The 57044-nt window shown below is 70.8% G+C and carries 52 protein-coding genes and 1 pseudogene (1 of these 53 running past the window's edge); 20 read left to right on the top strand and 33 right to left on the bottom strand.

From position 1 onward, the window contains the following. Together ADK57_RS32380 and ADK57_RS32375 are read right to left on the bottom strand one after the other, a co-directional pair. Positions 1-544, bottom strand: the beginning of a protein-coding gene (locus ADK57_RS32380) for an NAD(P)/FAD-dependent oxidoreductase (protein ID WP_053753200.1). 713 nt of this gene lie to the left of the window's left edge; 544 of the gene's 1257 nt are visible here — the first part of the coding sequence; the start codon lies at positions 542-544; its stop codon lies off the left edge, out of view. A gap of 147 nt (positions 545-691) precedes the next feature. Further along, positions 692-3040, bottom strand: coding sequence for an ATP-binding protein (locus tag ADK57_RS32375; RefSeq protein WP_078973462.1), 2349 nt, complete (start codon positions 3038-3040; stop codon positions 692-694). A gap of 182 nt (positions 3041-3222) precedes the next feature. Here ADK57_RS32375 and ADK57_RS51555 point away from each other — a divergent pair, with 182 nt between their 5' ends. From ADK57_RS51555 to dmpG, 8 genes are all read left to right on the top strand, one after another. Continuing rightward, on the top strand, positions 3223-4203 hold the full coding sequence (locus tag ADK57_RS51555; RefSeq protein ID WP_078973461.1) for a LuxR C-terminal-related transcriptional regulator: 981 nt from the start codon (positions 3223-3225) through the stop codon (positions 4201-4203). 208 nt (positions 4204-4411) lie between these two features. Next, complete coding sequence (locus ADK57_RS32365; RefSeq protein ID WP_053753198.1) at positions 4412-5521, top strand: NAD(P)-dependent alcohol dehydrogenase; 1110 nt, start codon at positions 4412-4414, stop codon at positions 5519-5521. Positions 5522-5577: 56 nt separating this feature from the next. Then, positions 5578-7044 (top strand): aldehyde dehydrogenase, encoded by a 1467-nt coding sequence (locus ADK57_RS32360; RefSeq protein ID WP_053753197.1) that lies wholly within the window; start codon positions 5578-5580, stop codon positions 7042-7044. 24 nt (positions 7045-7068) lie between these two features. Next, positions 7069-8394 carry a cytochrome P450 gene (locus ADK57_RS32355; RefSeq protein ID WP_053753196.1) on the top strand — a complete coding sequence of 442 codons (1326 nt, stop codon included), beginning with the start codon at positions 7069-7071 and terminating at the stop codon, positions 8392-8394. A gap of 44 nt (positions 8395-8438) precedes the next feature. Continuing rightward, positions 8439-8753, top strand: a complete 315-nt coding sequence (locus tag ADK57_RS32350) for a 2Fe-2S iron-sulfur cluster-binding protein (protein WP_053753195.1) — start codon at positions 8439-8441, stop codon at positions 8751-8753. 447 nt (positions 8754-9200) lie between these two features. After that, positions 9201-10025: a 2-keto-4-pentenoate hydratase gene (gene mhpD, locus ADK57_RS32345; RefSeq protein ID WP_053753194.1), complete on the top strand. Its 825-nt coding sequence runs from the start codon at positions 9201-9203 to the stop codon at positions 10023-10025. Continuing rightward, a complete protein-coding gene (locus tag ADK57_RS32340; RefSeq protein WP_078973460.1) occupies positions 10022-10975 on the top strand; it encodes an acetaldehyde dehydrogenase (acetylating) in 954 nt (317 codons plus the stop codon). The genes mhpD and ADK57_RS32340 overlap by 4 nt, the downstream gene beginning before the upstream one ends. Further along, the gene (gene dmpG, locus ADK57_RS32335) at positions 10972-11991 is read left to right on the top strand and encodes a 4-hydroxy-2-oxovalerate aldolase (protein WP_053753193.1); all 1020 of its coding nucleotides are present in this window, start codon (positions 10972-10974) and stop codon (positions 11989-11991) included. Before ADK57_RS32340 ends, dmpG begins: the two co-directional genes overlap by 4 nt. Before the next feature lie 176 nt (positions 11992-12167). Here the strand turns inward: dmpG and ADK57_RS52065 are convergent, their stop codons facing one another. From ADK57_RS52065 to ADK57_RS32275, 13 genes are all read right to left on the bottom strand, one after another. Beyond that, positions 12168-12293: a hypothetical protein gene (locus tag ADK57_RS52065; RefSeq protein WP_267890790.1), complete on the bottom strand. Its 126-nt coding sequence runs from the start codon at positions 12291-12293 to the stop codon at positions 12168-12170. Positions 12294-12312: 19 nt separating this feature from the next. Next, on the bottom strand, positions 12313-13530 hold the full coding sequence (locus ADK57_RS32330; protein WP_063786043.1) for an XdhC family protein: 1218 nt from the start codon (positions 13528-13530) through the stop codon (positions 12313-12315). A 49-nt stretch (positions 13531-13579) separates the two neighbouring features. Next, entirely contained in the window at positions 13580-15049 is a 1470-nt protein-coding gene (locus ADK57_RS32325) for an NAD-dependent succinate-semialdehyde dehydrogenase (protein ID WP_053753192.1), read from the bottom strand. Beyond that, positions 15046-15696: an SRPBCC family protein gene (locus tag ADK57_RS32320; RefSeq protein ID WP_053753191.1), complete on the bottom strand. Its 651-nt coding sequence runs from the start codon at positions 15694-15696 to the stop codon at positions 15046-15048. The genes ADK57_RS32325 and ADK57_RS32320 overlap by 4 nt, the downstream gene beginning before the upstream one ends. Continuing rightward, positions 15693-16046 carry an NIPSNAP family protein gene (locus ADK57_RS32315; RefSeq protein ID WP_199830729.1) on the bottom strand — a complete coding sequence of 118 codons (354 nt, stop codon included), beginning with the start codon at positions 16044-16046 and terminating at the stop codon, positions 15693-15695. Before ADK57_RS32315 ends, ADK57_RS32320 begins: the two co-directional genes overlap by 4 nt. An 18-nt stretch (positions 16047-16064) precedes the next feature. Continuing rightward, positions 16065-16940: an FAD binding domain-containing protein gene (locus ADK57_RS32310; RefSeq protein WP_053753189.1), complete on the bottom strand. Its 876-nt coding sequence runs from the start codon at positions 16938-16940 to the stop codon at positions 16065-16067. Further along, entirely contained in the window at positions 16937-17941 is a 1005-nt protein-coding gene (locus tag ADK57_RS32305) for an amidohydrolase family protein (RefSeq protein ID WP_053753188.1), read from the bottom strand. Before ADK57_RS32305 ends, ADK57_RS32310 begins: the two co-directional genes overlap by 4 nt. Continuing rightward, positions 17938-20355, bottom strand: coding sequence for a xanthine dehydrogenase family protein molybdopterin-binding subunit (locus tag ADK57_RS32300; RefSeq protein ID WP_053753187.1), 2418 nt, complete (start codon positions 20353-20355; stop codon positions 17938-17940). The genes ADK57_RS32305 and ADK57_RS32300 overlap by 4 nt, the downstream gene beginning before the upstream one ends. Further along, entirely contained in the window at positions 20336-20863 is a 528-nt protein-coding gene (locus ADK57_RS32295) for a (2Fe-2S)-binding protein (protein ID WP_078973466.1), read from the bottom strand. The genes ADK57_RS32300 and ADK57_RS32295 overlap by 20 nt, the downstream gene beginning before the upstream one ends. Beyond that, complete coding sequence (locus tag ADK57_RS32290) at positions 20860-21684, bottom strand: alpha/beta fold hydrolase (RefSeq protein WP_053753186.1); 825 nt, start codon at positions 21682-21684, stop codon at positions 20860-20862. Before ADK57_RS32290 ends, ADK57_RS32295 begins: the two co-directional genes overlap by 4 nt. Positions 21685-21718: 34 nt before the next feature. Next, complete coding sequence (locus ADK57_RS32285; protein WP_053753185.1) at positions 21719-22477, bottom strand: enoyl-CoA hydratase-related protein; 759 nt, start codon at positions 22475-22477, stop codon at positions 21719-21721. A 146-nt stretch (positions 22478-22623) separates the two neighbouring features. Continuing rightward, positions 22624-23043 carry a Zn-ribbon domain-containing OB-fold protein gene (locus ADK57_RS52295; protein ID WP_053753184.1) on the bottom strand — a complete coding sequence of 140 codons (420 nt, stop codon included), beginning with the start codon at positions 23041-23043 and terminating at the stop codon, positions 22624-22626. Next, entirely contained in the window at positions 23040-24212 is a 1173-nt protein-coding gene (locus ADK57_RS32275; protein WP_053753183.1) for a thiolase family protein, read from the bottom strand. The genes ADK57_RS52295 and ADK57_RS32275 overlap by 4 nt, the downstream gene beginning before the upstream one ends. A gap of 209 nt (positions 24213-24421) precedes the next feature. Here ADK57_RS32275 and ADK57_RS32270 point away from each other — a divergent pair, with 209 nt between their 5' ends. The 4 genes from ADK57_RS32270 to ADK57_RS32255 all read left to right on the top strand — a co-directional run bounded on the left by ADK57_RS32270 (position 24422) and on the right by ADK57_RS32255 (position 29022). After that, complete coding sequence (locus ADK57_RS32270; RefSeq protein WP_053753182.1) at positions 24422-25381, top strand: winged helix-turn-helix transcriptional regulator; 960 nt, start codon at positions 24422-24424, stop codon at positions 25379-25381. A gap of 53 nt (positions 25382-25434) precedes the next feature. Further along, a complete protein-coding gene (locus tag ADK57_RS32265; protein ID WP_053753181.1) occupies positions 25435-26610 on the top strand; it encodes an acyl-CoA dehydrogenase family protein in 1176 nt (391 codons plus the stop codon). Next, complete coding sequence (locus ADK57_RS32260; RefSeq protein WP_053753180.1) at positions 26610-27695, top strand: CaiB/BaiF CoA transferase family protein; 1086 nt, start codon at positions 26610-26612, stop codon at positions 27693-27695. The genes ADK57_RS32265 and ADK57_RS32260 overlap by 1 nt, the downstream gene beginning before the upstream one ends. A gap of 169 nt (positions 27696-27864) precedes the next feature. Then, positions 27865-29022, top strand: a complete 1158-nt coding sequence (locus ADK57_RS32255) for a CaiB/BaiF CoA transferase family protein (protein ID WP_053753179.1) — start codon at positions 27865-27867, stop codon at positions 29020-29022. A gap of 111 nt (positions 29023-29133) precedes the next feature. Here the strand turns inward: ADK57_RS32255 and ADK57_RS32250 are convergent, their stop codons facing one another. Next, complete coding sequence (locus ADK57_RS32250; RefSeq protein WP_063786042.1) at positions 29134-30564, bottom strand: class I adenylate-forming enzyme family protein; 1431 nt, start codon at positions 30562-30564, stop codon at positions 29134-29136. 319 nt (positions 30565-30883) lie between these two features. Here ADK57_RS32250 and ADK57_RS32245 point away from each other — a divergent pair, with 319 nt between their 5' ends. Next, on the top strand, positions 30884-31675 hold the full coding sequence (locus tag ADK57_RS32245; protein WP_234390476.1) for an IclR family transcriptional regulator: 792 nt from the start codon (positions 30884-30886) through the stop codon (positions 31673-31675). A gap of 22 nt (positions 31676-31697) precedes the next feature. Here the strand turns inward: ADK57_RS32245 and ADK57_RS32240 are convergent, their stop codons facing one another. Genes ADK57_RS32240 through ADK57_RS32220 form a run of 5 tightly spaced genes read right to left on the bottom strand, consistent with a single transcriptional unit; the run spans position 31698 to position 35700 of the window. Further along, the gene (locus ADK57_RS32240) at positions 31698-32012 is read right to left on the bottom strand and encodes a non-heme iron oxygenase ferredoxin subunit (RefSeq protein WP_078973458.1); all 315 of its coding nucleotides are present in this window, start codon (positions 32010-32012) and stop codon (positions 31698-31700) included. Positions 32013-32030: 18 nt separating this feature from the next. Then, on the bottom strand, positions 32031-32837 hold the full coding sequence (locus ADK57_RS32235) for an SDR family NAD(P)-dependent oxidoreductase (RefSeq protein ID WP_053753177.1): 807 nt from the start codon (positions 32835-32837) through the stop codon (positions 32031-32033). Next, positions 32834-33352 (bottom strand): aromatic-ring-hydroxylating dioxygenase subunit beta, encoded by a 519-nt coding sequence (locus tag ADK57_RS32230; protein WP_053753176.1) that lies wholly within the window; start codon positions 33350-33352, stop codon positions 32834-32836. Before ADK57_RS32230 ends, ADK57_RS32235 begins: the two co-directional genes overlap by 4 nt. 37 nt (positions 33353-33389) lie before the next feature. Then, positions 33390-34580, bottom strand: a complete 1191-nt coding sequence (locus ADK57_RS32225) for an acyl-CoA dehydrogenase family protein (protein WP_053753175.1) — start codon at positions 34578-34580, stop codon at positions 33390-33392. A 13-nt stretch (positions 34581-34593) separates the two neighbouring features. Continuing rightward, complete coding sequence (locus ADK57_RS32220; RefSeq protein ID WP_053753174.1) at positions 34594-35700, bottom strand: acyl-CoA dehydrogenase family protein; 1107 nt, start codon at positions 35698-35700, stop codon at positions 34594-34596. Between the two features lie 100 nt (positions 35701-35800). Here ADK57_RS32220 and ADK57_RS32215 point away from each other — a divergent pair, with 100 nt between their 5' ends. After that, entirely contained in the window at positions 35801-36820 is a 1020-nt protein-coding gene (locus ADK57_RS32215; protein WP_234390475.1) for an amidohydrolase family protein, read from the top strand. A gap of 410 nt (positions 36821-37230) precedes the next feature. Here the strand turns inward: ADK57_RS32215 and ADK57_RS32210 are convergent, their stop codons facing one another. Genes ADK57_RS32210 through ADK57_RS32190 form a run of 5 tightly spaced genes read right to left on the bottom strand, consistent with a single transcriptional unit; the run spans position 37231 to position 42420 of the window. Further along, entirely contained in the window at positions 37231-38541 is a 1311-nt protein-coding gene (locus ADK57_RS32210) for an aromatic ring-hydroxylating oxygenase subunit alpha (protein ID WP_053753172.1), read from the bottom strand. A gap of 36 nt (positions 38542-38577) precedes the next feature. Further along, the gene (locus ADK57_RS32205) at positions 38578-39258 is read right to left on the bottom strand and encodes a dienelactone hydrolase family protein (protein WP_053753171.1); all 681 of its coding nucleotides are present in this window, start codon (positions 39256-39258) and stop codon (positions 38578-38580) included. A gap of 16 nt (positions 39259-39274) precedes the next feature. Continuing rightward, on the bottom strand, positions 39275-40474 hold the full coding sequence (locus ADK57_RS32200; RefSeq protein WP_053753170.1) for an NAD(P)/FAD-dependent oxidoreductase: 1200 nt from the start codon (positions 40472-40474) through the stop codon (positions 39275-39277). 10 nt (positions 40475-40484) lie between these two features. Then, on the bottom strand, positions 40485-41549 hold the full coding sequence (locus ADK57_RS32195; RefSeq protein ID WP_053753169.1) for an extradiol ring-cleavage dioxygenase: 1065 nt from the start codon (positions 41547-41549) through the stop codon (positions 40485-40487). A gap of 22 nt (positions 41550-41571) precedes the next feature. Beyond that, on the bottom strand, positions 41572-42420 hold the full coding sequence (locus ADK57_RS32190) for an alpha/beta fold hydrolase (protein ID WP_053753168.1): 849 nt from the start codon (positions 42418-42420) through the stop codon (positions 41572-41574). Positions 42421-42990: 570 nt separating this feature from the next. Between ADK57_RS32190 and ADK57_RS32185 the strand changes: the two genes are divergently transcribed. The 3 genes from ADK57_RS32185 (at position 42991) to ADK57_RS32175 (ending at position 45733) form a co-directional block, all read left to right on the top strand. Continuing rightward, on the top strand, positions 42991-43776 hold the full coding sequence (locus ADK57_RS32185) for an electron transfer flavoprotein subunit beta/FixA family protein (RefSeq protein WP_053753167.1): 786 nt from the start codon (positions 42991-42993) through the stop codon (positions 43774-43776). Between the two features lie 55 nt (positions 43777-43831). Continuing rightward, complete coding sequence (locus ADK57_RS32180) at positions 43832-44800, top strand: electron transfer flavoprotein subunit alpha/FixB family protein (protein ID WP_053753166.1); 969 nt, start codon at positions 43832-43834, stop codon at positions 44798-44800. 519 nt (positions 44801-45319) lie between these two features. Beyond that, entirely contained in the window at positions 45320-45733 is a 414-nt protein-coding gene (locus ADK57_RS32175; protein ID WP_053753165.1) for a 5-carboxymethyl-2-hydroxymuconate Delta-isomerase, read from the top strand. A 118-nt stretch (positions 45734-45851) separates the two neighbouring features. Here ADK57_RS32175 and ADK57_RS32170 read toward each other — a convergent pair whose 3' ends face one another. The 4 genes from ADK57_RS32170 to ADK57_RS32155 all read right to left on the bottom strand — a co-directional run bounded on the left by ADK57_RS32170 (position 45852) and on the right by ADK57_RS32155 (position 49644). Further along, entirely contained in the window at positions 45852-46517 is a 666-nt protein-coding gene (locus ADK57_RS32170) for a hypothetical protein (protein WP_053753164.1), read from the bottom strand. 87 nt (positions 46518-46604) lie between these two features. Further along, positions 46605-47744, bottom strand: coding sequence for a 2Fe-2S iron-sulfur cluster-binding protein (locus tag ADK57_RS32165; RefSeq protein ID WP_053753163.1), 1140 nt, complete (start codon positions 47742-47744; stop codon positions 46605-46607). A gap of 17 nt (positions 47745-47761) precedes the next feature. After that, positions 47762-49255, bottom strand: a complete 1494-nt coding sequence (locus ADK57_RS32160; RefSeq protein WP_053753162.1) for a phytoene desaturase family protein — start codon at positions 49253-49255, stop codon at positions 47762-47764. Then, complete coding sequence (locus ADK57_RS32155) at positions 49252-49644, bottom strand: nuclear transport factor 2 family protein (protein ID WP_053753161.1); 393 nt, start codon at positions 49642-49644, stop codon at positions 49252-49254. The genes ADK57_RS32160 and ADK57_RS32155 overlap by 4 nt, the downstream gene beginning before the upstream one ends. Before the next feature lie 132 nt (positions 49645-49776). Between ADK57_RS32155 and ADK57_RS32150 the strand changes: the two genes are divergently transcribed. Continuing rightward, positions 49777-50346, top strand: a complete 570-nt coding sequence (locus tag ADK57_RS32150) for a PadR family transcriptional regulator (protein WP_053753160.1) — start codon at positions 49777-49779, stop codon at positions 50344-50346. Between the two features lie 452 nt (positions 50347-50798). Here ADK57_RS32150 and ADK57_RS50160 read toward each other — a convergent pair whose 3' ends face one another. The 3 genes and pseudogenes from ADK57_RS50160 to ADK57_RS49350 form a co-directional block, all read right to left on the bottom strand. Then, positions 50799-50963, bottom strand: coding sequence for a hypothetical protein (locus ADK57_RS50160; protein ID WP_159050183.1), 165 nt, complete (start codon positions 50961-50963; stop codon positions 50799-50801). After that, entirely contained in the window at positions 50960-52510 is a 1551-nt protein-coding gene (locus ADK57_RS32145) for a long-chain-fatty-acid--CoA ligase (protein ID WP_053753159.1), read from the bottom strand. Before ADK57_RS32145 ends, ADK57_RS50160 begins: the two co-directional genes overlap by 4 nt. A gap of 535 nt (positions 52511-53045) precedes the next feature. Further along, positions 53046-53393 (bottom strand): annotated as a pseudogene (locus ADK57_RS49350) (transposase); the annotation flags it as partial. A 591-nt stretch (positions 53394-53984) separates the two neighbouring features. Here ADK57_RS49350 and ADK57_RS32135 point away from each other — a divergent pair. Both ADK57_RS32135 and ADK57_RS32130 read left to right on the top strand, forming a co-directional pair. Then, positions 53985-55487, top strand: a complete 1503-nt coding sequence (locus ADK57_RS32135) for a subtype B tannase (protein ID WP_324612228.1) — start codon at positions 53985-53987, stop codon at positions 55485-55487. Positions 55488-55630: 143 nt separating this feature from the next. Next, complete coding sequence (locus ADK57_RS32130; protein WP_053753156.1) at positions 55631-56983, top strand: lipase family protein; 1353 nt, start codon at positions 55631-55633, stop codon at positions 56981-56983. Positions 56984-57044 lie beyond the last annotated feature (61 nt).

Raw genomic sequence — 57044 nt, 5'->3', positions numbered from 1 at the left:
GTACGTCGACCTCGGAGCTGAGGTGGCGCGCCGATGCCGCGACCTCCAGCCCCACATACCCACCGCCGACCACCACGAGTCGGCGCCCCGGACCGAGCCCGGCCCCCAGCGCGTCCGCGTCGCCCCGCGTCCGCAGCACATGGACGCCGCCCAGGGCCGCACCCGGGATCTCCAACTCCCTGGGCACGGCACCGGTGGCCAGTACGAGGGTGTCGTAGGCGATGCGCTCACCGCCGTCCAGCACGACCTCGTTGTCATCCGGGCGGATCGTCTCGACGACCACACCCAGGCGGGTGTCGATGTCCTGGTCCGTCCAGAACTCCTCGGGTTTGATGAGGAGTTCCGAGGCCGGCAGCGACGTCTTCAGGTATTCCTTGGACAACGGAGGTCGCTGATAAGGCGGTTCCTTCTCCTCACCGATGAGGACGACCTGTCCGGTGTACCCGCGCTGGCGCAACAGGGCGGCCATGTTCGCCCCGGCGTGACCGGCGCCCACCACGGCGACTCGGTGGGGGAGTTGGGTGTGCACGGCATGTTCGTTCACGTCACCAAGCCTCTGATCCGGGGTTCCTCGCGCTGGCCGTCGCGTGCGGCCGCGACGCCTCGCCATGCGGCTTTACGGTAGATGCGGGGACCCGTCCGCCGAATCACGCGCCGGAGGTGACCGTCTCCCTCGTTCGGGAGATACGGCTCAACCGAGCCGGGCTGAGGAACCGTGCTCGACGATCCACGCCGCGATCTGGCTGCGTGAGCGGAAGCCCAGTTTGGTCAGGATCTTCTCGACGTGTCCTTCGGCCGTGCGCTGGGCTATGACGAGACGCTCCGCGATCTCCCTGTTGGACATGCCGTCGGCCACGAGCTCGGCGACCTGCTGCTCTCTGCGGGTCAGGGCCCCGCTCGGCTGCTCCGGCCGCTGCGGTTGTTCCTCCTCCAGGGCGACGGCGAGCAGTTGTTCCCTGGGCATCTCGGCGCCTCGGTCGAACGCCGTGGTCCAGGCCCGGCTGCCGATGGCACGGCGGCCGCGCTCCTCGGCGTCCGTCCGCCGGACAAGCCAGTGTTCCGCTCCGAACAGCCGAGCGCCGAAGGACTCCCACAGCCGCGACGCGCCGCCGAGCAGCAGTGCGGCCTCCTTCGGGGCTCCCGTCTCGGTCTTGATCCAGGCGAGCAGGTCCAGGCACATGGCCAGGCCGAGAGTGTCCTGGAACACCCGCTTCGTGCGGATCGCCCGGCGCACGAGGGCGACGGCCCCGTCGAGGTCACCCCGGCGCTCGTGCACGAGCGCGAGCCCCGCCAGGGCGTAGGAATGGAGCCACTGCTCGCCGGCGCGCTCGCACAGGTCCCGGCAGTACAGCAGATGCTCGGCGGCGGCGTCCGTCTCTCCCCGGAGGGCCAGGGACAGACCCAGCTTGACGCGTGCGCAGACGGCGAAGTCGGGGTACGCGTGCGCCGATTCGTACAGGGCGAGCGCGCGCTCGAAGACTGCGCGTGCCTGTTCGGGGGTGCGCAAGGACGTCGTATACCCGAGGACCTGAGTCCCATAGGCCAGGACCTCGGCGGGGCCGGCGGTGGCCGACAGCGACAGGCACTCCTCGGCGTACGCGGCCGCGGCGGCGGTGTCGCCCTGGCTGGCCGCGACGAAGCCGAGTGTGGCCAGCGCCTTCGCGCGCCGCGGACCCGGCTGCGGCGCGGCCGCCAGCACCCGTTCGAGCCAGTGCCGTCCCTCTCGCAGGAACAGTGCCACCCACAGGAACCAGGGGTCGCCGACCAGACTCAGAGCGTCCTGTGTACGGTCCGGCCGGCTCAGCGCGTACTCGACGGCGGCGCGCAGATCGGCGCGCCCGAGCCGCAGAGCGACACACCACTGCTCCTGGGACGGCCCGAACCACTGTGCGCACGCGAGGTCCGACACCTCACGGACCCACACCAGATGGCGGTCCCTGAACAGGCCGTGGTCGCCGGTACGGCGAAGCTCGGCGTGGCCGTACTCGCGCAGGGGTTCCAGAAGCCGGAACCGGATCTCACCGTGCGTCTCGGTCCGTACGAGGACGGACTTGTCGACCAGTCCAGCCATCGCTTCGAACACCTCCTCGCGGGGGAGCCGGTCGTCGCCGCAGACGGCCTCCGCCCCCTGGAGGGGGAACCAGCCGGCGAAGACCGAGGCCCGGGCCCACAGCAGGCGCTCTCCGGGCGTGCACAGCTCGTGGCTCCAGTCGAGGGTCGCCTGCAGGGTGCGGTGGCGGCGCGGCAGGGTGCGCGCGCCGTGCCGCAGCAGTTGGAGACGCGGATCGAGCCGCCGGACGAGCTCCGGGACCGACAGGACGCGTACCTCGGCGGCGGCGAGCTCGATCGCCAGCGGGATGCCCTCCAGTTTCCGGCAGAGTTCCGCCACCGCCTCCTGGTTCTCGGGCGTGATCCGGAACCCCGGTGACAGGTCGGCGGCACGCTCGACGAAGAGGGCGACGGACGGGCAGCCGATGGCGGAACCCGATTCGAGTGGGGTGCCTTCGACAGGGACCGGCAGCGGTGGAACCGGCAGCAGGGTCTCGCCCGGGACCCCGAGCGACTGCCGACTGGTGGCGAGGATGCGCAGGCCCGGCGCGGCCGCGAGCAGTTGCCGGGCCAGGCGACCGACCCCGTCCAGCAGCTGTTCGCAGTTGTCGAGCACGATCAGCATGCGACGGTCGCGGACGTGCTCGACGAGCACCGATACCGGGTCGCGCCCCGGCTGCTCCGGGATGCCCAGCGCGTCCTCCACCGTCTGGGCCAGCAGAGCCGGCTCCCGGAGGTCCGCGAGTTCCGCCCAGCCGACGCCGCCGGGGAAGCTCCGCCGGAGCTCGTGGGCCACGTGCAGCGCGATCCGGGTCTTGCCCACGCCTCCGAAGCCGGTGAGGGTCACCAGGCGCGACTCGCCGAGCTTCCTCTTGATGTCCGCGGCCTCGGCCCTGCGGCCATGGAGACGGGTGAGGGCCGTGGGGAGCTCGCGCACCGGGAGGACCGTAGCGGGGTCCGGGGTGACGACGGAGCGATGCCCGTGGCCCATGCGCGTTCTCCTCGTCGAGCGTTCCAGCCAGGCCCGGACAGGACCGGCTGTCGGCATGCATGTGCATTCTGCCCACCACCCGGACGGTGACGTCCAGGTAGGAGAGCGGGAATTCTCCCCTCGGCGACCGGCAGCCGCCCGGAACACAGTGAGGGGGCCGTCACAACGATGTGGAGGATCTCATGAGCCCGAGAGCTGGCGAGCCGGCCCCGCGCGCTGCCGCTTCTGGTCCGGACACCCCCCGGGGGGTCGTCGGCCGGCGGGTCGGCCCGCGTCGGCCGGACGACGCGTCCTTCGTCGTCCAACAGGTCTTGGGGAGCATCGCCGAGCTGCGGGATGTGACCGACCCGCACCGACTCGCCGAACTCGCCACCCGTTCCCTGTGCTCCCTCGGGTTCGACCGCGCGATGGTGTCGCGGCTGGAGGGGTCGAGATGCGTGGTCGAGCGGTTCCACACCTCCCGCGAGCCGGACCGGACCCGCGCCGTCGGGCAGGTCGTCTCCGGCCGCGAGTGGCGTGTCGTGCCGCGGCCGGTCAGCGCGGAGGTCGTCCGCTGCGGTACGTCCTCCCTCGTCACCGATGTACAGGGCCGTCCCGGCGTGCCTCACTGGCTGGCCACCGCGACCGGCACGAGAGCGTTCGTCACGGCACCGGTCGTGTCCCAGGGTCGAGTCGTCGGCATGCTGCACGCGGACCGCCTGCCACCGGGGCCCGAGGTCGACGAACTCGACCGCGACATCCTGGCGCTCTTCGCCGTGCACTTCGCCTGCCTGTCGGAACTCGCGGAGACCAGAAATCGCCTGGAACGCCTGCAGCGCAGGGTGCACGGACTGTCCCGGACTCTCACGGACTCCGTCCAGGCCTGTCTGGCCCACGAGAGCGAACCGCCGGCCGAGTCACCGGAGGCGGGCCACCACGCCCCAGCCCCGCTCAGGATCGTCGACCCACCGACGGCGAAGACCCCCGGCGGCTCACTGACTCCCCGCGAGGTGGACGTGCTGCGGCTCCTCGCCGGCGGGGACACCAACGCGAAGATCGCGCGCCGCCTCGTGATCTCCGAGGGCACGGTGAAGTCGCACGTCAAGAACATCCTGCGCAAGCTCGGGGCCGCCAACCGCGCCGAGGCCGTGTCCCGGTGGTTCCAGGAGGCGGCTCCTCGCTGAGTCGCCCGGCCTGTCCCGTTCGGGCGAGGCAGATCTCCCTTCCGGAGGATGCCGCCGCTGATCCACGCCGCGAATACTGGGCGCACCGTCGACAGCCCGTACGACGCCCATGCGCCTTCCCCTGGCGCCTCTCCCGGCCCTCCGATGCTGCCGGCCCTCCGGTGCCGCCGGCCCTCCCCGTTGCCCCACTCCTTCCGAAGGAACCACCATGCAGATCACCGCGGCCGTCGTGCACGAGCCAGGCGGCGCCTTCCAGCTGGAGTCCGTGAGTCTTGAGGGACCCCGCCCCGGCGAGGTCCTGGTGAAGATCGCGGCGGTCGGTCTGTGCCACACCGATCTGGCGGCCCGGCAGGGACACCTGCCGTTCCCGTCGCCGGGTGTCTTCGGGCACGAGGGCGCCGGAACGGTGGTGGCCGTCGGCAAGGGAGTCACCCGGGTGTCGGAGGGTGACGCGGTGGTCCTCACGTTCAACAGCTGCGGCGGCTGCGGGCCCTGCGCGGCGAAGGCCCCCGCCTACTGCCAAGGTTTCCGCCCGCTGAACCTGGGGGGTCGCCGGGTGGGCGACGGCTCGTCGGCACTCTCCCTGGACGGCCGGCCGGTCGGGGCTCACTTCTTCGGGCAGTCCTCGTTCGCCACCCACGCCGTCGCCGACGAGCGGACCGTCGTCAAGGTGGGCTCCGGCATCGACCCCGTCGTCGCCGCTCCGCTCGGCTGCGGAGTGCAGACCGGTGCCGGCGCGGTGCTGAACTCGATGGACTGCCGTCCCGGGGCGTCGTTGCTCGTCCTGGGCGGCGGCTCCGTCGGGCTGTCCGCCGTGCTCGCCGCGGGTGTGCGCTCGCTGAGCACCGTGATCGTCGTCGACCCGCTCCCTCAGCGCCGCGACCTCGCCCTGCGGCTGGGGGCCACACACGCGCTCGACCCCGCCGACGGGCCCCTCGTCGAGCAGGTCCGGGGCGTCCTGGCCGAGGGTGTCGACTACGCCTTCGACACGACCGGCAACGTCGACGTCCTCGAAGCGGGACTCGCGTCGCTGGCGCAACGCGGCACGCTGGGCGTGGTGGGCGTGCCGTCCGACCCCAAGGCCGTGCTGCCGGTGAGCCTGCTGGGTCTGCAGCGCGTCGGTGCCACGGTCAGGGGGATCGTCGAGGGGGACAGCGACCCCGAGACCTTCATCCCGGAGCTCGTCGCGCTGCATGCCGAGGGCCGGCTGCCCTTCGACCGTCTGATCACCACCCGCCCGTTCGCCGAGGTCAACGAGGCCGTCAGCGCCCAGGCCCGGGGCGAGGGCGTGAAGTTCGTCCTCACGCTGCCCGTCTGACGCTCCCCCGGCAGGCGCGCCGGGCCCCCTTTCCCGCACCGACGAGAGGTGAACCCTTGACCAGGACACGCTACGACGAGCTGTATATCGGCGGGGCGTGGACCGCCCCGGCCGGCCGCGAGTCGATCCCGGTGCACTCCGCCGCGACGGAGGAGGAGGTCGGTTCGGTCCCCCTGGGGGTCGAGGCCGACATCGACGCCGCGGTCGAGGCCGCGCGGGCCGCATGGGACGACCCGGGCGGCTGGGCGCGCTGGAGCCCCCAGCGACGGGCCGAGGCCATGGAACGCTTCGCCGCCGAACTCGAAGCGCGCGGTGAGGAGACGGCACGCCGGGTCAGCATCCAGAACGGCATGCCGATCGCCCTCGCCCGCCGGATCGAGGCCACAGCCCCGGCACGGCTGCTGCGCTACTACGGCAACCTGGTCCGGGAGAGGGGCCTGGAGGAGCGCCGTCCCGGCGCCTTCAGCGGCGCCACCCTCGTCGTGCGCGAACCCGTGGGCGTCGTCGGCGCGGTCGTGCCCTGGAACGTGCCTCAGAGCATCAGCTTCATGAAGATCGCGCCGGCGCTCGCCGCGGGCTGCACCGTGGTGCTCAAACCCGCCCCGGAGACCGTGCTCGACGCCTTCCTCATGGCGGAGGCCGCGATCGCGGCCGGACTTCCGGCAGGCGTGCTCAACGTCGTGCCGGGCGGTGGCGAACTGGGTGCCCGCCTGGTCGCGCACCCAGGCGTCGACAAGGTGTCGTTCACCGGCTCGACAGCGGCCGGAAGAGTCATCGCCGAAACGTGCGGACGGCTGCTGCGACCCGTGACGCTCGAACTCGGCGGCAAGTCCGCCGCGGTGGTGCTCGACGACGCGGACCTCGCCGCGAACATCGAGAGGTTCTTCGCGGCGACACTGCTCAACAACGGGCAGATCTGCTATCTCGGCACCCGCGTCCTCGCGCCGCGCTCGCGCTACGGGGACGTCGTCGACACCGTGACCGCGCTCGCGGCCTCCCTCGTCGTCGGCGACCCGCTGGACGCGGGTACGCAACTCGGCCCGCTGGTGTCGGCGCGGCAACGGGACCGTGTGGAGTCGTACATAGCCAAGGGACTCGCGGAGGGCGACCGGCTGACCACCGGCGGCGGACGGCCCACGGACCGGGACCGGGGGTGGTTCGTGGAGCCGGCGGTGTTCGCCGACGTGGATCCGCGTCACACGATCGCGCAGGAGGAGATCTTCGGCCCTGTCCTCGCCGTCATCCCCTACGCCGACGAGGCCGAGGCGGTCGCGATCGCCAACGGCACGGACTACGGCCTGGGCGGCTCGGTGTGGTCGGCCGACCCGGAGCGGGCCACCGCGTTCGCCCGCAAGGTGCACAGCGGGAGCGTGGGCGTCAACCACTACGCCAACGACGTGGGCGCCCCGTTCGGCGGCGTCCGGCACAGCGGGATCGGCCGGGAGTTCGGTCCCGAGGGCCTCGCCGCGTACCAGCAGCCCAAGAGCATCTACCTCGACCCGTCAGCCGCGACCGCCCGGTGACGCCGTATCCCCCAAGGAGCCGTTGTGACCGTCACACACTCGAGTGACCTGCGTACCGTCCCCGACGACATCGCCCGGCGGATCGTGCTGCCCGAGGGGCACGGCGACGAGTCCGCGTTGTTCGAGGCCTACCGCTGGCTGCGCCGCAACCAGCCGCTCGGTCTGGCCCAGGTCGACGGATACGACCCTCTCCGTCTCGTCAGCACGTACGCCGACGTCATGGAGATCGAGCGCCAGCCCGCGCTCTTTCCCAGCGCGGGCGTGGAGAACAAGTACGAGCACAGCCCGATCCTGCGCAGCCAGGCGGAGGACGACTTCACCAAGGAGATCACCGGCGGCCGGGTGTGGCACCTCCCCGTCGTCGTCAACCTGGACCCGCCGGAACACACGCAGGTGCGCGGCGTGGCGGCGGACTGGTTCCGCCCGCTGCAGCTCAAGAAGTGGGAGGAGCCGATCCGGGAGCTGGCGCGGGAGGCGATCGGTAGGCGCCTGACGGGCGGAGTCAACGAACTCGACTTCGTCCAGGACTTCGCCCTGCGTTACCCCCTCCACGTGATCATGACGATCTTCGGCGTGCCGGAAGCCGACGAGCCGCTGATGCTGGCGCTCACCCAGGACTTCGCGGGCGCCCCCGACCCGGAGCTGAGGCGCTCGGACGTCGACGCGCTCTCCCCGCAGGCCACGGCGCGGCAGTTGTCCGCCACCCTCGACGACTTCCGCGCCTACTTCGCCGCGATGGTCGAGGACCGCCGTGCCCGTCCCAGGGACGATCTGGCGACGGTCATCGCGCAGGCGCGGCGCGAGGACGGCGAGTACTACCCCGACGCCTACACCATCGGCTGGTTCCTGGCCATCTCGACCGCCGGGCACGACACCACCAGCAGCACGATGTCCACGATCATGGAGCAGCTCGCGCTCCATCCGGACGTGCTGGCCGCCGTGAAGGCCGACCCGTCACTGATCCCCGGCCTCGTCAACGAGGGCCTGCGCTGGTGCTCCCCCGTGAAGCACTTCGTACGCCAGGCGGCCCAGGACACCACGGTCGGCGGGCGGACCGTCGGGAAGGGCGAGCGCCTGATGCTTCTGTACCAGTCCGCCAACCGCGACGTCGACGCCTTCGACGATCCCGACACCTTCCGGATCGAGCGGCGGCCGAACCGGCACATCGCCTTCGGCTACGGCCCGCACCAGTGCCTCGGCATGCACCTGGCCAGGCAGGAGCTGCGGATCATGCTGGAGGAACTGCTCCCCCGCCTGGAGTCGGTGCAGGTCGTCGGCGAGCGTCGCATCGTGCGGACCAACTTCCTGGGAGGGCTCAGGAACCTCCCCGTACGCCTCACCCTCAATTGACCGGCAGTCCCGCCGGACAAGCCGGACGAGAAGGAGTCACCCTGATGCCCAAGGTCACCTACACGCTGCCGGACGGGACGGAGCGCACAGTCGAGGCATCCGACGGCGAGAGCGTCATGGAGAGCTCGGTGCGCAACAACCTCCCGGGCATCCTGGCGGAGTGCGGCGGGAACTGCTCCTGCGCGACCTGTCACGTCTACGTCGATCCCGCATGGCGTCACCTCTTCGACGAACCCACGGACGAGGAAGCCGAGTTGCTCGAGTTCGCCGAGGGAGCCCGGGAGGAGTCACGCCTTGCCTGCCAACTCGTCGTGCGGGACGCCTGCGACGGCGTCCGCGTGACGGTCGTGTCCGGCTGACCCCTTCCCGCCGCATCGCCCCCGGGCCCGCTGCCTCCCCTCAGCGGCCCGGGGGCGATGCACCCGTGCAGGGCGACCCGCGCCGCACCAAGCGCTCCGCCGGACGGCCGGGGCGTCGGCCGCCGGTCCGTCGTGGCCGCTCGCCCCCACTCTGGGCTTCGCTCAAGCAGGGCCCCGTCGCGGCGGGGCTGCCATACCCCCGCGCCCTTCGAGGCGCTGCCGAACCGCACCGGACTTCAGCGGAGCGGTGCGTGCGGTCGGTCCCCTCCAGGCCCAGTCGTCGGGCGAGCGGCGGTCCAGGACTGCCGCGGCCCTCACCGCACATCCCGGCAGAGGGCGTTCCGCGGCGTGGAACAGCTCCTGCCGCCCCGGCCCGGCGCGGCCTATACCGGATCTGCACGGCGTCTGCCAGGGCCGTCGCGCGCGGGCCACGTCCTAAGGAGTTCCATGTCAGTGTCCACCCCTCCCCCCGAAGCCGTGCGCGCTGCGGACGCGCTCGCCGCGGCCGAGCGCTCCGGGATCCCCTGTCCGCCCGTGCGGAAACTGTTCGCCGGAGACGACGTCGCCGCGGCCTACGCCGCCCAGCGGATCCACACCGAACGCGCCCTCGTCGCCGGCCGCCGCGTGGTGGGACGGAAGATCGGTCTGACCTCTCCCGCCGTCCAGGCACAACTGGGCGTCGCCCAGCCGGACTTCGGTGTGCTCTTCGCGGACATGGCCGTCCCCGACCACGGCGAGGTGCGGGCCGCGCGGCTGCTTCAGCCGAAGGTGGAGGCCGAGGTCGCCCTTGTTCTGGGCAGCGACCTGCCGTACCGGGACTGCACGGTCGCAGACGTGCTGCGTTCGGTGGACTTCGCGCTTCCGGCCCTGGAGATCGTCGACAGCCGCATCACGGACTGGGACATCTCCATCACCGACACCGTGGCCGACAACGCTTCCAGCGGCCTGTTCGTCCTGGGCGGCCCACGCCGGGGACTGCAGGACCTGGACCTGCGCGCGGTGCGGATGAGCATGAGCCGTAACGGCACCGAGGTCTCGACCGGCACGGGCACCGACTGTCTGGGCGGTCCGCTCAACGCCGCGGTCTGGCTCGCGTCGACCCTGGCCGCCGTGGGCGACCCGCTGCGTGCCGGGGACATCGTCCTGACCGGCGCGCTCGGCCCGATGGCGACCGCCGCGCCCGGCGACGCCTTCCACGCGGGCATCACCGGCCTGGGCACGGTCCAGGTCCGCTTCGCACCGGCCCCCGTCCTCGAAGGAGTGCCCGCGTGACCAGCACCGACCGCACCAAGGTCGCCGTCATCGGCTCCGGCAACATCGGCACCGACCTCATGATCAAGGTGCTGCGGCTGTCGGCCACCCTGGAGATGGCGGCCCTGGCCGGGATCGACCCGGACTCCGACGGTCTGGCCCGCGCCCGCCGCCTCAAGGTGGCCACCACCCACGAAGGAATCGACGGCCTCGTGAAGCTCGATGAGTTCGCCGACGTCCGGATCGTCTTCGACGCCACCTCGGCCGGCGCCCACAAGCGCCACGACCAGGTGCTGCGCCCGCTGGGCCGCACCGTCGTCGACCTCACCCCGGCCGCTCTCGGCCCCTACGTCGTCCCGCCGGTCAACGGCGACCACCACCTCGCGGCCGAGAACGTCAACATGGTCACCTGCGGCGGCCAGGCCACCATCCCGATCGTCGCGGCGGTACGGGCGGTCACACCCGTGCACTACGGCGAGATCATCGCCTCCATCGCCTCGCGCTCCGCCGGCCCCGGAACGCGCGCCAACATCGACGAGTTCACCGAGACCACCGCGGCCGCCATAGAGCGGGTGGGCGGGGCCACCCGCGGCAAGGCGATCATCGTCCTCAACCCCGCCGAGCCTCCGCTGATCATGCGCGACACCGTGCACTGCCTGGTCTCCGACTGCGCCACCGAGGCCGTCACCGCGTCCGTCGAGGAGATGGTCCACCGCGTCCAGGCGTACGTGCCCGGCTACCGCCTCAAGCAGAAGCTCCAGTACGAGAAGGTGGCCGCCGACGACCCCCTGCGCACCCTCGCCCCCGCCCGCGGGGAACTGCTGAAAGTCTCCGCCTTCCTCGAAGTCGAAGGCGCCGCCCACTACCTTCCGGCCTACGCCGGCAACCTCGACATCATGACCTCGGCCGCGCTGCGCACCGCGGAACGCATGGCCGCCCTGACCCCCATCGGCGAGGAGGCAGCCAAGTGACCTCTCTGTACGTCCAAGACGTGACCCTGCGGGACGGCATGCACGCCGTCCGCCACCGTTACACCGTCGACCAGGCCCGAGCCATCGCCACCGCCCTCGACACCGCCGGCGTGACCGCGATCGAGATCGCCCACGGCGACGGCCTGTCCGGCTCCAGCATCAACTACGGCGTCGGCGCGCACACCGACTGGGAGTGGATCGAGGCGGTCGTCGGGGCCGTACACCACGCGATCCCCACGACTCTGCTGCTGCCCGGTATCGGCACGATCCACGACCTCAGGCACGCCCACTCCCTGGGCATCCGTTCGGTGCGTGTCGCCACCCACTGCACCGAGGCCGACATCTCGGCCCAGCACATCGCGGCCGCCCGCGAGCTGGGCATGGACGTCGCCGGGTTCCTGATGATGTCCCACTTGGCGGAACCGGCCGAACTGGCCCGTCAGGCCAAGCTGATGGAGTCCTACGGCGCCCACTGCGTCTACGTCACCGACTCCGGCGGCCGGCTCACCATGGACGGGGTCCGCGACCGTTTCCGCGCCTACCGCGAAGTCCTCGACCCGTCGACGGAGTTGGGCATCCACGCCCATCACAACCTCGCCCTGGGCGTGGCCAACACGGTCGTCGCCGTGGAGAACGGCGTCACCCGCGTCGACGCCTCCCTGGCCGGGCAGGGCGCGGGCGCCGGCAACTGCCCGCTGGAGGCGTTCGTCGCGGTCGCCGACCTGATGGGCTGGGAGCACGGCTGCGACCTGTTCCCGCTCATGGACGCCGCCGACGACCTCGTACGACCGCTGCAGGACCGCGAGGTGCGGGTGGACCGCGAGACCCTCAGCCTCGGCTACGCGGGCGTCTACTCCAGCTTCCTGCGCCACTCCGAGGCCGCGGCCGAACGCCACGGCCTGGACACCCGCAGCATCCTCGTCGAGGTCGGACGCCGCAAGATGGTCGGCGGCCAGGAGGACATGATCACGGATGTGGCGCTGGACCTCACGGCGGCGCGCGTCCGCGCCTCATGAACCCGGCGTGGTGGCGGCCGTCCCTCCTCGGGGCGGCCGCCACCCCATGCTGGAGCACCGCGTCGCGGGTGGCCCTCCTGGGGCCGCCGGGCACACCCGTTCGGGACGTCTTCGATCTTCAACGTCAGGTTCGCGGTGCCGCCCTCCGCGTCGGTCACCGTGTTCTGCAGCACCACCTACGGAGTGATGACCCGCCAGACGATGCCCGGCTTGGAGAACTCGACTCCGGCCGACGGGGTCTTGCCCGATACCGGTCGCTCACCAGCGGCGAGGGCCGCCAGGCCCTGCGGCCCGGCTGCCACAGGGCGCTCCCGCAGCCTGTCAGCTCATCTCCCTGACTTCGTACGACGGCGTCCACGTCGCGGTTGCGTCCGGCTGAGCCATGTCGCCGCCCTCGGCGTCTGCGGCGGTACGCCCCGGCCGGAGACGGTGAAGGGGACCGCGCACGTCGCGCAGGCTGCGGCCGGACCCTCCGCCGCGCCGGGCGATGATCTCCGCCGCGACGGAGACCGCCGTCTCCTCGGAGGTGGCCGCGCCGATGTCGAGCCCTATCGGGGAGTGCAGCCGGGCGAGCTCCGCCTCGTCCAGTCCGGCAGCGCGCAGCCCGTCGAGGCGCTGGGCGTGGGTGCGGCGGGAGCCCATCGCGCCGACGTAGCCAACGGGGAGGCGGAGGGCGAGTTCGAGCAGCGGCAGGTCGAACCTGGCGTCGTGGGTGAGCACGCAGACGGCGGTGCGTCCGTCGAGCGCCCCGTCGTCCGCGAGGCCGCGCAGGTGGCGGTGCGGCCAGTCGACGACGACTTCGTCGGCGTCCGGGAAGCGCTCGTGGGTGGTGAAGACCGGGCGGGCGTCGCAGACGGTGACGTGGTGGCCGAGGAAGGTGCCGACCCGCGCGACCGCCGCCGCGAAGTCGATCGCGCCGTAGACGAGCATGCGCGGCGGCGCGGCGTGGACGGCGATGTGGACGCCGATCCCGTCGGCGGCGGGGGCGCAGCTGCCCGCCGGGTCGTAGCTGCGGGTGCCGCCGGTGCCGAGCGCCAGCAGGGTCCGGGCGTCCCGGGCGACGGCCGCGTCCAGCGCCGGGGGGCCGATTTCGCCCAGGTGCCCGCGGTCGCCGACCGCGATCGCCGCGCCGAGCAGCTCGGGTGGCCCGTCCGTGACGGTGGCCAGGGCGGCCGGCCGGCCGCGCGCGAGCTCTTCGAGGTGCTCGTGGAGGACGGCGCGCGCGGCGCCGGTGACCGGCCGGACGAGCACGTCGATGGTGCCGCCGCAGGTGAGACCGACGGCGAAGGCGTCGTCGTCGCTGTAGCCGAAGACGGCGCGCCGCGCCCGCCGCGTGTCCAGCACCTCGCGGGCCAGCTCGTAGACCGCTCCCTCCACGCAGCCGCCGGAGATACTTCCCACGACCGTGCCGGAGGCGTCGACGGCGACGCACGCACCAGGCCCGCGGGGCGCGCTGCCCCGCACCGCAACGACGGTGGCGAGCGCGAAGGGCCGTCGCTCGGCACACCACGCCCGCAGCTGTTCGGTGATGTCGTCCATGGGGATTCCCTGCGCTTTCCTTCGCGGCGGCCGCGGCCGGCCTTCCGGTTCAGTCGATGCCGCCCTGGCAGACGTACTTGGTCTCCAGCCAGTCGTCGAGGCCCTGGCGGCCGCCCTCCCGGCCCAGACCGGACTGCTTCATCCCACCGAACGGCACGACCGGGGACGAGAACGCGCCCGTGTTCACGGCGACGATCCCCGTCTGAAGAGCCTCCGAGACCCGCCATACGCGGCCGGTGTCGCGGGTGAAGAAGTACGCCGCCAGGCCGTACGGCGTCTCGTTGGCGCTCGCCACCGCCCCGGCCTCCGCACTGAACCGCGTCACCGCCGCGACCGGACCGAAGGTCTCCTCGCAGCAGATCTCCGCGTCCGGCGGGCAGTCGGCCAGCACGGTCGGCTGGACGTAGGTGCCGCCCAGCGGGTGGCGGCCTCCTCCGACGACGAGAGTGGCCCCGCGCCTGAGCGCGTCCGCGATGTGGCGCTCGGCCTTCTCGACGGCCGCGGTGTCGATCAGGGGCCCGATGTCCGTCCCCGCGTCGAGGCCGTTGCCCACGGCCAGAGCCCCGGCCCGCTCCGCGAGCGCGGCGACGAAGGTGTCGTGGACGGCGTCGGCGACCAGGAAGCGGTTGGCGGCGATGCACGCCTGCCCCGCGTTGCGGAACTTCGCGGTGATGGCGGCGGAGACCGCCAGGTCCAGGTCGGCGTCCTCGAAGACGATGAAGGGCGCGTTGCCCCCGAGTTCGAGGGAGACACTCTTCACGCTGCCCGCGGCCTGCCGTGCCAGGAGCGATCCCACGGCCGTGGAGCCGGTGAAACTGACCTTGCGAACTTCGGGCCTGGTGGTCAGCTCGTGACCGATGACCGGCGCGTCCTCGGCGTCCCCCACCACCACGTTGAACACCCCGGCCGGTATCCCCGCCCGTTCGCCCAGCGCGCAGACCGCGAGCGCGCACAGCGGTGTCTGCTCGGCGGGTTTGAGCACGACCGGACATCCCGCGGCGAGTGCCGGCGCCACCTTGCGCGTGATCATCGAGACGGGGAAGTTCCACGGCGTGATGCACGCGCCGACCCCGACGGGCTCCCTGACCACCGTCATCCGGGTGCCGGGCAGCCCGGGCGGGATCACCTCGCCATACGCACGGCGCCCCTCCTCGGCGAACCAATCGAGGAAGGACGCGGCGTAGGTCACCTCCTCCGCCGCCTCCCGCAGGGGTTTGCCCTGCTCGCGGACGAGGAGCCGGGCCAGGTCCTCCCGGCTCTCCGTCATGAGCGCGGCCCAGGCACGCAGCAGCCGGGAACGCTCGCCGCCGGAGAGCGCCCGCCAGGCCGGGGCCGCGGCCTCGGCCGCCCGGATCGCGCGGACCGTCTCCCCGGCACCCATGCGGGGGACCTCGGCGATGACCTTCCCGGTCGCCGGGTCGGTCACAGGGAAGGTGCGCCCGTCGTCGGCGGGTGTCCAGCGGCCGCCGATATAGCCGAGTGCCGGTGACAGGAGGCCGGCACTGTCCGATGCGGTCATCGCCGTCCTCCCCTCGAAGGGCTGCCCTTGCCGCGCCGTCCGAGGAGCCACCCCGCCACCATCCCGGACAGGGCGGCGCACGCCGGGACGAGCGCCCGTCGTAGCACTGGCAGCAGGATCGTGCGGCCCACGTCGAGGGCGGCGGCCTCGTCCTGGGTGTCCGGCGCGGCGGGCCGCGCCGTGCTCCCGGCACCGCCCCCGGCTTCGCGGGCGACCAGGGCCTCCAGTCGCTGCGTGAACTCCTGGATGAGGCCGGCGCTGACCTCCGCCAGCAGGCTCCGTCCGAACTGGGCGGCCCGGCCACTGATGGCCATGTCGGTGGACAGGTGCACCGTGGTCCCGTCGCCGGACGGTTCGAGGGCCGCGCTGACGGTCAGGTTCGCCGCCCCGCTCCCTCGTTCCTCCCGGCCCCGCGCCTTGATGACCGCGCGGTGTGCCACGTGGTCGAGTTCCACGAAGCGGGCCGTGCCCCGGTAGCGTGCGGTGACCGGGCCGATCCTGGCCGACAGGCTGCCCCGGAACTCGCCGTCGACCACTTCGTCCAGGGTCGCTCCGGGCAAGCAGGGCGCGATGCGCTCCAGGTCCTGGAGCAGTTTCCAGGCCTCGTCCACGGACAGGTCGACATCGAAGGTGTTGTCGAGGATCACGCCGCCTCCCGGGCCGTCTCGTGCGGCCAGTACCCGGGGCGGGTCAGGGTCCGGCTGCTCATCTCGGCGACGATCGCGCCGTCCGCCTCGGAGGCGGCCCTGACCCTGGTCCAGTCGGGGTCCTCCTGGAAGGCCGCCCAGCGCTGCCGGCGCGTCCCGTCGTCGGGAAAGCGCAGCAGGTAGACGATGCGGTCCGCGTGCTCGCGCTCGGTCCAGAAGCCGACGACCTCCAGGCCGTGTTTCTCGAAGAGGGGAAGAGTGCTCTCGGCGAAACGCCGGTGCAGCGCCTCACTCCGGCCCGGGGCGGCGACGTAGCCGCGCAACTCGTAGATCATGCTCGGTCCTGGCACGTACTCGGTCCTTTCTGGTCAGCCGGCGAACGGCCGGGCCCGCCGCGCGGCCTCGGCGACCGCGCGGACGAGGAGGGTGCCTGCGACGTCCCTGCGGTAGGCCGCAGTGGCGTGCAGATCGTCACTGGGTCTGATGGCGTCCCGGGCGGCGTCCCCGGCCTCCCGCACCCGCGCGGAGTCGACGGCGGCGCCGGTCAGGATCTCCTCCGCCGCGCGGCACCGGTGCGGGGTCTGGTCGACCCCGCTGAGGCACACCCGCGCCTCGGCGATCCGCGGGCCGTCGAGGGTGATCTGCACGGCCGCGCCGACGAGCGCGAAGTCGCCGCGGCGACGGCCCACTTCGAGGAAGGCCGCACCCGTGCCGGGCGCCGCCGTGGGAAACCGGACCTCCGTCAGGAGTTCGTCGGGGCGCAGCGCGGTGGTGAGGTGGGTGCGGAAGAACTCGACGGCCGGGATGGTCCGCTCCCCCTTGGTGCTCGCGGCGACGAACACGGCGTCCAGCGCCATGGCCACGGACGGCAGTTCGGCGGCGGGATCGGCGTGCGCGAGGCTGCCGCCGACGGTGCCGCGGTTGCGTACCGGCGGGTGGGCGATCTGCGGAAGGGCGGCGGCGAGCAGCGGGGTGTGCGCCGCCACCGCGGCGGACGCCTCGGCTTCCGCGTGCCGGACCGTCGCGCCCACGGACAGTTCGCGAGCGGAGCGCCGGATCGTCGCCAGTTGGGCGACGCGGCCGATGTCGACGACATGAGCGGGGCGGGACAGGCGGAAGTTCAGCAGTGGCAGCAGGCTCTGCCCGCCGGCGAGAACCTTGACGTCCTGGGCGAGGTCGTGCAGCAGCGTCAGAGTCTCGGGGAGGGTCTGCGGGCGGTGCAGCTGGAAGTCGACCGGCTTCACGTCTGTTCTCCCAGCAGGGCGGCGGCCGAGCCACCGAGGATCCGGTCCCGCTCGGCCGGGTCCAGGTCCGCCGTCTCCACGATCGTCCGCGGCGCCAGGTCACCGATGGGGAACGGGTAGTCGGAGCCGAGCAGCACCCGGCCGGGTCCGGCCTTGGCCACCAGGAACTCCAGCGTGGCCAGGTCGAAGAGCACGCTGTCGAAGTAGAGCCGGGCGAAGGAGGCCAGCGGATCGGCGGTGGTGTCCGGGTTGGTGAGATGGCTGCGCACCAGACGGCCGAGGACATAAGGCAGTGCCGCTCCGCCGTGGGCGACCAGGATCCTGGCGCCGGGGTAGCGGTCGGGGATGCCGGCGTACAGCAGCCGGGCCAGGGCCACGGTGGTGTCTTCCAGCCTGGCCAGGCCGTTGACCAGACCGAAGTCGTGGTAGCGCGGGCTGGCCGCGCCGAAGCCCGGGTGCAGGAAGACGACCGCACGACTCTCGTCGGCGGCTTCCCAGAACGGGGTGAAGGCCGGGTCGTCGAGCTCCAGCTCCCCCGCGCGGGTGGCGATCATGATGCCGGGCAGGCCCGCGGCGCGCTGTGCCTTCAGGGCCACGGCGGCGCGCTGGGGGTCCTGCAGCGCGACGGTGCCGAGCGGGATCAGCCGGTCGTCGGCCTTGGTGTACTCCACGATGCCCGTGGTGAGTACCTCGGCCCAGTCCGCACCCTCGTCGGGGGGCAGTTGGTAGCCGAACGCGTCCAGCCAGCCGCCGACGACCTGCCGGTCGATCCGCTGGGCGTCGAGCCATGCGGTGCGCCGGGCCGGGTCGGTGAGGCCCGGGGCGACGGGACGGGTGGGAGGGCCGCCGTTGAAGGAGAGCACCTGGCCGCCCCCGTGCGTCGCCGTCTCGACGTGCGGAAAGCGCAGGCGGCCGGCGGCGAGGTCGGCGAGGAGGCCGGGCGGTACCACGTGGGCGTGGAAGTCGACGGCCTCCCCCGGGGCCGGGGTGCGATTGCTCATCGGGATTCTCCTCGCTGTTTGAGCGTTGCCCACACATCGCTGGGCTTGATCGGCAGAGAGTGGACCGGGGGCGCGCCCGCGCCGGTCAGGGCGTCGTTGACGGCGCTCGCGACGGCCGCCGGTGCCCCCATGTAGCCGCCCTCGCCCGCGCCCTTCTGCCCGAGGGTGGTGTACGGCGAGGGTGTGCAGTGCTCGGTGTCCACGATGACCGGCACCTCGTGCGTGCTCGGCAGCAGATAGTCCATGAACGACTGAGTCAGCGGCTGCCCCTCGGGGCTGTAGGCGAACTGCTCGTACAGCGCCACGCCGATCCCGTGCGCGGTCCCCCCGTACACCATCCCGCGCACCACCTCGGGATTGATGACGGTGCCGCAGTCGTGCGCCACGTAGTAGCGGTCGAGTTCGACGGTCCCGGTGTCCGGGTCGAGCACCGCGAGCACCAGGTGGGTCTCGAAGGAGTAGCAGGGGTAGAGCTGGACGGTGTCGTCGGGCCGGGTCAGCTCGCCGGAGCGAGGCGTGTGGGCGACGTGGACGACCTCGAGACCCGGTTGCACACCCGGCGGCATCAGGTGCTGCTTGCGGTGCGCGATGGCGGCGAGCTCGGCCCAGCGCACCCGCCGCTCCGGTTCGGACGCCACCGTGAAGTCGCCGCCGTCGTAGACCAGTTCGCCCTCGGCCGCGTCCAGGTGGTGGGCGGCGATCCGCCGCAGCTTGGCCTTCAGCTCGGTGGCCGCCCCGTGGACCGCCTCGCCGAGGACGATCGTCATCCGGCTGCCCACCGGGCTCTGGGACGGCATCCCGGACAGCGAGTCCGCTCTGAGAACGGTGATCGTCGCCGGGTCCCGTCCGATCTCCTCGCCGACCAGGGTGGCGACCAGGGTGTCGTGGCTCTGGCCCGCCGAGGAGAGGGCGATCACCGCCGTGACCTCGCCGTCGCCGTCCACCCTGAGCCGGCAGGCCTCCGGGAAGGTGCTCTTGTCGTTCTTGCGGTTCATGACGTTCTCGAACACGGCGTTGCCGCCGCCCGGTTCCAGGCAGGTGGCCACGCCGACGCCCGCCGGCAGCCCCTGTGCGCGCAGCTCGTCCCGGCGGCGCAGCAGCGCGGGCAGATCGGCGAGCGCGATGGCCTTGTCGAGCACCGCCGGGTAGTCCCCGGAGTCGTACTCGGTGCCGCTGGGGATCCGGTACGGGAACTGCCCGGGCTGGATGAAGTTGCGCCGCCGTATCTCCAGCCGGTCCATGCCCAGTGCGCGGGCCGCCTCGTCCACCGCCGACTCGATGGCGTAGTTGGTCGGCGACTGGCCGAACCCGCGCACCGCCACCTGACCCGTCTTGTTCGTGGTCACCGCCGTCGCCGTGTACGCGACGCACGGGATGCGGTACGGCCCCACGATGGCGCCGATGGGCTTGGCCAACTGAAGGGGCGAGCGCCCCGGGTAGGCGCCCTCGTCGTCGACGACGGCCATGCGCAGGCCCGTGAACTCCCCCTCGCCGGTGACGGCCAGCTCGATGTCGAAGATGCGGTCCGGGCCGTGGAAGTCCCCGCCGTGCATGTTCTCGGCGCGGTCCTCGATGAACTTGACCGGGGCGCGCAGCAGCCGGGACAGGTGACCGGTGAGCACCGCGTGCTTGATGCCGCGTTTGACTCCGTAGCTGCCGCCGACGTCGACGTCGAAGTGGACCCTGACCTGGTTGGTGGGGATGCGCAGCGCGTGCGCGAGCTGGTCCGGGAACTGCGGCATCTGGATCGACGCCCACACGTCGAGCAGGTCGCGGTCGGCGTCCCAGCGGGCGACCACGCCGAAGGTCTCCAGCGGCACCGTGGAGTTCCGGTTCCACCGCACCCGGGTGCGCACGGTGTGTTCCGCCACGGTGAACGCCCCGTCGACGTCGCCCCACACGAACTCGCGGTGCGCCATGACGTTCGTGCCCTGATCCGCGTGGACGACCGGGGATCCGGGCAGCGCGGCGTGCTCGGGGTCCAGCACGACGGGCAGTGGCTCGTAGTCCACCGCCACCAGATCGGCCCCGTCCTCCGCCACCGCGCGGGAGGAGGCGACGACGGCGGCCACCCACTCTCCGGCGTAGCGGACCACTTCGGTGGCCAGCGGGCGCCATTCGACGCCGGGCAGGTCGAGGTACTGGCGCAGCGGATCGGTGGCCTTGGCCAGTTCCGCGCCGGTCAGCACGCAGACGACGCCGTCCAGTTCCAGGGCCCGTGCGGTGTCGATCCCGGTGATGCGGGCGTGCGCGTAGGGGCTCGTGACCAGGCCCACGTGCAGCGTCCCGGGCGGGGTGATGTCGGCCACGTAGCGGCCGTGCCCCTGGACGAACCGCTGGTCCTCCCGGATCCGGCCCGGCTTGGACACCCACCTGAACTCCCGGGTGCCGTGGTCAGTGGTTGATCCGGTCACGGGTGTCCACCTCCGCCTGCTCGTCCTGAAGGCGGAGCCGCCGGGCCGCGCGCTCGATGGCTTCCCGGATCTGCACATAGCCGGTGCAGCGGCAGATGTTTCCGCTCAGCGCCTCGTCGATGTCGGCGAGCGCCGGCCGCCGGTTGCGCTCCAGCAATGCCTGCCCGGCCAGCACCATGCCGGGTGTGCAGTACCCGCACTGCAGGGCGTGTGCCGCGCAGAACTCCTCCTGTACGACGCTGAGACGGCCATCGGGCGACCCCGCGCCCTCGATCGTCGTCACCGTGTGGCCGTCGGCCTGCGCGGCGAGCACGATGCAGGAGCGCACCGGTTCACCGTCCAGCAGCACCGTGCAGGCGCCGCACACGCCGTGCTCGCAGCCGAGGTGCGTGCCGGTGAGCTCCAGTACGTCGCGGAGGAAGTCCGCGAGGCTCATGCGGCCCGCGGCCGTGGCCCGGCGGGACTCGCCGTTGACCCGTATCTCGATCTCGTGTGTGCTTCCCGTCACCGCTCGTCTCCTTGGCGTTGTGCGACGAAGTCCGCGACGAAGCGGGTGAACTCGTCCGGGTTCTCGATGGCGGACAGATGGCCCGCCTCGGGGATCACCCCGAACCGGGCGTCCGGGATCCGTGCGGCGATCAGTTCGGACCACTCCCGTGGGGTCTTGGCGTCGTGTTCGCCCCACAGCACCAGCGTCGGCACCCTGATGTCGCCGAGGACGTCGCCGAGGCGGGCGCCGAAGCAGGTCTCCGCGGAGGCCGCCAGCGCCTCCGGGTCGGTGCCGGACATCGCGTCCCGGACCGCCCCGGCCTCGGCGGGCGGGGAAGTGGTGGTGAACGTCTCGGCGACGTACCAGTCGGCCAGCGCGGCCGTGCCGTCCTGGCGTGCGCGGCGGGTGAAGGCGTCCGTCTTGGCCCGCGCCACGCCGGGGTCGAGTTCCGCGAAGCTGTCCGCGACGACCAGGCCTCGGGTCCGCTCGGGGCGCAGACCTGCGAAGGCGAGCGCCTGTACACCGCCCATGGACAGCCCGGCGATCACGGCCCGGTCCACGTGGGCGTGGGCGAGGACGCGGTCCAGATCGGCCGCCCACTCGCCGAGGGACAGAGGAGCGGCCCAGCCGGAGCGGCCGTGGCCCCGGCTGTCCGGCGCGATCACCCGGTGCCCGGTCCTGAGGGCCTCGATCTGACGTCGCCAGATGCGGTGGTCCGTACCGAGGCTGTGCAGCAGCACGACCGTGGGCCCCGAACGCGGGCCCGTGTCGAGATAGCCGAGGTCGCAGGGGCCTTTGGTCACCCGGCGCCACTCGCGGCCGGCGTCGCCGTGGTTCATCGCGGCCCTCCCGGCCGATGTCGCAGGTCGCCGCTCACGTGCCGGAGAACTCCGGTGCGCGCTTGTCCGTGAACGCCTTGACGCCCTCGCGGAAGTCGGCCGTGCCGAACATCAGCTGGTAGCCGCGGCGCTCCATGCGCAGGCCCGCCTCCAGCGGACCGTCGAGGCCGTGGCGGAGGACCTCCTTGACCTGACGGACCGCCAGGGGCGCCTTGCCCGCGATCAGTTCGGCGAGTTCCAGCGCCCGCGGGAGGGCGTCGTCGGCCACCACCTCCGAGACCAGGCCCATCCGCAGGGCCTGGTCAGCAGTGACGGGCAGCCCCGTCATCAGCATGTACGAGGCGTTCGGCCGGCCGATCACCCGAGGCAGCCGCTGGGTGCCGCCGGCGCCGGGGATGAGTCCCAGGTTGACCTCCGGCTGGCCGAACTTGGCGCGCTCGGAGGCGATGACGAAGTCGCACTGGAGCGCGAACTCGCAGCCTCCGCCCAGGGCATAGCCGTTGACGGCGGCGATCACCGGCTTCGGGAAGTCGGCGATGGCAGCGGTCGTGTAGGCCTTGATGGCCCCGACGACATCGCGCTCGGCCTGCTCCTGGATGTCCGCTCCGGCCGCGAACACCCTCTCGCTGCCGGTCAGGACGACGACCCGGACGTCCTCGTCGGCGGCGAGCGCCGTGAAGTGCTCGTGCAGCAGCTGCCGTACTTCGGTGTTGAGCGCGTTGCGTACCTCCGGTCGGTTGAATCGCACGATCGCGACGGCGGGACTGTGCCGTTCCAGCAGGACGACGGGCATGGTTGACCTCTTTCTCCGGTCGGACGGGGGCGCCGGCTTCTCCGGCCGGCGGGGGGATGCGTCGCTCCCGCCGGCCGGCGGGGACACCGGTCCCACCGGCCGGCGGGTTCGTGGGCTTCTTCGGGCAGGCGGTGCCGGCCGGGATGTCAGGCGGGCTCGAACGCCGGGTACTCGATCTCCTCGGACAGGTGCTCCCAGCACACCTTCACCGGCATCCCGATCCGCACCTCGGCGGGGTCGCAGTGCAACACGTTGGCGAGGATGCGCACGCCCTCGGGCAGTTCGACGAGGGCCACCACGTACGGGACGCGGTCCTCGTGACCGGGCCAGGCCCGCCGCGTGACGGTGAAGGAGTAGACCGTTCCCTCGCCGCTCACCTCGCGCCACTCCAGGTGCCGGCGACCGGTGAACAGACTGACCGAGCGGGGGAACCACTGGGCCCGGCCGGTGTCGGTGCAGTACTGGAGCAGGAGCCGGTGCTCCTTGGCCGCCTTCCAGAACGGCTCGGTCTCGGTGTAGCGGTCGACCTTCGGCACAGGCCGGGGGATCACGCGCTGCTGGCTCATGGCTGCTCCAGGATCAGTACGTTGGACACGCCCCAGTTGCGGCCGTACGGGACCATCCCGATGCCGGTCACCAGTGCGTTGCGCGGGTCGTCGACCTGCCGTTCGCCCGCTTCGCCGAACATCTGGCGCACCGCCTCGACCGCGTTCAGGCCGCCCCCGGCGAGACCGGGCTGACCGGCCGAGATCTGGCCGCCGGAGGTGTTGAGCGGAAGGGTTCCGCGATGGGACAGGTCGGTGTCCATGATGAATTTCGAGCCACCGCCGCGCTCGCAGAAGCCGAGATGCTCCAGGGTGAGCAGGATGGCGATCAGGAAGTCGTCGTAGGGGTGGATCATGCGGATGTCGTCGGGCGAGAGACCGGCCTGTGCGAAGGCCTTCGGTCCTGCCACGGTGAATCCGGACTCGGTGATGTCGGCCAGCATGTCGGGGCCGTTGAAGTTGGTGATCTCGCCGTATCCGACGGGGTGCACCATCTTCCGGCAGCCGAGTTCCTGTGCCTTCTGCGTCGAGGTGACGAGCAGCGCGTTGGCGCCGTCGCAGACCATGACGCTGTCCAGCATCCGCAGCGGGTCGGAGACGTACCGGGAGGTCAGGTAGTCCTCCTCGGTCAGCGGCTTGCGCAGCTTCTCGCAACCGTTGGGGTTGAGCAGTGCGTGGGCCCGCTGGGTCACGGCGAGCTTGGCCAGCGCCTCGTCCAGGAGCGGGTACTGGTGCCGGTAGCGCTGCGTCAGCAGCCCGAACGCGCCCACCGGGCCGTTGAGACCGACGGGGTACTGGAACTCGTACCGCTGCGCCCCCTGCTCGGTGGGCGGCCAGGACGACTGGGCGTCGCTGGAGAGGACCAGCACGGTCTCGCACAGGCCGTCCCGGACGGCCGCCGCGGCCCTGGCCACGCCGCCGATGGTCGACGCCCCGCCCAGGCCGTTGATCTGGGTCCAGGTGGGCGTGAGGCCCAGGTGTTCGCAGAGATACACCGCCCAGAACGGGTTGGACGTCTCACTCATGGTCTCCGCTACGCAGATCCCGTCTATTTCCGACTTGTCGACTCCCGTGTGTTCGAGAATTCCCTCGAAGGCCTCCGCGGCGAGATCGTAGGAGGATCGCCCGGAGCGGAGGACCACGGGGGTCTCCGCATAACCGACGACGGCGATGTCTTTTCTTCCAGGCATGGTCAGGCCACCTCTCTGGCAACCTCGGAAAGAGCGCTTCGCGCAAATGAAGTCGCGACGTCGTCGTGCGACGTCCGCAAACAACTTCCAGTAACTTCTGTAGCGAGACCATATCCGAGATAGTCTCGCTACGCTAGTCTCTCGGGTAGACTCGTTCCGGTACTGACCGCCGAGCGGCCGCGCCGCTCCCCCGTGATCGCGAGGAGCAGATGGCTGCTGACAAGTCCCAGGCGGGATCCCAGGTCCTGCGCTCGGCGGTGGCCGTCTCGCGCGCCGTCGAGACGGTCGGCGACGCCTGGTCGTGGCTGGTCCTGCGGGAGATGGTCTTCGACGGCGTGGGCCGCTTCGACGAGCTGCAGCGCAGGCTGGGCATCGCCCGTTCGACCCTCACCGCACGCCTCACCCAGCTCACCGAGGGCGGGCTCGTCGTCAAGGACGTCGGCTCCGGCTCCTCCCATCCGCGCTACGACCTGACAGAGACGGGCCGGGACTTCTTCGCCTGCCTCATGACCGCCATGCGCTGGGGCGACGAGTGGGCCGCGGACGACCGCGGGCGACCGCTGCCCCTCCGTCATACCGACTGCGGTGCGCGTCTCGACGCGGAGCTGGCGTGCGCGGCCTGCCGCGAGCCGCTGCGTGCCCGGGAAGTGAGGTCGTCCCCGGTCGGCGGCGCCGACGGGCCTGGCGACGCGGTGTCACGCCCACGGTCGCGAACTCCCGAACTGTCCTTGCTGGAACGCGGGCGACCGTGTTCCATCGCACGGACGCAGAAGGTCATCGGCGATCGGTGGAGCTCGCTCGTGCTGCGCGCATGCTTCCTGGGCGTCCGCAGGTTCGACGACTTCCGGCGGGAGCTCGGCATCGCCGAGAGCATCCTGTCCGGCCGGCTCGGCCGGCTCACCGACCTCGGCGTGCTGGCCCGACGCACCTACCAGAGCAACCCGCCCAGGGACGAGTACCTGCTCACCGAGATGGGACTCGCCCTGTACCCGATCTACCTGTCCATGCTCGCCTGGGGCGACCGCTGGCTGGCCCTTCCACGCGACGCGAGCGTCGTGCTGGAGCACAAGGCCTGTGGATACAGCGTGGAACCCGTGCTGGTGTGTGCCGCCTGCCGGGGCGAGTTCACACCGTTGGACATCGCCCCTGACGGCACACCACACCCCTGACGGACACCCCTGCCCGGCCAGCAGCACCCCCCGTCCCCGGGAGGAACACGCCCATGCAACGCACGATCTTCAACGAGGAACACCAGGCCTTCCGCGGTATGGTCCGCGACTTCTTCACCCGCGAGATCGCTCCGGCGCGTCCCGAGTGGGAGAGCGCGGGCGCGCCGCCCGCCGACTTCTTCAAGCGCGTCGCCGAGCTGGGGATCATGGGCATCCAGATCCCGGAGGCCTACGGCGGTGGCGGCCAGTCGACCTACAAGTTCAACGCCGTCGTCACCGAGGAGGCGGTGCGCGCCGGGCTGCAGATCGGCTCCCTGCGCACCCACCTCGACATGGCGCTCAGCTACCTGCTGGCGTACGCCGACGCTGAGCAGAAGCAGCGCTGGCTGCCGGCTTTCGCCGCCGGGGACCTCATCACCGCGATCGCCATGACCGAGCCCGGCGCCGGCTCCGACCTGGCCGGGGTGCGCACCACCGCGACCAGGGCCGACGGCGGCTATGTCGTCAACGGCTCCAAGACCTTCATCACCGGTGCCGTCAACGCCACCCTCGTCCTCACCGTGGTGCGGACGTCGCCGCCCGGAGAGGACGGGGACCGCCGCTCCGGGCTGAGCCTCGTCGCCGTCGAGACCGACCGTCCGGGCTACTCCCGCGGCCGGCTCCTGGAGAAGATCGGCATGAAGGCGCAGGACACGTCCGAGATCTTCTTCGACGACGTCTGGGTCCCGGAGGAGAACCTCATCGGCGAGGAGGGCCGCGCGTTCGCCTACCTGAGCCACAACCTCGCCCAGGAACGGCTGTCGATCGCGGTCAACGCGCAGGCGTCGGCCCGCTTCGCGCTCGACACAACCCTGCACTACGTACGCGGCCGCAGCGTCTTCGGACAGCCGCTGGCCGCCCTGCAGAACACCAAGTTCGAACTGGCCGAGTGCGCCACCGACGTGGAAGCCGGACAGGCGCTCGTCGACCGGGCGCTCGACGACCACGACGCCGGCGTCCTCGATCCCGCCGACGCCGCCAAGGTCAAGCTCTTCTGCACCCAGATGCAGGGCCGCGTCGTGGACCGGTGTCTGCAACTGCACGGCGGCTACGGCTACATGCTCGACTACCCCATCGCCCGCCTGTACGCCGACGCCCGGGTGACCCGGATCTACGGCGGCAGCAGCGAGGTCCTGAAGTCCGTGATCGGCAAGTCCCTGCTGCGCGCGGCCGAGGGAGGCGACCGCTGATGCCGGGACCACTGGACGGGCTGCGCGTCCTGGAACTGGCCGCGATCGGCCCCGTTCCGCACACCGCGATGCTCCTCGCCGACCTGGGCGCCGACGTGCTGCGCGTCGAGCGGTCCGGCGGCACGGACCGCGGCGGCATCGGTGACGAACTGCTCCTGCGCGGGCGCCGTACGGTGCGCATCGACCTGAAGTCCGCCGAGGGGCGGGAGCTCGCGCTGCGGCTGGCCGCCAGGGCCGACGTGCTGCTGGAAGGGATGCGGCCCGGCGTCGCGGAGCGGCTCGGCGTCGGACCGGCCCACTGCCATGCCCGCAACCCGGCCCTGGTCTACGGCCGGGCCACCGGCTGGGGCCAGGACGGGCCGCTGGCCGAGCGCGCCGGACACGACATCAACTACATCGCGCTGACCGGCGCGCTGCACGCGATCGGCCCGGCCGACGGGGGACCCGTGCCCCCGCTGAACCTGCTCGGGGACTTCGGCGGGGGATCACTCTTCCTGGCCCTGGGAGTCCTGGCCGCCCTGTGGGAGCGCGGCCGTTCCGGTCAGGGCCAGACCGTCGACGCCGCCATGGTCGACGGTGCGAGTGTGCTGATGCAGATGGTCTGGAGCCTGCGGGCCGCCGGGAGATGGCGCGACGCACGAGGAGCCAACCGTCTCGACGGCGGCGCTCCCTTCTACGGCACCTACGCCTGCGCCGACGGCCGCTGGATCGCCGTCGGCGCGCTGGAACCGCACTTCTACGCGCAGTTCCTGGAGGGCCTCGGGCTGTCCGGTGAGCCCCTGCCCGAACAGTCCGACCCGGCCGGGTGGCCGGTGCTGCGGGCACGGTTCGCCGAGGTCTTCGCGTCGCGCCCGCGGGACGCGTGGCTGGCGGTCTTCGCCGGCACGGATGCGTGTGTGAGCCCCGTGCTCTCCCTGGCCGAGGTCGCCGACCACCCCCACATCGCCGCCCGCTCCACCGTGGTCGACCGCGGCGGGGTCCGGCAGGCGGCCCCCGCCCCGCGCTTCTCCAGGACCGCGCCCACCACACCGCCACCGCCGGTCGCCGGGGACGGCGACTCGGCGCTCGCCGCCTGGCCGGCGTGAGCCGCTCGGCCACCGCGGGCCGCCGGCGCCCGGGTCCCACGGACGCGACCGCCTGGTTCCACTGCCCGGAACCCTCCCTGCCGCCTCCGTCGTCGCCGGGAGACGCTGTGCGCTGAGGAGGCTCTCAGCGTCACTCTCCTCGCAACGAACCGAACAACAGGGGAAGTTGATGGGAGTACCGGTGTCCCGTACGAGGCCCGCCGGACCGTGTTCCGGTCTTCGCGTTCTTGAGATAGCCACCATGGTCGCGGGTCCGCTCGCCGGTCAGATGCTGGCGGACCTGGGGGCGGAGGTGATCAAGATCGAGCCCGTCGGCGGGGACCCGCTGCGCCGGGTCGGCCCGGCCCACAAGGGCATGACCGCCATGTTCCTGGCGAACAACCGGCACAAGAAGAGCATCGAGCTCGATCTCAAGAGTCCTCAGGGCCAGGACGTCGCCCGCAGGCTCGCCGCCACGGCCGACGTCCTCGTCGAGAACTCCCGGCCGGGGGTGATGGCCCGTCTGAATCTCTGCTACGAGGACCTGAAGGCGGTGAATCCCCGGCTGGTGTACGCGTCCATCTCGGGTTTCGGCCAGAGCGGGCCATACGTCTCGCGGCCCGCCTTCGACCAGGTGATCCAGGCGATCTCCGGGATCATGGCCCTCCAGGGCGGCGGCGGGGAACCCCAGCCGGTCAGGGGCTTTTTCGTGGACAAGTACGCGGCCGCCGCGACGGCGAGCGCGATCACGGCGGCGCTGCTGCACCGGGAGCGGACCGGGGAGGGGCAGTACGTCTCGGTCTCCCTGCTGGATTCCTTCGCCTCCCTGGCCCTGGTCGACGCGATCCGCAACGAGACGTTCGAGGACCTCGAGGAACCGTTCCCCGCCGTGGACATCAACCGGCCGATCCGGACGGCCGACGGAATGCTCCTCGGCCACGTCCAGACGAACGACCAGGCCGCTCGCGTGTGCCGCGTCTTCGGCCGCGAGGATCTGCTGGAGGACCCGCGGTTCGGCACGGACAGGGCTCGCACGCAGAACATCCGGGACCTGTGGGGGGAACTGGAGAAGACGAGTCGGAGCATGTCCACCGAGGTCGTCATGGAGAAGGTCACGCAGGCAGGCGCTCCGCTGGCCGCGGTGAACACGGTCTCCGATTTCCTGACCGATCCCCAGGCCGTGCACAACCAGACCCTCGTCGAGTTCACCGACGAGGAATTCGGGCCCATTCGGGTCATGAACTACCCCGCGCGCTTCGAGAAGTCGCCCACCCGGGTCGAGGCCCGGTCCCCGAAGCTCGGAGAACACACCGAGGAGATCCTGCGGGAGCTCGGCCTGAACTCGTAGCGCCCGAAAGGCGGTGGGCCCACCCTGTTCGGCACCCGTCATGGCAAGGCCGTCTTCGGAAGACTCCTTCCGAGGACGGCCTTGCCATGACGGCATGAGCTCTCGACCGGCTCAACTGGTCGCGGTCAACTGCCTCTTGACGACCTTCCCGGTGCTGTTGCGGGGCAGCTCGTCGACGAAGCGCACATGGCGCGGCTTCTTGTAGCCGGCGATCCGCTGCCGACAGAGGTCGATGACGTCCTTCTCGGTGACCCGGTGCCCGGGCGCGACCTCCACGTAGGCGGCCACCGCCTCACCGAAGACCTCGTCCGGGACACCGACCACGGCGACGGCCTGCACACCGGGCAACTCGGCGATGACCAGCTCGACCTCGCGGGAGTAGATGTTGAAACCGCCAGAGAGGATCATGTCCTTCTTGCGGTCCACCAGGTGGAGGAAGCCCTCGTCGTCGAACCGGCCGAGGTCTCCGGTGGCCACCCAGCCGTCACGGATGGTCCGCGCGGTGTCCTCCGGACGCCCGTGGTACTCCCGCATGGTCAGCCAGCGGCCGGGTGGGCCGCTGCGCACCCAGAGTTCGCCCACCTCTCCGTGCCGTACCTCATGGAAGTCGTCGTCCAGCAGCTGCGCCTCCACGCCCGGCTGCACCCGGCCGACGGCCTCCGGGTGCGCGAACTGCTCGGCGGGCCCCATGCCGGCGACCAGGCCCACTTCGGTCATGGCGTAGTACGAGTGGATCTCCATGTCGGGCAGTACGTCCCGGAGCTTGCGCTTGAGCGCCACGGGAAACGCCTCCCCGGTCGCCACGAAGGCGCGCAGTGAGGCGAACCGGGCCGGGTCGCGTTCGATCTCCGGCAGCAGCATGCGCGCGACCGTGGGCACCGTCGCCATGAAGGTCACCCGCTCGGACTGGACGAGGTCCGCGGTGCGCGCCGCGTCGAACTTCGGCGGTACCAGGAGCGAACAGCCGTGGCAGACCATGTTCATGACCCTGGCGAGGCCGGTGCGCTGCGCCAGCGGTGTGGTGACGAGTTGGCGGTCCGCGGGCCCGAGGCCCCACATCGCCTGGTTGAGGAATCCGTTGAGGACGATGTAGTTGGCCTGAGTGAGCAGGGCCCCCTTGGGTTTTCCGGTGGTTCCGGAGGTGTAGGAGATCACGCAGTCGTCGAAGTCCTGCGGCACCTCGGGCCGTACGGGCTCGCCGGACTCGACGAGTTCCGTCACCTCGGACGGCTCCCGGATCACCTTCGTCGCGCCGCTGTCGCCGAGGATGTAGGTGGCCTCGTCCGGCGCGAGCCGGAGGTTCACCGGCACGGCGACCAGCCCGGCCTTCACCGCCGCCAGGAACGCCAGGACGAAGTCGACGCCGTTCGGCAGCGCGATCGCCACCCGGTCCCCCACCCGCAGCCCCTGCCCTCGCAGGGCCGCCGCCGCGCGCGTGGTCGCCTCCTCCAGTTCGGCGAACGTCATCCGCCGCTCACCGATCAACGCTGTGTGGTCAGGGCGCAAAGACGCCTGCGCGGCAAGAAAAGTGGGCAGTTTCATGGCTCGCTCCGAATCCAGGGTGAACTTCCCGACTTCGTCGGGAGAGGTGCCCAAGAACACGTTTCGCAGGTATGCCGGTACGCGGTCCGATTGCCCCGTACCGCAACGGAATTCATGATTGCCAGCACACAGAAAGTTACTTCTGTAACGAGACTTTAGCGTAGGTAATCTCAGCTCGCCAGAGTGCGGGAGCGGGAGCTCTCATCCATTCGAGATACCTCCTAAACCCATACCGGACTCCGTATTGCCCTGGCGCAGCCCCGGCAGTAGCCTCCGAAACCGTGGGAGTCGCCATCCACTGAGCACCGTTGGAGCCGCCGTGCCGAAAACCACCGCAGTCGAGGGCGAGACCTCGTCCATCCTCTCGAAGGCGTTCGATCTTCTCAGTGCCTTCAACTCCCACGACCGCGTCATGACGCTCAGCGAACTGTCGCGTGCCACCGGTCTGGCGAAGTCCACGGTGCACCGGCTGCTGCAACGGCTCACCCAGCTCGGGGCCATCGAGGCGCACCCCAACGGCTACCGGATCGGGGTGGACCTGCTCCACCTCGCCGCCGTCAGTCCCGCCAACGGCTTCAGGAACATCGCGATGCCGTTCCTGTCGGCCTTGCACCAGCGAACCGGGCACACGGCCTTTCTCGCCGTGCCGCGCGACTTCGACGTGGTGTTCCTCGAACGGATCGGCCGCCGCGAAGCGACCGCCTCGGCGACCCGTGCGTTCGAGGTCGGCGACCGCCTGCCCGCGAGCTGCACGGCGAGCGGCAAGGCGATGCTCGCCTACACGGACCTCGACCAATTGCCGGCCCGCCTGCCCCGGCTGACACCCCACTCGGTCAGCGACTCCGGCCGGCTCCTCGCGGAACTGCGGCAGGTCCGAGGACAGGGCTTCGCACAAGAGAGCGACGAGGTGTGCGTCGGTGTCACCTCCCTCGCCGCTCCCGTCGTGCTCGCAGGCCAGGCCCTCGCCGCGGTCGCCGTCACCTTCCCCACCGGCACCGCGCCCAGGACCGGCACCGTCTCCGCCCTGCGGGAGACCGCCGGACACATCGTCAGGGAGATCCGCCGGGGAGTGACCCTGGGCCACGGGCCGTGGCTCCCCTTCGAGGCGTAGGGCAGCGCGGACGGCGCCCCGCTCACGGGGGCACGAGCACGTACACCTCGCCGTCGACGATGTCGACCTCGTAGGTGCGCAGGGCCACGGTGGCCGGAAAGCACAGCGGCTGACCGGTCCTCAGATCGAACCTGGCCATGTGCAGCGGGCAGACCACCTCCTGCCCCTCGATGTCGCTGTCCTCGCCGAGGGACCACTTCTCGTGCGTGCACGAGTCCGCCGTGGCGTAGAACGCCCCGTCGTCGGTGCGGTACACGGCGATCGGCTCGCCGCCGCCGACGGTCCGGGACGTGCCCTTGGCCATCTCGTCCGCCAGGCACACGAATCGACGCTCCACCGCGCCACCACCTTTCGCTCAGTCGGCGTGCCGCGGTTGCCACGCCCAGTACTTGGCCGACACGCCGCCGTCGACGGCGATGTTGCCTCCGGTCACCATCCGGGACTCGTCCGAGGCCAGGAACACCAGCGCGGGGAGATAGTCCGCGGCCGTCGGCAGCCGTCCGAGGGGGAACTGGCCGGCGAAGTCCATCGGGTAGGGCCTGTCCTGGCTCGCCGTCGCCGAGAGCATCCGGCGCCCGGCCTCAGGGTCGTCGGGCAGGGTGACCGTCGGGGTGAAGCCGTTGACGCGGATGCCGTGCCCGGCCAGTTCCATCGCCACGGAGCGGGTGAAGTTGAGCAGGCCGCTCTTGCCGGCGCAGTATCCGAGGTTGCCCGGCTCTCCCTGGAACGCCGCGCCGGACAGGATGTTGATGACACTGCCGCCCGTCCCGGTGCGGATCATCGCCTCCGCCACCGCCCGGGTGAACAGGAAGGCGCCCGTGAGGATGACGTCGAGCTGGTGCCGGTACTCCTCCAGCGAGACGGTCAGCAGGCCCTTGCGGTTGAACCACACGGCGTTGTTGACCAGTACGTCGACCCGTCCCCAGCGTTCGAGGACCTGCTCCACGACCGCCTGCGCGTGCGCGGGGTCGGTGACGTCGCCGACCACCGGGAAGGCCTCGCCGCCTGCGGAGACGATCTCCTCCGCGCAGGTACGGGCCTCGTCGGCCGACAGGGACGTGCACGCCACCTTCGCGCCCTCGGCGGCGAACCCGCGCGCGATCGTGCCTCCGATCCGGGGGCTGGTTCCGGTGACGACGGCGACCTTGCCCTGAAGTCTCATAGGATGACGCTCACTTTCCCGTGCGGGCGGAGCGCGTCGAGGTCGAGCACCGCCTTGCGGACCAGGAACCGGTATTCCGTGTGGTCGTCCTGCTCCAGTACGTGCCGGTACTGGCCGATGTAGGTGTCCACGTTCCCCGAGCGCACGCGGTGGACCGTGAAGTTCGCGGTGACATCGAGCAGCCGGCCACCGCTCTCCCATACCCGGACGTTGGTGATCATCCGCCGGGTCCGCGAGTGCGGGTACTCGGCGTGCGCGGCACGCGTCAGCAGGGAGTTGACCCGGTGTTCCAGCAGGAACCTGTCGTCCTGCACCAGGAAGAGGTCCCGGCCGGGATCGCCGTCCGGCTTGTCCGTGGCGGGGATCTGGTACTCACCGGTGGGGCCGAACAGCTCCAGCCACTCGTGCAGCCTCCACTCGTCGAGCAGGTCCGCCTCCGCGTAGAGGAACCGCTCCACCGCACGCACCACGGGCTCGGCCGCCGGACTACGGAGGTCGCTCAGGTCGTTGGTCATCCCGTCATTCCCTGTCGGTCTCGTCGGCATCTCGGCACTAGCCCGCGACCCGGCCCATCAGGCCCCGCGCCACGATGAGCCGCTGGACCTGGCCCGAACCCTCGAAGATGTCCATGATCTTCACGTCGCGGTACCACTTCTCCAGCAGCAGTTCGCGGCTGGTGCCCTCCGGCCCCAGCAGTTGCATGCAGCGCCGGATCACCCGCTCGCAGGTGTGCGGCGCGTAACCCTTGCCGATGGCCGCCGCCGAACGGTCGGAGCCACCCCGGTCGAGCAGGAACTGCGCCCAGTGGGCGGCTCGGCGCCCCCGCTGCAGGGCCTGGTTCATGGCCGCGAGCTCGTCCTGGACGGCCGACCACCGCCTCGGGCTGAAGCCGGCCCGCTGCTCCGCCAGCAGCCGGGACGTCACGTCGAGCGAGGCCTGTGCGATACCGATGCCCATCGTGGCGATGTTCGGCCGGTTGGACGCCAGCGCGCTGAGCGCGCCGGCCTGCCCGCCGCGCCTCGGCCGGCCCTGATCGTCGCCGCTCCAGCCGAGGATGTTCTCCACCGGGATCCGGCAGTCGGCGAAGACCAGCTCGGAGGTCACCCAGCTCCGGATGCCCATCTTGTGCTCGTTGACCTTGCCGACGACGAACCCGGGCGCCCCCTTGGGCACCACGAACGCGTTGATCCCCTTGGCGCCCAGCGTCTTGTCCGTGGTCGCGAACACCACCGTGTAGTCGGCGACCGCGCCGTTCGTGCAGAAGATCTTGGTTCCGTTCAGTACCCAGGAGTCGCCGTCCCGGACCGCCGTGGTCGCCACCTGGCTGGTGTCCGAGCCGAAATGGGGCTCCGTCAGCGCGAAGGCCGTCACCAGACCGCTGCCGACGACGGGCTCGTACCACTTCTCGATCTGTTCGGGGGTCCCCATCGCCTGCACCACGCGGTGGCCGATGCCGCTGCCGATGGTGTGGAACGGCCAGATGTCGCCGTAGGCGAGGTTCTCGTAGTACGCCAGCCGGCTCACCCAGTAGCCGTCCTCGAACTCCGGGAACGGGTCGCTGCCGGGCTTGTCGTGCCGTCCGAGCGGCACCGGTGCGGTGTCCAGGATCTCGCGCCAGTTCTCCGGCGGCGCGTGCCGGTCGTCGGCCTCGCGCGCGTACGGGCGGCACTCGGAGGCCGACCAGTCCCGAAGGGCGCGCGCGTAGTCGGCGAGGGGCTTGCTCGGTGTGAAGGAGAAAGTCATGATTCCCGCGTTTCTAGAGGGCCGGCGTGAACGAGGAGCACAACGGGTCGAAGTCCAGTGCGGACAGGGCCATGGCGGACCGGTACCACAGCTCCACGGGGTGCTCGGCGATGAAGCCGTGTCCGCCGAGGGTCTGGACGGCCGCGCGAGTCGCCTCCGCGGCGGTCTCACCCACGTGGGCGAGCAGCCGGCTGATCGCCGCGGTCAGGTCCGCGGCGTCGGGGTCGTGGAGCCGTGCGGCGAGGTCGAGCGTCTCCAGCCGGGCCTGCGTGATGCGCATCTGCGCCTCGGCAAGCGGGAAGGACACTCCCTGGAACGCCGCGATGGGCCGGCCGAACGCCACGCGCTCGGTGGCGTACTCGGCCGCGTAGTCGATGGCGCGCCATGCGGTGCCCAGCGCGATCGCGGCCACTCCCAGCCGGATCCGGCCGAGCGTGGTGAGCAGGTCCTCGGCGTCCAGCAGGTTCTCGGCGGGGACGGTCACGTCGAAGGACATCGCGGCCGTGCGGGCGGCGTCCAGCGCGAGACCGCCGTCGTACGCCTTGACGGTGATCCCGTCGGTGTCGCGGGGCACCAGCACCGCCCGCACCGCGCCCGACCGCTCGTCCGTGCCCACGACCACCAGGGGATCGGCGTCCGCGCCGAAGGCGACGGCCGTCTTGTGGCCCCGGACCCGTATCCGGCCGTCGTCGGTGGTGTGGATCACCGTCGCGAACTCCGCCGCGCCGCGGCCCTGTCCCTCGTAGAGCGCCACGGCGCCGCGGGCCGTGGGATCGGAGGTGAGTCCGCGCACCAGTGCCGCCCGTTCCGGCCCGCCGTGACGGGCCAGGAGCATCGCCGCCACCCCGCTGGAGTATGCGGCGAAGACGATCCCGGGGTCTCCGTAGGAGAGGTTCTCCAGCGCGACCATCAGCGTGACGGTGTCGCCGATGCCCGCGCCGCCGAGCTCCTCCGGCACCGGTACGGTCAGCCCCGTCTCGAACAGCGTCCGCCACACGCCCTCCGGCACACCGCGCCGCTCCTCCGCCTCGCGCGCCACCGGGGACAGCACCTCAAGGCCCAACTGCCGGCCGAGCTCCGCCACTTCGAGCTGCTCGGCATCCAATTCCAGGTTCACCATGCCCCTATGGTCACGGCGTGCGCGACGGCGCAGAACGGGGTGTTCCGGCAGCCGGAAAAGCGGCATGCCGACGAGGGACCCGCCTCCTAACGTGCGGCGGGTGACAGGACACGAGCTGATCGTCGACATGCACGGACATCTGTACCCGGCCGGCCTGCCGGGCGGCCCGGGCCGGTGGCCGACCCTGGAGGTAGAGGCGGACGCGGGACGGATCATGCGCGGAGACACGGTGTTCCGTGAGGTCCGCCCCGCGCTGTGGGACCTCACGGCCCGGCTGGGGGAACTGGACGCCGCCGGCATCGATGTCCAGGTGGTCTCACCGGTACCGGTCACCCTGACGTACTGGGCGGAGCCACGGCAGGCCGCGGAGTACGCCCGCGCGCTCAATGACGGCCTGGCAGCCCAGGTGGCGGACTCCGGTGGCCGGCTCCGCGGCCTGGGCACCGTACCGCTGCAGGACACCGCTCTCGCGGTGGACGAGCTGACGCGGGTGATGACGGAACTCGGCCTGCGGGGCGCGGAGATCGGCACGGTGATCGGGGACCACGAACTCGACGCCCCCTCGTTGCGGCCGTTCTTCGAAGCCGCCGAGGCACTCGGCGCCGTCCTGTTCGTGCACCCGATGGACGGGGGCAAGGGGGCCGTCCGGCGGACGGGCCAGCCCTATGACTTCGGACTCGGCATGCTCACCGACACGGCCCTCGCCACCGCCGCGCTGGTCTTCGGCGGTGTGCTGGAGGACTTCCCCGGCCTGAGGATCGCGCTGGCGCACGGCTGCGGCACGTTCTCCCTCGCCTACCCCCGGCTGAAGTTCATGGCGCAGCGCGGTGGCCACGCGCGAGCCGACGAACTCGTCCGCTCGCTGTGGGTGGACTCCCTCGTCTTCGACCCGGCTCACCTGCCGCTGCTCGTCGAGCGGTTCGGTGAGGATCACGTCATGGTCGGCACCGACCACCCCTTCATGCCGGGCCAGCTCTCCGCCGCGCCCGCGGCCGTCCGCGACGCGGCGCACCGCGGTCTGCTGACCGAACGCCAGGCGAGCGCCGTGCTCGGGGCGAACGCGGCTCGGCTGTTCGGCCTCGGCGACGCGCCGTCGCCGACGGGTGACATCGCGGGGTGAGAGTCCGCCCCTGAGGGGTCTTAACACCATGCCCGTCCGGGTCGCGCGGCCCGGCACCGCACCTCGCCGCGTCGCCAGGCCGCGCGACCCCATCGGACGCTCATAATGCGAGGACCCCTGAGTGGGTCGGGCGAAGCCGCCCGCCTCGGTCCGGCAGCGTCCTGAAGGGGCGCGGGGAACTGCGCGGCCGGCCACGACGGTGCCGCAGCCGGCCGACTGCACATCATGACCCCCGGCCCCCCCGGTCAAGCCTCGTATCGGCACAACCGGCGGAGCGCTTGGGCTGCGGTGGCGTCAGACAGCACCGCGCAGCCGCCTTCATGGTCGCCACCCCGTCCGTGAACGCTCGGCAGGAACACACCACAGCCGGCCCGCGGGTTCACCGCGGGCCGGCTGTGGTGTGTCGTGTGCTACCCCGCCGCCGCGGGCTCCGGCCGCCTCCTGGCGGTGAACTCGGCAGGAAGCGGATCGTGTTCCTCGGCGGGGAGCTTCTCCCCCGTCATGAGTTCGTTCCAGCGCCGCCACCACAGGCGCATCTGCAGTTCGTCCGAGCTGTGCGGGAGGGGCCGTTTCATACCGCGGGAGATGTCCGACCAGGGGAGTTCCTTCACCGCAGCGTACGAGCGCTGGCAGCTCTCCAGGGCCTCGACGTCGTCCGGAGTGGCGAGCCCACCCGGGCCCCAGAAGGTCAGGAAGTTGTCCAGCCGCTGCCGGTGCAGTTCCTCGCCCTCCTCCGGTGGCACCAGGTGCCACGCGCTGACATGGAGGTAGTCCGGCGCGATGGGGTCGATCTTGCGGATCGCCACCCCCATGACCAGGTCGATGATGCAGAGGTTCGGGAAGATCACCAGGTTGCGGGTTCCCGACATCCGGTCCACCCACGCGTCACCGTACGTCTGGCGGAACCGCTCGAAGCGCGCGGCCCGTTCGGCCTCGCCGGCCTCGGACAACGGCCGGCCGAACAACCCGCCGACGATGGGGCGGCCCGCCATCACCGCGTGTCCGTTGCCCAGATCGACCGCGACGTTGTTGCCTATGGTGGAACGGTCGATCCCACCCCGGGCGGCAGCGACCATCTGCAGGTAGCGCTGGTGGGTGCTCATCAGGTGGTAGCCGTCGTAGCTGTTCTCCACCAGCAGCTTCCAGTTCACCTTCGCGGAGTACTCGTGCGTGCCCTCCAGCACCCGCATGCCCACTTCGGACTGGTCGGCGACCAGGTCGATGTACTCCGCGGCGTCCCCGAGATAGGTGGGCAGGTCCACGATGTCCGGGTCGAAACTGAGGAAGACGAAGCCCCGGTACGACTCCACCCTGGGCGGGGTCACCAGGTTGGGGCGCTCGAAGTCCGGGCCGTATCCCTCGTCGTCCGGCACCGACACCAGGCCGCCGCCGGTGCTGAAGCTCCAGCCGTGGTAGAAGCAGGTGAGGAAGCGGGCGTTGCCGCGCGGCTCCCGGCAGAGCATCGCCCCGCGGTGCGGGCAGGAGTTGATCCACACGCGGATGTCGTTCTTCGCGTCACGCGCGAAGAGGACCGGCCTGCCTCCGACCGAGCGGGTGACGAAGTCGTTGGGCTTGGCCAGCTCCGACTCGTGACCGACGTACAGCCAGCACCGGTCGAAGATCCGCTCGCGCTCCCGGGCAAAGACGTCCGGGTCGACCATGGCCTTGCGGTTCACGGCGAAGCGCGGCGCCTCGAGGTCGTTGATGATGTACTCCGACATGCGGATGAGTACCTCTCTTCCGTTCCGTACCTGGTCTCAAGGGGTTCCGACGCCCGCGGGCCGACGGGCCCGCCATTGCCGGGCGAGCGGGGTGAGCCGCGGCACGACCCGGAGGTTCAGCCATTCCACGGTGCGCTGCCAGCAGTCGAACGCGGCGGCGTGGGCGCGCTGGTCGGCCGGGTCGTGGTGGAACGAGCCGCCGAGGCCCCGATAGCCGACCAGCTCGGTGTGGACGGGCGCGTGCAGGGCCAGTTCGCGGCTCACCCGGCGGACCGCTGCCTCCGCCTGCGCGTCGGGTACGCCCACCAGGCCCAGCCACGGGGTGCGCAGCGCGAGCGTCTTCGGCAACCGCGTCGGCGCCACGCTCACCGCCGCGCCCAGCTCCAGTTCCTCCGCGGCGCGCAGGGCGACCTGCGCGCCGACGCCGTAGCCGACCAGGCCGACCTGCTCGCCTGCCCAGCCACGAGCGCCGGCCCGGCCGAGCAGGGCCCGGAGGGCGTCGGGTGCCCCTCCGTCGCCGGAAACCTCGGCCGCGAAGGTCTCATAGCCCTGCTCGGCCAGCCGGTTCATCACCTCGGCCGTGTCCACCGGGTCGCCGGCCTCGGTGAGCAGCACCACGGCACCCCGTGGGACACCGCCGAGCCTGATCTCGGCGGCACGGAGTCCTCCGCCGATACGGACGTCGTCCGGCTGGATCCGCGGAAAGGCCTGGTCCATCGGTTCCCCCTGGTCATCAGCGACGATCCGGTACGGGCGAGCCGAACCCGAGGGCCGGCCCGTCCGCCCGGTCGCGGTTGGCGATCGCCTTGCGGCACTTCATCAGCAGCCTGGGGTCGTCCACGACGAGCGCGCCGACCACGGTGCCGTCCTCGTCCGCGTACAGGGCGGCGAACGGGCCCGTCTCGATGTCGCCAGCCATCCGTGCCGGTTTCCCCAGCGCCGGGCGGCCCACGATCTGGATGCGGCGTCCGTACTGGTCCGACCAGACGTACGGCACCTGGGCCCGCGGCGGCGGCGTGCCGAGGATGTCGGCGGCGACGACCGAGGCGTGCCCTCCCGCGTTGGTCCAGTGCTCGATCCGCAGGGGCTCCGGGTACAGCGGATGCCGCCACCGCGCCACATCGCCGGCGGCGTGGATTCCGGGATGACCGAGGACACGCAGGTTCTCGTCGCAGTGGACGCCGTCGTCGACGGGAAGACCCGAGCCGGCCAGCCAGCCGGTGGCCGGCTCGGCGCCGATGCCCACCACCACAACATCCGCCGGCAGCGACCTGCCGTCGTCGAGAAGCACCGCTTCGACCCTGCCGTCGCCCGTGAAGCACGCGACGCGGGCACGGGTGTGCACCCGGACACCGTTCAGTTCGTGCAGCTTCGCCAGCCGGGCGCCGACCTCGTCGCCGAACAGGTGCCCCATCGGCGTGTCCTGGACCTCCACGACGGACACCCCCAGGCCCCGGCCGGTGGCCGAGGAGGCGAACTCGGCGCCGATGAATCCGGCGCCGACCACCACGGCCCTACGGGCGTGCCGCAGCTCCTCGCGCAGGGCGTACGCGTCGTCGAGGGTGCGCAGGGTATGCACTCCGGCGAGACCGTCCATGCCCGGCAGCCCGCGCGGTACGACACCGGTGGCGATCACCAGGTCCGTGAAGGCGATCTCACCGGCCTCGGTGCGCACCACGCGCCGGCGCGTATCCAGACCGGTCGCCCGGATGCCGAGCCGCAGATCAGCGTCGAGTGCCTCGAGTTCGGCCCGCGACAGCAGCGGAACGGCCTCGCCCTCACCGGTCAGCATGTCCTTGGACAGCGGCGGCCGGTCGTAGGGCGGATGCGGCTCGTCCCCCACGATCACCAGCTCACCGTCGTACCCCTGCCGGCGCAGGGCCTGTGCCGTGCGTATGCCGGCGAGGGACGCGCCGACGATCACCACAGTCATGTCCCGCCCCTCACCGGTACGCCGCGAAGGCCTTGTTGGAGTTGAAGATCTCCGTGACGGTCAGCTCGCTCCACTGGAGCCGCAGCCCGAGTTCGGCGACCGCGCCCAGCAGGCAGAACCAGTTGAGCATCTCGTGCTGGCCCGCCCCGACGATCTCCCGGGTCGTCGTCCGCGTCCACGCGTCGTGGTCGCCGGCGACCATCGCGTCGTACAGCCGCTGGTCGGCTTCGGTGTCCGGCCGCAGGTGCCAGTCCTTGTCGTTGAGGAACGCGTGCGACCAACTCGACGAGGCGACGAGGGCCACCCGCTTCCCGCTGGCCGCCACCGACCGGCCGACCGCGCGCCCGAGTTCGTAGCACCGGGCAGGCGACGGGCCGGGCGGGTCGAGGTTCTCCTCGGGTCCGATCTCCGCGAAGGTGGCCATGCCGCCACGCCGGGCGATGACATGTTCTCCGTAGCAGTTCAACGCGATGGGCACCATGGGGTACGGGAACCGCGAGCCCACGTCGTCGTAGTCGAGGAACACCTGAGTGTTGGCGAACGAGTGCGGGAAGTGGATGCCCTTGCGCAGCTCGTAGGAGTAGGCGCAGTCCAGTCCGGCCGCCAGCACGTCCGAGGCCAGCTTCTTCGCGAACTCCGGCATCCCGCGCATGGTGTACGTCGTGTCGTCCGGCAGGTCCCACACGTTCGGCATCTTCAGCCTGCGCAGGACACCGAACGGTTCGACGACGGTGTCGTCGTAGGCCAGCACGCAGAACGGCGGGATCACCTCCTCGCGGAAGTTCTCGTACTGGTCGTCGCCCCACACCACGACGACGTCCGGCCGGAAGGCGTCCAGCTCGGCGCGGCATCGCTCCAGGTGAGCCAGGAGTTCGGCGCGGTGCCGCGCCGCCGCCTCAACGCCCTGGTCCGCGGCCCACTCCCGCCGCGCCCGCTCGCTCCAGTTCGCCGGGTCCTTCTTGTCCGCGGGAATGTCCGGATCCCGCAGAGTGCGGCGAAGCAGACCCGCCATGTGCGCGTCGGGGCCCAGCAGCATCGGGTAGTGCGTCATACCCAGGCCCAGTACGTCGGTCATCGTCGGCTCCTCCGAATGGCTTTCACAGCGCGCCGGTCAGGAAGCCGCGCAGTGCGGTCACGAACCGGTCGTGCTGCTCGATCTGGGTCCAGTGCCCGCACTTGCCGATGCCGTACAGGCGGGCGTTGGGAAGGTGCTCGAAGAACCACACCGCGGCTTCCACGAACGGCACGAACCTGTCCTCACGGCCGTGGATGACCAGCACCTCCTGCGCGATCCCGGCGGCGTCCTCGACGGTGAACGACCACGGATTGGTCCCGGAGAACGTCGCCCGGTGCGAGCGCTCGACCTCCGGACGCGTCGCCTGCGGCACGCGCTCCGCCGCGATCTTCGCCAGGTCCCCGCCGAACTCCGCGGGGTCGTGGACGAAGGCCTCCAGCAGCGCGGTCATCGCCTCCGTGGTGGGGTCGTCGTAGAAGTTCCTGAGTGCCCGGATCGCCGGACCGGGTTTGGCCGGCGATCCGGCCGAGCCCATGAGCACGATCCGCTCCACCCGTTCGGGGACCCTTTGGGCCAGGCCGAGCGAGAACATGCCGCCCATGGAGTTGCCGACCAGCGTGGCCTTCTCCACGCCGAGCGCGTCCAGCAGGCCGATGAGTGTGTCGACGCGCAACTCGGTGAAGGGGCCGAGGCCCTGGGGCGGAGTCTCGGGGTGGCTGGAGCCGCCGAAACCGATCACGTCCGGTGCCAGGCAGTAGTACTCCTCGCCCAGGTCCTTGAGCACGGCCGCCCAGTTGGACAGGCCCGTCGCGCCGGGTCCGGACCCGTGCAGGAAGAGCACGGCGGGATCGCTCGGGTCTCCGGCGGAGTGCAACTGGAACTCGTACTCCCCTACCGCGACCTTCGTCGTGGTGATGGCGGCTTCGCCCATCAGGATCGTCTCCTTAAGTCTTCCTCGGCACGACCGATGATTCGCACCGTCCGCGACCGGCGCACGGGCCCTTTCCACCCACCGGAACCGCAGGCACGGCCTGCTCTCCGGGCGGGGTGGGCACGCGGGAAGGCCGTGACGGCCGGGAACCGGCGGTGTCGCCGAGGAGTTCGGGGTGACATGTCGATCGACCTCGTGAGCGCTGCCATCACGACACCCGCACAGGGCGGCACCCTGCGGACCGCAGGACAGAACCGGCGCCGACCCGCGGTTCCGGCAGCCGGAACCGGGAGTCGATGCCCCGCGCCCGTCCGCATAGCGTCGCCGTCGTGCGAGCAACTGTCGTGGGACGAATCGGAGGAACCCCCGCGCTACGCGCCGCAGTCACTCAGTGGCAGCAGTCGACTCGCCCTCGGTACCCGGCGCGCCGGGTAGGCCGGGTACGGCTCAGGCAGCCGTTCTCCGTGAGACTTCGGCGGCGCTCGACGCAGCAGTCTGTCCGCCGGCGCGAGAGTCGGCGGGGCCTCCCCCCATCAGCAGCCAGAGCATCCCACCGAAATGAGGTGTCCAGTGAGCTTGAAGATCGTGGTCGCGGTGAAGTACGTACCCGACGCCACCGGCGACCGCCACTTCTCCGAGGACCTGACCACCGACCGCGACGCCGTGGACGGCCTGCTGTCGGAGCTCGACGAATACGCGGTCGAGCAGGCGCTGCGGATCGCCGAGGCCTGCGACGACGCGGAGACCACCGTCCTGACCGTCGGCCCGGAGGACGCCCGCGACGCACTGCGCAAGGCACTCTCCATGGGCGCGGACAAGGCGGTGCACGTCGAGGACGACGCACTGCACGGCACCGACGTGATGGGTACCTCTCTGGTGCTCGCCAAGGCCGTCGAACACATCGGGTACGACCTGGTGATGTGCGGTATGGCCTCCACGGACGGCACCATGGGCGTCCTCCCGGCCCTCCTCGCGGAGCGGCTCGGCGTGTCACAGATGACGCTGCTCTCCGACGTCTCCGTGGCCGACGGCAAGGTCTCCGGCCGCCGGGACGGCGACTCCGCCGACGAAGAGTTGGAGGCTTCGCTGCCGGCCGTGGTATCGGTGACCGACCGGTCGGGCGAGGCCCGCTACCCGTCGTTCAAGGGCATCATGGCGGCGAAGAAGAAGCCGGTGAAATCCGTGGACCTGTCCGACCTGGGCATCGGCGAGGAGCGGGTCGGACTGATCGGCGCCTGGACGAAGGTCGAGGAAGCGGCACAGCGCGCACCACGCACCTCAGGCACCGTCGTCAAGGACGAGGGCGAAGGAAGCAAGCAGCTCGCGGAGTTCCTGGCCGGCCAGAAGTTCATCTGAGCCACTTCGTCCCCCCTCCCCCCACCCTCACACATCTCGCAGGAGAACGATTCCCATGGGTGAAGTCCTCGTCTCCGTCGACCACATGGACGGCGCCGTCCGCAAGCCGAGCCTGGAGCTGCTGACCCTGGCACGCCGCATCGGAGAGCCCGTCGCCGTGCACCTCGGCCCGGGTGTGGAGGCCACCGCCCCGGTGCTGGCCGAGCACGGCGCCGTGAAGGTGCTGGCCGCCGACGCACCCGAGTTCGCCGGGTACCTGGTCGTCCCGGAAGTCGACGCCCTGGAGCAGGCCGTCCGGGCCGTCTCCCCGGTCGCCGTCCTCGTTCCCTCCTCCGCGGAGGGCAAGGAGATCGCGGCGCGCCTCGCCGTGCGCATCGGTTCCGGCGTCATCACCGACGCTGTGGACCTGGAGGCGGGGGCAGCGGGCCCCATCGCCACCCAGTCGGTGTTCGCCGCCGCGCACACCACCAAGTCCCGGGTCACCAAGGGCGTTCCGGTGATCACCGTCAAGCCGAACTCGGCCACCCCGACGACCACTCCGGTCGCGGTCGCGGTCACGGTCGAGCAACTCGCCGTATCCTTCAGTGAGTTGGCCACCAGCACCCGAATCGTCTCCCGTACGCCGCGCGAGTCGACCGGCCGTCCGGAGCTGACCGAAGCCGCGATCGTGGTCTCCGGCGGCCGAGGTGTGGGCGCCGCCGAGAATTTCTCGGTCATCGAGGAGCTGGCCGACTCCCTGGGCGCGGCCGTCGGTGCCTCCCGTGCCGCGGTCGACGCGGGCTGGTACCCGCACTCCCACCAGGTCGGCCAGACCGGTCAGCAGGTCTCGCCCCAGCTGTACATCGCCTCCGGCATTTCCGGCGCCATCCAGCACCGCGCGGGTATGCAGACCTCCAAGACCATCGTGGCCGTCAACAAGGATCCCGAGGCGCCGATCTTCGACCTCGTCGACTACGGCGTCGTCGGTGACCTGTTCGACGTTCTGCCGCAGCTGACCGAGGAGATCAAGGCCCGTAAGGGCTGAGCCGATCAACGCCGCAATGTCGAGGCGTCGGAGGCCTCCCGGACAGCGGCACACACTCCAACTCCCGCTCCAGCAGTGCGAACCGCACCTCACAGCCTCGGGCGACGGGGCGCGCTCTTCGGTGGCGCCCGGTCTCGGCCCGCTCCGCCGGCCCGACGCCACCGAACGATGTCCGGCTCCGTTCGGCTACGGGATCCCCTGCAGGTGTGCCGGCCAGCGATACGGCGCCGTCCCCAGCGGTCGTCGGACTGGGAGCCGACACCACCACTGTGATCGACGCCAGTCAGATGGTGCTCCGGTTCGGCAATCTCCCGGGCGCCCAACTCGCTGCCGAGGGGGCCCGGTACCAGCGACTGAGGGGCGCTTCGCCGACACCCGCCGGTTCACTGCGGTCCTGGACTGGGTTGCCCTGCTCATCAACACCCTGAACTCGCTGATGGTGGGCCGGGAGTTCCTGCCGGGTGAGTCGACGGGAGCAGGCAGATTCGGAGTACACACGCCTGTAGCGGGAGGTCCTTCATGCCCCACATCACCGTCGACTACTCGCCAGGGCTGGCGGAGGCCTTCGACTGGCGGCCGTTCTTGAGGGAACTGCACCCGATGGTGATCGAGAAGGCAGGCTCCACCGGCGTGTGCAAGTCGCTCGTCCGTCCCGCCGAAGAGGCGTGCGTGGGGAACAGGGATGAGGCGGGCGACGGCCGGGTGAACTTCGTTCACGTCGAGGTGGGGCTGCTGCCGGGCCGCTCCGACAGCCTCAAGGCCCGACTCTCCGAAGACGTGCTGGCCCTACTCGAGAAGCATCTGCACCACGGCGACGGGCATGAGGTGGTCTCCACTGCAGAGGTACGGGACCTCGCCCACTCCTATCAACTGCGCCACTCACCGGCCCCGCCTCGGCAGCCTCGCGCACCCAGCAGCCCGGAGTCTCCGTGACTGATTGATCTTGGGCCGAAAGCTCGACGTCGCCTGCCGACGGAAGCCGGCTCGGGCCCGCCTATCACCCGCCCCGTCCAGTACTCCAGTCGTGTACGGCTCGGCCCCTCGGGACCTGTCAGGACCTCACCATCTTCAAGGCGGGCCCTGAATCGGAACCGCCGCGTGGCGTGTACCGTCCGGCCTGCCGCAGTGGGGCACCCGGCAGGTCACTCTCATCCCAGCCCGGGAACTTCGCGATGCCAGGCGAACGAACGAGCGATTCGTACAGCTCCACCGCCGGTACACGGGTATCGCTGTAGGCCCAGAAACTCTGGGCGTCCTGGTGGCTGTACATGACGCTGTACGTCATGTCGATGCCGTAGCAGAGCCGGTCGGCGTCGTCCGGATGCTCGAAGGGGGCAAGCTGATCCCAGAACATCGGCCGTCCGAGGTGGTCGAAGACGACGCTCTCCGCGAGCAGGGGCTGACTGCTCTGATTGAACGCGTCACGCACGCGATACCGCTCGTCGGAACAACCGTCGCAGCCACAGTTCGGGTCGGTGCAGGGGCGTTCGCAGATGATGTCCGCGAAGTCCGCCTCGGTGACGTCGTCCAGGACATAGCAGTCGATGGGCGGCGAGGAGATCGTCGTCGCTGGCTCCTGTGCGGCAAGCGGAGCATGCGTCCATTCGTCGGGCACCTCGGCGCGTGCGGCCTGGATCAGGTCGCGGGCCAGCTGGTCGGCCCGAGGCCTGAACTCGCGGGCGAGGTCGCGGAGGAATTCATCGACTTCCGCCGCCATGCCCCCAATGTACGGCAGACAGCGACGGCCGACCGGAGGGAGCCGTCGTCGGCCGGCTGTCGCTGACTTCGGAGGGTGAGCGGGCTCTCAGACGTCGAGCTCCACGTCCGTGATCGGGTACGCGACGCAGGCGTGAGTGTAGCCGGAGCGGACGTCGGACAGGCGCAGCTGCGCTTCCTCGGCCGTGTGCACTGTGCCCTTCAGAACACGAACGCGGCACAGGCTGCACTCGCCGGAGCGGCAGGCTGCCTTGGGGCGGATGCCCTCGTCCTCCAGGGCGTCCAGGAGTGGGCGGCCTCTGCGGGTGCGGAACGTGTGCCCGGCGGCGGTGACCGTGACCTCGCCGCCGGGCGCCGCGTCGGCGGGCCAGTGCGCCTGGCGGGTGGGATCGGCGGGCGCGCCGTTGGCCTCGAAGCGGATGCGGCGGCGGGGGTGGCCGAGGTCGAGGAGTTGTCGGAGGGCGTAGGGGTAGAGGGCCTGGGGGCCGCACACGTAGACCGTGCGCGCGTCCAGCGGCCCGGCGAGCGTCTTGATAAGGGACGAGGTCAGGAAACCTGTGGTGCCGGACCAGGCAGGCCCGGGTTCGGCGACGACGTGGTCGACCCGGATGTTCGGGTGATGGTTCGCGGCGAGGGCGTCCAGCTCGTCGCGGAAGATGATGTCGTCGTCTGTACGGGAGCCGTAGATCAGATGGAACCGGCGGTCGAGACCGTGGTCGACGATGTCGTGGATCATGCTCATCGCGGGCACGACGCCGGAGCCGCCGGCGAGGAAGACGACGTCGTCTCCGTGGAAGATCGGGTTGTGGTGGAAGGTCCCCATGGGGCCGGTGGTGGTGAGGGGGTCGCCCGCCGCCAGCGTGTCGATCAGGCGGTTGCTGATCCTGCCGCCGGGGACCCGCCGGACCGTCAGGTCCCAGTGGTCCAGTCGTGCCGGGCTGGAGGAGAGAGCGTAGGGGCGGTTGGTGCCGTCCGCGAACACGCCCACGTACTGGCCGGCGAGGAAGGGGGGCAGGTCTGCTCCGTCGGGGCGGCGCAGCCGGAAGGTTTTTGTTGTGGCGGTCTCCGTGATGACCTCGGCGACCGAGAGCGTGAGCCGTTCGGGGTGGTAGGTGTCCACCGTGCGGCGGGTCTCGGCGGCATGGTCGGTGGTGTCGGCCGGGCGGCTGTCGATTTCTGCCTGGACCTCGTCGTGGCCGTCGAAGAGGGTGGCGAGGGGGTGCTTCACGGGTTCTCCCTGTGGGGTCAGGCGGCCTTGGCGCGTAGCAGACGCCGTGCGACGCGGTGACCGGCTTCGAGGGTGGGCTGGAAGCCGCCGCTGCCGGCCCAGGAGCCGGCGAGGTGCAGGCCGGTCACGTGGGTGTCGCGTTCGCTGTTGCGGAACAGCCAGCTCTCGGTGCGGTCCTGGTCGTAGCCGTAGATGGCGCCGCCTGGGTGGCCGAGGTAGCGGGCGACGGTCAGCGGCGTCGCGACGTCGACCTCCTCGATGGCGTCTCGGATGCCGGGCATGGTCGTCTCCGCCAGGTCGAGCAACGTTTGCGCGTAGGCGAACTTGGTGCGTGCGTACTCGGCGGGCGGGACCTTCTCCCACAGGTCGCCGTACTGCAGAGTCAGCAGGCTGACGTGGTTCGCGCCCGGTGGGGCGAAGCCGATCGGCTCGACGTCGTACGACGAGACGCAGATTCCGCGGGCGGGCTCCAGGGAGCGCCATGAGGCGAAGACGCGGTCGTCGTCCAGGTCGGCGTTGATGAAAGTGGTGCTGGTGGTGAAGCCGAGGTCGGCGGGTGAAGCGTCGAGGCCCATGTGCAGCACGAAGGCCGACGGGCCGACGCGCCGGGTGGCCAGGTCGTCGCGTACGGCGGTCGGCACGGCGTCGTCGCCGAGCATCGCGTAGGTGACGGGCAGCGAGGCGTTGGAGACCACGTCGCGCGTGGACACCTGCTGCCCGTCGTCGAGACGGACTCCCACCACACGGCGGCCCTCGGTCAGGATCGCCTCGACCGCCGTGTTGAAGCGGACCTGGCCTCCCGCCATCACGAAGGCATCCAGGAGCACGCTCGACATGGCCTGCGAGCCGCCCTTGATGTGCCATGGCTTGAACTCGAAATAGCCGTAAAGCAACAGGGCCATCTCGTGGAAGGCGAGCCGGGAGGGCGGCTGGCCGATGTAGGACCAGTACATGCCGAGGACCGACTTGATGCCGGGATGGTCGAAGTGGTCGTCCAGCACGTCCTTCATCGGGCGCAGCGCCTGACGGAAGAGGACCGGGTCGATGTCGGCGGCGGGCGTACGGCGCAGGACCGAGACGTACCCGAACATGACATCCCTGACGAGCGCGAAGAAGCTCTCTACGCGGGCGCGGTTGCCGGGGAAGGCGGCCTCCAGAGCGTCCAGCGCGCCGCCCCAGTCGGCGGGCAGGGTCACGTCGTAGTGACCGGGCACCACGGCCCGGTACAGGTCGTGTTCCCGGACGAACTCCAGCCGGTCGGCGACACCGAGCTTCTCGAACATCGAGCGCAGGGTGTATGGCTGCCCTTCCAGCCCGACTCCGGACAGCTGGTGCAGCGCTGTCTCGAACTCGAAGCGCCCCCGCCGGAAGGAGGTGGCGCAGCCGCCGGGGATGTTGTGGCGCTCCACCAGGAAGGTCCGCAGTCCGGCCTGCTGCAGGGTGGTGGCGGCGGTCAGACCTGCGTTGCCCGCGCCTATGACCACGGCGTCGAAGTCGGTCGTCGCGGTCACTGCGCGGTTGCCTCTCGGGCGATCTCGTCGAACCGGGCGTTCATCGCCTCGGACAGCGCCTTCGCAGCCGAGAGCGGGCGCACCATCACCGTGAAGTCGTCGATCTTTCCGTTCTCGTCGAAGTGCAGGAAGTCGCAGCCCTGGAGCTTCTTGCCGGCGACGTTGGCGGTGAAGACGAAGGCGTGGTCACGACCGTCGGGATTGGCGATCTCGCGAACGTAGGTGAAGTCCTCGAAGACCTGGACCACATGGCGCAGGATCGCGGCGGTGACCGCCTTACCGGGGTACGGCGTGAAGGCGACCGGGCTGGTGAAGACAACGTCGTCCGCCAGCAGGGCTGCCACGGCGTCCATGTCGCGGGCCTCGACGGCCTTACGGAAGGGGTGCATGGAATCCGCCTCTCATACTCAACAAATTTAATAGGCGTATAGGAGATTATGGGTTCCAGGAAGGCTTGTCCAGGGTGGCCGAGCAGAACGATGCACTTTGTTGACTAGTCACATTGCTGTTAGATTGGGTCAATGGCGTTGCGAAACGCGGTCATGGCCGCACTGCTGGAGGGCGAGGCGTCCGGTTATGACCTCGCGAAGGGGTTTGACGCGACGGTCGCCAACTTCTGGATGACGACACCCCAGCAGCTCTACAGAGAGCTCGAGCGCATGGAGGCCGAGGGGCTGATCTCGGCTCGGGTCGTCGAGCAGGAGCGCCGGCCCAACAAGCGGCTGTTCTCGTTGACGGAAGCCGGGCGGGAGGCTGTGCGTGCATATACGGCCGAGCCTCCGGGCCGGCCCGCGGTCATCCGGGACGAGTTGATGGTCAAGGTGCAGTGCGCGGACGTGGGCGACGCCGAGGCGGTGCGGGCGGCCATCGCCGAGCGTATGGAATGGGCCACGGCCAAGCTGGCCCGCTACGAGAAGATCCGCCGGCGTCTGCTCGACGGGCGCTCGGAGGAGGCTTACTTCGCCGAGGCCGAGCGCATCGGCCCGTACCTCACTCTGCTGCGCGGGATGTCGTTCGAGCGGGAGAACCTCCAATGGGGGGACGTGGCGCTGCGTCGACTCGATCAGCGTGCGGCCGCTGGTACTCAATAAAGTGACCGGATGGACTCATCCTCTGATCTCATCGAAGCAGCCGCTGCTCACGTCAGGGCACCGAGATCCATTTTTTGCGCTATGTGCCTCAGGTGACAGTCACACCGACAGGGTCGGCGGCGGAGACGTCCTGACGGCCCTGCGCGGATGGGCCGATCGCCCCGCCGAAACCTTGGAGCGGCGCAGTCCGGAGCTGCGGTACGCCGATCTCGCCGTATGGGGGTGTCTCGCCGGGCAGGTCCATGCGGAACTCCACGCGGAGCAGTTGCCTGCGGCGCTCGCCGCCGCGGCTGGACTCCGCGACGGTCGGCAGGTGTCAACGACGTGTCGCGCCCCCCTTGGATCCTGACGAGGTGAGTGGCGCGTCCTCGGCCCGCGTCTGCCGGCACTGAACCACTGGGGCCGCGAGGCGGCGTACCGGCATGATGCCGACGTCACCGCTTACTCCGTGGTCACCGATCCGCGCTTGTCGAGCTCGGACCGCCCGCACTGGTCCGCTCGGCCGTCAGCGGATTGCCGCCCCGCTCGCCCACGCCCTCGATCTGCCGGACGCAGACGACTCCTGGAAACATCCGGTGGCCGCCTGCGGCCTCCCGGCCGATGCTCCGGGTGCTCATGCCGTCAGTTCCCTCTTCAGGATCTTGCCCGTCGCGTTCATCGGCAGCGAGTCGCGGAACTCCACGATGCGCGGGTACTTGTACGCCGCGAACTGCGCCTTTCCCCAGGCGACCAGTTCCTCCTCCGTGGTGTGGTCACCGGAGGTCCTCTGGACGACCGCTTTGACCTCCTCGCCCAGGGTCTCGTGGGGCACTCCGATCACCGCGACCAGCGACACGGCGGGATGAGCCATCAGGACCTCTTCGAGCTCCCTCGGGTAAATGTTGTACCCACCCCGGATGATCATGTCCTTGGCCCGGTCGGCGATGTAGTAGTAGCCGTCGGCATCCCTGCGGGCGAGATCGCCGGTGCGGAACCAGCCGTTGCTTATCGCCTCGGCGGTGGCCTCCGGGCGGTTGTAGTAGCCCTTCATGACCGGGTGTCCCTTGATCGCGATCTCGCCGACCGCGGCCGGGTCGTCGGGGACTTCGCTCCAGTCGGGGTTGACGAGCTTCATCTCCACGCCCCAGATCGGCTTGCCGATCGAGCCGGGACGGTTCTCGCCGTCGGGCGGGGTGAAGCACACCGCAGGGGAGGTCTCCGAGAGCCCGTATCCCTCGAGGACCTTGACGCCAAGGTTCTGCTCGACCCGGCGCAGCAGTTCTACCGGCATCGCCGCACCGCCGGAGAGGACAAGTTTCAGGTTGCCGGCGATGTCGGTGACGTCGGCGGTGCCGGTGAGGGCCGTGAGCAGGCCGTGGAACATTGTCGGGACCCCGGCGAAGTGAGTGATGGCCTCGGACCGCAGGACGTCGACTGCCTGGGCCGGATCGAACCGTGGCATCAGGACAACGGTGTTACCGCCGGCGAACGCGGTGTGCATCTGCAGCGTCTGGCCGAAGGAGTGGAACAGCGGGAGCGCCACGAGATGCCTGTCGGTCCCCTCGCCGCCGATGATGCGGTGGGCTGTGAGCGCGTTCAGGATCAGGTTGGCATGGGTGAGCTCAGCTCCTTTGGGCTTTCCGGTGGTGCCGGACGTGTAGAGGAGCACCGCGGTGTCGGTCGCCTCGGTCGCGACCGGATCGTGGGACGGCTTCTGTCCGGAGAGAGCGGCGTACAGCGTCTCCGTGCCCGGGACCGGCGATACCGAACCCGGCTCGGCGGTGATCGTGAAGAAGTGCTCGCAGCCGTCGGTCTCCTCGAACCCGGCGTGCCCGTCGGCGCCGGTGGGCAGGACGGAGGTGCCCTCGAAACAGAAGTAGGCGCGGGCGTCACTGTCGCGCAGGTGGTAGGCGACCTCACGCGCCTTCAGCAGCACATTGAGTGGGACAACGACGGCTCCGGCCTTGAGGATGCCGTAGTAGACGATCGGGTACCACGGCAGGTTCGGGCAGGTCAGTGCGACCTTGTCACCGGGCTTGATGCCCCGCGACACCAGCAGGTTGGCGACCTGCTCGGCCGCGGTGTCGACCTGCCGGTAAGTCAGCCGGGTCGGTCCCAGGACCACGGCCTCGCGCTCGGGACACGAGCGGGCGGAGTCCTCAAGCAGGACGGACAGGTTCAACATCGGATTCAACCTCCGGTACGACGTCGGACAGGGGTAGGCGGCTCAGGAGCGCACGCAGCCGGAGTGGTGGCGCATGTGTGATGCAGGTCTACGCAGCTCGGTGTGGAGGGCTTGCGCATCCGGCCAGACCGGCGCGACGTCGCCTTCAGGGGGATCCGGGCGCAGGCGGGCGCGCTGGAGCGAGGCGGTGGGAGCCCGGCCCCCCCCGACACCGACCGACGCGGCGTCAAGGTTCCGCATCACTCTGCCTCGAGGGATCAGAGCACCCCAATGTCAGTGACGAGGCGGCCGGGGTCCAGATCTCTCGCACGGGGCGGAGGGCCAGTGGACGTCGCTGAGCGCAGCCGGTGTGACTGCTCTTCGGGCGGAGGCCTTCGCTTCGGGAGGGGCCACCCCCTCACGCAAGGTCATCAAGACCTCCCCTTATTGAATTTGTTGAATAGGTGCGTGAGCGATTATGCGCAGGAGATCGATGGCTGTCCAGGGGTGCGCACAGTCGATTCCGCCATGGTCGCGACGTCCCTAGGGTCCGTCTTCAAACGGATCTTGCCCGGAGCAGGAATGACGCGAGTGTGACTGCTGCTTCGTAGGAGGTGGCGGTCTTCTCGTATCGGGTGGCGATGCCGCGGAAGCCTTTGAGTCGGTTGAAGCAGCGTTCGACGATGTTGCGTTGGCGGTAGATCTGCCGGTCGAACGATGGTGGCCGCCCGCCGCGGCGGCCGCGGTTGTGCCGGTGTCGCTGCTGGTCGGTCTTCTCTGGGATGGTGTGCCCGATGCCGCGTTTGCGCAGGTAGGCGCGGAAGCCTCGGGAGCTGTAGGCCTTGTCGGCGATGACTTGGTCGGGCCTGCAGCGGGGGCGGCCTCCGGTGCGAGGGACCCGGATGCGCAGGGCAGGGCAGGGCAGGGCGAGCATGGAGACCTCCTGGGACTCCTTGTCGGAGCCGGTCAGATCGCCGTCCTTGCCGTAGAACCGTCGTGGTTGGCGGAGTTCCAGTTCTCCAGGACCTGGAGCCCGTCGTTCATCTCGCGGCACAGGTCCGCGTCGACGAGGTAGTCACGCCAGGCGGCCCGCGGTACCGCCGGTGCCGCTCGGTCATGAAGTTGCTGGACCAGGAGCCGAACTGCTTGGGGAGTCGCTCGCGCAGGCGGTGCCCTCGCCCCACCACGCCGCATCGTGGGCGGCGAAGGTGGCGTTGGCCAGCCGCACCAGTCGGGGGCACCATCATCGCCGACATGAGAATTCTCGCCAAAATCGCCGACAGTTTTGCGGACGATTTACGGCGGTGGCGACGCGTTCGGCCGAGGTCCGTACACAGCGGAGGGCGAGGCCCGGTGGCCGATTCTTTCCGATGCCACTGCCGCCACAAGGGAAATCTTCAGCAACGGCTGCTGCACTCACCTCCGTCCCCGCACACGCTCGTGCGCGGGCGAAACAGCACAACGACCGGATATTTCGCGAAGTCAGGAGACGGTTGTGAAGCGCAGGACAGTGGTCATGGGACTCACCGCGGCGGCCGCGGCACCGGCGGTCGGATTCGCCGCGAGCGCACGGGCGGCGACGAGGACGTCCGCCAAGTCCGCCGATACGTCGCTGGTGTTCGACCCGGACGACTACACGGAACTCACCACCAGCATCACGGACGCCGACGGCACCGCCCACGAAGTGGTCTACCACTTCCACAAGGTGGCCTCGTACGTGGCGGATCCGGTCGACACCACCTACCAGTCCCTCAACGTCAGTGTCCCCGTGACCATCGACGGCACCGCGGTCGACGCGTCCGGCGCGCCCATCGTCTTCGTCATCGGCGTCGGCGGCTACATGCCGTCGTCCGTGTCGGGCAACACCGGGATCGGCGGCGCCGGCTTCGGCGGCGGGACCAGCCGCGGCCAACTCGCGCTCGCCGCCGGGTACGTCGTCGTGGAGGCGGGCGCCCGCGGCCGTTCCCTGGTCGACTCCAGCGGCGTCTACTACGGCACCGCACCCGCCGCGATCGTCGACCTCAAGGCCGCCGTCCGGTACGTGAAGTACAACAAGGGCCGCATCCCCGGCAACGTCAACCGGATCGTCACCTCCGGCACCAGCGCCGGCGGCGCGCTGTCCTCGCTCCTGGGCGCCTCCGGCGACAGCCCGCTCTACGACTCCCACCTCGCGGAGCTGGGTGCGGCCGACGCCTCCGACGCCGTCTTCGCGGTCGGTGCCTGGTGCCCGATCACCGACCTGGAGCACGCCGACATGGCGTACGAGTGGTGCTACGGCACCCTCCCGCTGCGCAGCGGCTCGCTCGCCGACCAGACCCTGTCCGCGGAGCTGAGCTCCGCCTACGGCGACCATCTGACCTCCCTCAAGCTGACGGCGAAGGGATTCGGCCGCCTCACCGCACGCAACCTCGACGCGTACCTGGTGCGGACCCACCTGGAGCCGTCGGCGACCAAGTACCTCGCGGCCCTCTCGGACGCGGACCGGGAGACATACCTGACCGCGAACACCTCCATCGCATGGTCCGACGGCAAGGCGTCCTTCAGCTGGGCCGACTTCCTCGCTCACCAGGGGACACGCTCGAAGGACGTGCCCGCGTTCGACGACTTCGACCTGTCCACGCCCGAGACGAACCTCTTCGGCACGGGCACCACCGCGGCCCGGCACTTCACGCTGTTCAGCCTTCAGCACGAGGAAGGCGGCAGCGCCCGCCTCGCCGAAGACATCCCCGCCAAGCTGAACATGATGAACCCGATGTACCACCTCGTCGAGGACGTCAACGACAAGCGGTCCAAGCACTGGTGGATCCGCGATGGCGCCCTGGACTCCGCCACCTCGCTCTCGGTCGTCGGCAACCTGCACGCCCGCCTGAAGAACCTGGGCGACGACGTCAGCACGTCCTACTACTGGGACGCCGGCCACGGCGCGGACGAGGACCCCGGCGAGTTCATCGCGTGGATCGCCCGGGTGTCGGGCCACAAGGGCCCGGTCGCGAAGTAGTCCGACGGCGGCCCGGCGAGTCGGCTCACATGCTTGCTCCGGCAAATAGTTACCGGACCGTAACTTACTCGTGGGTTACCAGCGGTAACTAGCGCTGCTAGTTTTTCGCGCATCCTGCAACGCAGCAGCGCGAGGAGTGACCTGTGAGCCGCTACAGAATCCGTCCGCGTTCGACGCTCAACCGCCTGGCCACCGCCGCGACCGCCACGGTGGCCTGCGCCTGCGTCAGCGCGATGCCGGCCGACGCCACCGGGACCGCACCCGTCGTGTCCCGGGGCGTCACCATCCCGGCCTTCTACACCCCGCCCGCCCAACTGCCCGCCGCCAACGGCACCCTGATCCGGCAGGAGCCCCTCCCCCTGGGGCTCTCGCTGCCCGGCCTCGACGGCCGCACCCTGCCGGGCACCGCCACCCGCCTGATGTACAAGTCCACCGACTCCAGCGGCCAAGCCGTCGCGGTGACCGGCGCCTACATCGAGCCATCGGCACAGTGGAAGGGCGACGGGGCCCGCCCCCTGGTGGCGGTGGCCTCCGGGACCATGGGCCAGGGCGACCAGTGCGCGCCCTCGTACGCCCTGGAACACCCGCTCACCGTCAGCGGGGAGACCCTGTCCGTCGGCTACGACAACCTGGCGGTCTACCGTCTCCTCGCCGCCGGAGTGGCCGTCGTCGTCACCGATTACGTCGGCCTGGGCGCCACCGACCGGCTGCACACCTACGTCAACCGCCTGGACGAGGGGCACGCGGTGCTGGACGCCGTCCGTGCGGCGCGCGCCCTCCCCGGCACGTCCCTCACCTCCGCCTCACGCGTCGGCCTGTACGGCTACAGCGAGGGCGGCGGCGCCACCGCATCCGCGGCCGAACTCCAGCCGACCTACGCGCCCGACGTCCACCTCGCCGGCACCTACGCCGGCGCGCCGCCCGCCGACCTGACCGCCGTCATGAAGGGCATCGACGGGAGCGCCCTGGTCAGCGCCCTGGGCTGGGCGATCAACGGCTTCGTCCAGACCTACCCCGACATGCGCAGCCTCGCCGAGGCGAACCTCAACGCCGCCGGGCGCAAGGCCCTCGCCGACGCGTCGACCATGTGCGTCGGCGAGTCCGTCGTCCGTTACGGCTTCACCCGGAGCACGGCGTGGACGACCAGCGGCAAGTCCGTCGCCGACATCATCGCCGCCGAACCCCGCGCCCAGGCCGTCCTCGACGACCAGCGCATCGGAACGCTCAAGCCGACCGGCCCGGTCCGGGTGGCCACCGGCGTCCAGGACGACATCGTTCCGCACGCCCAGGCCCGCCAACTGGCCGTGGACTGGTGCCGCAAGGGCGCCAACATCACCTACGACGCCATCGACCTTCCCAACCTCGGCGACAGGATCCTCACCAACCACCTCGCCCCCCTCCTCACCGACCAGGGAACAGCGATCTCCTGGCTCACCGACCGCCTGGAGGGCGAACCGACCACATCCAACTGCTGGACCATGCCCTTCCAGCGCTGACCGAGCCGTACGGCGTCTTCCCGCCCGCACACGGGCGGCAGCGCGTCACCGTGCGTACTCG

Origin of the sequence: Streptomyces sp. MMG1533, assembly GCF_001279775.1 — a bacterium.
GTDB lineage: Bacteria > Actinomycetota > Actinomycetes > Streptomycetales > Streptomycetaceae > Streptomyces.
The sequence above is the reverse complement of the archived record's forward strand: the minus strand, read 5'-3'. Positions and strand labels throughout refer to the sequence as shown.

Bases quoted from the DNA above. Each gene is read 5' to 3' on its own strand.
- ADK57_RS32230 (WP_053753176.1), bottom strand. From the start codon at position 33,352: ATGACCAACGACCTGAGCGACCTCCGTAGTCCGGCGGCCGAGCCCGTG.
- ADK57_RS32235 (WP_053753177.1), bottom strand. From the start codon at position 32,837: ATGAGACTTCAGGGCAAGGTCGCCGTCGTCACCGGAACCAGCCCCCGG.
- ADK57_RS32375 (WP_078973462.1), bottom strand. From the start codon at position 3,040: ATGGGCCACGGGCATCGCTCCGTCGTCACCCCGGACCCCGCTACGGTC.
- ADK57_RS50160 (WP_159050183.1), bottom strand. From the start codon at position 50,963: ATGAGCACCCGGAGCATCGGCCGGGAGGCCGCAGGCGGCCACCGGATG.
- ADK57_RS32250 (WP_063786042.1), bottom strand. From the start codon at position 30,564: ATGAAACTGCCCACTTTTCTTGCCGCGCAGGCGTCTTTGCGCCCTGAC.
- ADK57_RS32175 (WP_053753165.1), top strand. From the start codon at position 45,320: ATGCCCCACATCACCGTCGACTACTCGCCAGGGCTGGCGGAGGCCTTC.
- ADK57_RS32350 (WP_053753195.1), top strand. From the start codon at position 8,439: ATGCCCAAGGTCACCTACACGCTGCCGGACGGGACGGAGCGCACAGTC.
- ADK57_RS32225 (WP_053753175.1), bottom strand. From the start codon at position 34,580: ATGACTTTCTCCTTCACACCGAGCAAGCCCCTCGCCGACTACGCGCGC.
- ADK57_RS32145 (WP_053753159.1), bottom strand. From the start codon at position 52,510: ATGTTGAACCTGTCCGTCCTGCTTGAGGACTCCGCCCGCTCGTGTCCC.
- ADK57_RS32220 (WP_053753174.1), bottom strand. From the start codon at position 35,700: ATGGTGAACCTGGAATTGGATGCCGAGCAGCTCGAAGTGGCGGAGCTC.
- ADK57_RS32285 (WP_053753185.1), bottom strand. From the start codon at position 22,477: ATGCCCGTCGTCCTGCTGGAACGGCACAGTCCCGCCGTCGCGATCGTG.
- ADK57_RS32325 (WP_053753192.1), bottom strand. From the start codon at position 15,049: ATGACCGCATCGGACAGTGCCGGCCTCCTGTCACCGGCACTCGGCTAT.
- ADK57_RS32330 (WP_063786043.1), bottom strand. From the start codon at position 13,530: ATGGACGACATCACCGAACAGCTGCGGGCGTGGTGTGCCGAGCGACGG.
- ADK57_RS32170 (WP_053753164.1), bottom strand. From the start codon at position 46,517: ATGGCGGCGGAAGTCGATGAATTCCTCCGCGACCTCGCCCGCGAGTTC.
- ADK57_RS51555 (WP_078973461.1), top strand. From the start codon at position 3,223: ATGAGCCCGAGAGCTGGCGAGCCGGCCCCGCGCGCTGCCGCTTCTGGT.
- ADK57_RS32290 (WP_053753186.1), bottom strand. From the start codon at position 21,684: ATGAACCACGGCGACGCCGGCCGCGAGTGGCGCCGGGTGACCAAAGGC.
- ADK57_RS32365 (WP_053753198.1), top strand. From the start codon at position 4,412: ATGCAGATCACCGCGGCCGTCGTGCACGAGCCAGGCGGCGCCTTCCAG.
- ADK57_RS32255 (WP_053753179.1), top strand. From the start codon at position 27,865: ATGGGAGTACCGGTGTCCCGTACGAGGCCCGCCGGACCGTGTTCCGGT.
- ADK57_RS32155 (WP_053753161.1), bottom strand. From the start codon at position 49,644: ATGCACCCCTTCCGTAAGGCCGTCGAGGCCCGCGACATGGACGCCGTG.
- ADK57_RS32195 (WP_053753169.1), bottom strand. From the start codon at position 41,549: ATGACCGACGTACTGGGCCTGGGTATGACGCACTACCCGATGCTGCTG.
- ADK57_RS32270 (WP_053753182.1), top strand. From the start codon at position 24,422: ATGGCTGCTGACAAGTCCCAGGCGGGATCCCAGGTCCTGCGCTCGGCG.
- mhpD (WP_053753194.1), top strand. From the start codon at position 9,201: ATGTCAGTGTCCACCCCTCCCCCCGAAGCCGTGCGCGCTGCGGACGCG.
- ADK57_RS32150 (WP_053753160.1), top strand. From the start codon at position 49,777: ATGGCGTTGCGAAACGCGGTCATGGCCGCACTGCTGGAGGGCGAGGCG.
- ADK57_RS32180 (WP_053753166.1), top strand. From the start codon at position 43,832: ATGGGTGAAGTCCTCGTCTCCGTCGACCACATGGACGGCGCCGTCCGC.
- ADK57_RS32190 (WP_053753168.1), bottom strand. From the start codon at position 42,420: ATGGGCGAAGCCGCCATCACCACGACGAAGGTCGCGGTAGGGGAGTAC.
- ADK57_RS52295 (WP_053753184.1), bottom strand. From the start codon at position 23,043: ATGAGCCAGCAGCGCGTGATCCCCCGGCCTGTGCCGAAGGTCGACCGC.
- ADK57_RS32265 (WP_053753181.1), top strand. From the start codon at position 25,435: ATGCAACGCACGATCTTCAACGAGGAACACCAGGCCTTCCGCGGTATG.
- ADK57_RS32275 (WP_053753183.1), bottom strand. From the start codon at position 24,212: ATGCCTGGAAGAAAAGACATCGCCGTCGTCGGTTATGCGGAGACCCCC.
- ADK57_RS32305 (WP_053753188.1), bottom strand. From the start codon at position 17,941: ATGAGCAATCGCACCCCGGCCCCGGGGGAGGCCGTCGACTTCCACGCC.
- ADK57_RS32200 (WP_053753170.1), bottom strand. From the start codon at position 40,474: ATGACTGTGGTGATCGTCGGCGCGTCCCTCGCCGGCATACGCACGGCA.
- ADK57_RS32210 (WP_053753172.1), bottom strand. From the start codon at position 38,541: ATGTCGGAGTACATCATCAACGACCTCGAGGCGCCGCGCTTCGCCGTG.
- ADK57_RS32205 (WP_053753171.1), bottom strand. From the start codon at position 39,258: ATGGACCAGGCCTTTCCGCGGATCCAGCCGGACGACGTCCGTATCGGC.
- ADK57_RS32260 (WP_053753180.1), top strand. From the start codon at position 26,610: ATGCCGGGACCACTGGACGGGCTGCGCGTCCTGGAACTGGCCGCGATC.